Below are 57671 nucleotides of genomic sequence, written 5' to 3' on the forward strand. Positions count from 1 at the left end.
GGATTTCGACCTTCTCGGTCCCGGACCGACGATCATGGTCTCGGTCGGCGCGCCACTCCGGTCGTGGTCATCGGTCGTGGACGCGCCACTCGGGCCATGATCACCGGTCGCGGACGAGGAGGGTCGGATTTCGACCTTCTCGGTCCCGGACCGACGATCATGGTCTCGGTCGGCGCGCCATCCCACGTCATGATCACTATTCGTGGACGAGGGCGGTCGGAATCCGACTGGCTGTGTCCACCACGGGTGATCACGGCCTGCGGCTCGCTCGCGGACGCGAGGCCTCTCGAGGTGGCCACGGCCTGCGGCTCGCTCGCGGGCGCACCCCTCGATCCCCGCCCGCCTCCGACCATGATCACCGATCCTGGACGAGGGAGGTCGACTTCCGACCGCCTCCGTCCAAATCTAGTGATCATGGTCTGTGCGTTGCCGGAGCGCGCCCTTCCCGGGCCGTGGCCTGCCTGCCTACTTGTCGTGGTCACCCCTTCATGGAGAAGGAGGGGCGATATCCGACCGGCGGACTCCAGGAGGAGTGATCATGGTCTGCGAGCAGCTCCGGGATGCGCCGTCCCTGAAGGGGCACGGCCTGCGGGTCGCGGATGTGCCAGCCCAAGGGGGCACGACCTGCGACTGCCCCCGGGTGGGCCTTCGCGGCCTAGCTGCCGCCGGCCGTGATCGACGGACGTCGGAGGTTGACTGTCGACGTCCCGGACCAATGATCATGGCGGGTTCGCGACCGTGAACGAGCCGAGTGAAGCGGGTCCGCTTATCCCAGCGCCGGGCCACGCTGTGCGCCATGGACGACCGCCTGCACCGCCTGCTCGTGCGCCAGGACGGCGTGATCGGCCTGGACCAGGCCCGTGAGCTCGGGCTGTCCGCCCGAGCGGTACATCGGCGCGTCGCCTCCGGCGCGTGGCAGAGGGTGGCGCCGCGGGTCTTCCTCGTCGCCGGACACCCGTCGAGCGACGCCGCGCGGATCCGGGTCGCGTCGATCTGGGCCGGTCAGCGTGCCACCGTCTCCGGCGAGGCCGCAGCCTGGTGGCACCGCATGACGGAGCGTTGCCCTCCGCGCGTCCAGGTCACCGTTCCGCCGGCGAGGCGGCCCCGGCCACCGGAAGGGATCATCCTGCGACGCCGGGAGCTCGCACCGGCCGACGTCCGCTCCCTCCGTGGCGTCCGGGTCACCGCTCCCGCGCTCACCGCACTCGAGGTCGCGGCAGCGCTGCCGGCGGGCGGCTCGGAACTGCTCGACCGGGCGCTGCAGCGGCACGCCACCTTCGAGGAACTCCTCTCGGCCTACCACCGGGCGCTCGGCTGCACGGGTGCCGCTCGCATGCGCGCCCTCGTCACGGCCGCCGCCGACCGCGCGGACTCGGGCGGTGAGCGGGTCCTGCTCGCTCTGCTGCGGCGCGCCGGGATCGACGGCGGGGTCCGCGCATTGCCGTTCGGACCGTGGACGATCGACCTCGCCTTCCCGGCGGAACGGGTCGCCGTCGAGTTCGACGGGTGGGCGTGGCACGTCGACGCAGTGCGCTTCCAGAACGACCGGGACAAGCAGAACGCGCTGGTCGCAGCCGGGTGGACCGTGCTGCGGCCGACCTGGCACGACGTCCACGACCGGCCCGACCACGTCGTCGCGCAGATACGGGCCGCACTCCGTCGTGCTGCATGATCAGCTGCCCGGGAGCGAAACGGTCGCTTCCCGACCCTGCTTGTCCACGACTGGCGATCATGTGTCGTTGACGATTCGCCGCGGCGTGTCTCGCGCCGGGTGATCATCTGTCGTGGAGCGGGACGGTCCTCTTCCGCCGCCCGTCCACGACTGACGATCAAGCATCGTCGGTCAGTCCGTCGTGGTGGGGCCCGTGCGCCCTGGGCTGGGTGGTCATCCGTCGTGGAGCGGGGCGGTCGTTTTCCGACCTTGCTCGTCCATGACCGGTGATCATGCATCGTCTGCAGCTCCGTCCCGGCCGGTGGCGCGCCGGATGATCACCCGTCGTGGAGCGGGGCGGTCGTTTTCCGACCCTGCTCGTCCACGACTGACGATCACGGGTCTCGGTAGGTCCGGCGCTGCGTGACGTGTCGGGTGATCAGCCGTCGTGGAGCGAGGTGGTCGTCTTCCGGCCCTCCCCGTCCACAACCGGCGATCACGCGTCGACGGCGGGTTCGTCGCGGTGCGCCCTCGGCCAGGTGGTCATCCGGGGTGGAGTGGGACCACCGATCCGCCACCCACCCCCACGATCACGATGCGGCGCGGAACTCCCCGCCCCACAACTCCAGCAGCGCGGACCGGCGCTCGGCCCGGTCCAACCCCCGCAGGTCGGCGACGCCCCGATCGGTGACCACGATCTCGACGTCGTGTGAGGCCGTGGTGACCGGGCGGGAGAGGCGTTCGACGAGCGTCGGCCGCTCCTTCACCGTCGAGGGCATGGCGATCACGGACAGCCCGGACCCCCGCACGCCCGCGGCGCAGAAGTCGGGATGTCCACCGATCATGCCGGCACTGGCCCGCCCGACGCCCTCGACGTTGACCTGGCCGTCGAGGTCGATCTCCAGCGCGGCGTTGAGGCCGATCAGCGGCGGAGCCCCCGCCGCGGACAGCCGGCCCATGTCGTGGGTGACCTCGACCGGGTGCAGGATCCGCCGGCCGTCGGCCCACTCGTAGAGCCGCCGGGTGCCGCACAGGTAGGCGGCGACGGGGTCGTCGAGCAGCAGGCCCTTCGCGTCGAGGTCGACCACGGGGTCGGGCAGCAGCCCCGAGTCGATCCGCACCGGCACCTCCAGCGCCCCGACCATCGCCTGCGCGAGCCGGCCCGGCCCGACCTGCACCCGCGCGCCCTCCGGGACGAGCCCGGCGACGTGCCGCGCCACGATCTCGTCGGCCGGGGTGGGGGTGGCGTCGGGGATCTCGATCGGGGGCGCGTCCGTCTCGCCGAGCACCGTGACCTGCTCCTCGGGGATCGGCGGGCCGACCTCGGCGAACGGGGCGGCGGTGGAGACGACGGCGGCGACCGGCACCCCGGCGTCGACGATCCCGCGCAGGTAGGAGGCCTCGGCGCCGAGGTGCAGGCCGTCGGGACCGCGGACCAGCGTCGCGACGAGCAGGTCGGGCTTCAGGGCCCCGGCCATCAGGGCCGGGACGGCCGACAGCCGGCAGGGGACGACGTGCGCCTGCCCCGCCTCGACCATGCCCCGCACGCCCGGGCCGCCCATCAGCACCCGGATGTCGGCGAACGCCGCGGGATCCAGATCGGGGGCCAGGCCGGGCATCCAGCCCAGCACCAGCCGCACCGCCTTGCCCTCGGCCGCCCGGCTCAGCGGGCCGTGCAGGGAGAGCGGCGTGCCGCACCCGTCGCCGAGGGCCACCCGCATGCCTGGGCGGACCAGATCCGACAGCTCCGTCGCGGTGACCATGGTCGGATTCGACCACACGGCGGGACCGGCCGGGAGGACCTAGATTCCAGGTATGGCCGACATCGCAGGCGCCGCCCAGTCGAGCACGGACGAGTTCGTGCGGGAGCCGCTCGGCGTACAGGAGCGCATCACCTCGGACGGGTCGTCGCCGTGGCCCGTGGAGCCGGACCGCTACCGGCTGGTCGGGGCCCGCGCCTGCCCGTGGGCGAACCGCGCGATCATCTCGCGCCGGCTGCACGGCCTGGAGCCGGTGATCTCGATGGGCATCACCGGCCCGCTGCACGACGAGCGGAGCTGGCGCTTCCACCTCGACCCGGACAACAAGGATCCGGTGCTGGGGATCGAGTGGTTGCGCGAGGCCTACGAGAAGGCGGTGCCGGGCTACGACAAGGGCGTGACGGTGCCGGCGGTCGTGGAGGTGGCCAGCGGGAAGGTCGTGACCAACGACTACAAGGCCCTCGAGTTCGACTTCGCCACCCAGTGGTCGGCCTACCACCGCCCGGGCGCGCCGGACCTGTTCCCGGAGAAGTACCGCGACGAGATCGAGGAGCTCTCCGAGGAGATCTTCCACGACGTGAACAACGGCGTGTACAAGGCCGGCTTCGCCAAGGCGCAGGGGGCGTACGAGCGGGCGTACACCACGCTGTTCGACCGGCTCGACGAGCTCTCCGACCGGCTCGCCGACCAGCGCTACCTCGTGGGGGACACGATCACCGAGGTCGACGTGCGGCTGTGGGTCACGCTCGTCCGGTTCGACGCCGCGTACCACGGCCACTTCAAGTGCAACCGGCAGAAGCTCAGCGAGATGCCCGTGCTGTGGGCCTACGCGCGCGACCTGTTCCAGACGCCCGGCTTCGGCGACACGATCGACTTCACCCAGATCAAACAGCACTACTACGGCGTGCACGCGGAGATCAACCCGACGGGCATCGTGCCGGCGGGGCCCGACCCCTCCGGCTGGCTGACCCCGCACCACCGCGAGGAGCTGGGCGGCCGGCCCTTCGGCGACGGCACCCCGCCGGAGCCGCCGCCGGTGGGGGAGCAGGTCCCGCCGCTGAGCTGATGCGGATACGCCCGGCTCCGTGCGTGGACGGCCGTCGACGACCGTCGCGCCGCTGCTGGCGAGCGCACGTCCCGTGCGGTGCTGGAGCCGCTGTGGCGCGGCTGGTGCACCGCTACGGACGACCATGATCTCGGGTGTGGAGCGGAATCCGCGGTCGGCGCGGGGTCCGCTCCACGAGTGGTGATCTTCATGCCCGGCCCGACGCGCGCGGCGGGGGTGTGCGGGGCGGGAGCGGTCGGCAGGGACACTGGGGTGCGATGCGGATCGAGAGCTTCCCTCCCGGAGACCTGGCGCCCGACGCTCCCGAGCGGCCGCGCCCGCCGCGTCGGCGCCGCCGCGCGGTCTCGGTCCTCAGCGCCGGGCTCGTGGTGGGCGCGCTCCTGGCCGGCGTCGCGGTGATCACCGGCGCGGCGCCCGACGTCGCCCTGTCCGCCCGCAGCCAGCAGACCCCTCAGCAAGACCCTCCCCAGGCCCCCCAGCAGGCCGCTGCGCAGCCCTCGCCCGAGCAGGCCCCGGCGGACCCGCGTCCCACCTGCGCCTCCATGGTTCAGGCGCTCGACCCACGCGACCGCCTGGCCCAACGGCTGATGGTCGGCGTCGAGGCCGCCGACCCCGCCGGCGCCGCGAAGATCGTCCGGGACTCGCACGTCGGCGGCATCTTCCTGGGCGGCAACGCGACCGCCCTGCTGCAGAACAAGGCGCTCGACGCCGTGCAGCAGGCCGGGAACCTGCCGGTCGCCGTGGCCGTCGACGACGAGGGCGGGCGCGTCCAGCGCATCGACGACCTCGACGGCACGCTGCCCAGCGCCCGCGCGATGGCGAAGAGGACGCCGGAGCAGGTGCGTGCCCTCGCCGAGGAGCGCGGCCGGCAGCTGCTCGCCCGCGGCGTGACCTGGGACCTGGCGCCGGACGCCGACGTCAGCGACCGGCCGGCCAACTCGGTGATCGGCGACCGCTCCTTCTCGAACGACCCGGCCGTCGTGACCCGGTACGCCGGCGCCTTCGAGGAGGGGCTGCGACAGGCCGGCGTGTACGGCGTGCTCAAGCACTTCCCCGGCCACGGCCACTCCAGCGGCGACTCGCACCAGGGCCGCGTCTCCGTGCCGCCGCTCGACCAGCTGCGGCAGGCCGACCTGAAGCCCTACGCCGACCTGCTCGGCGCGCTCGACCACGACCGCGTCGGTGTGATGGTCGGGCACCTCGACGTGCCGGGCCTGACCGACGACCTGCCCTCCTCGCTCACCCCGGCGACCTACCGCCTGCTGCGCGACGAGTACAGGTTCGACGGCATGGTCATGACGGACGACCTGGGCGCGATGAAGGCCGTCAGCAACCGGTTCACGCTGCCGCAGGCGAGCCTGACGGCGCTGGAGGCGGGTGCGGACGTCGCCCTGTCGTCGAACGTCGAGCCGATCGCCCCGACCCTCGACGTCCTCCAGCAGGCCCTCGACTCGGGGAAGATCCCCGCCGCGGACAACGACCGCGCGGTCGAGCGGATCCTCGCCGCGAAGAACCTCTGCCGACGGTAGAGGAAGAACCTCTGCGGGGCGGCAGAGAACGCCGAACGGCGTCCCCGCGCGGGAGGCGGGGACGCCGTCCGTGGTCACGGGGCCGGTGCGTGACCACCCGGTGTGGCCCGGTGACGGGCTCGTGGGATCAGGCCTGGCCGGTGAAGATCACCGGGTCGGAGAAGAGGTCGCGCTTCCACTCGGCCTGCAGCTCACCGGCACCGGAGCCGACGGCGAAGGCCTTCTTGTACGTGTAGCTCTTGCCCGGCAGGAGGGTGGTGGACTCGGCCGCCTCCAGCTGCTGCAGATCGGTGATCTCGTCGGCGTGCGCGCCGGCGAACGTGGCGTCCGGCCCGTTGCCGAAGGTGTTGACGTCGAAGTTCTGGGTCGTGCCGTTCTGCACCGTCACCGTCAGCAGGACCGCGCGGTCGATGTTCTGCGGCGCGGCGAACCGGGACGGGGTGAACTTCGCCGGCGCCGCGATCGTCACCGCCAGGCCGTCCTTGTAGGTGTACGTCTGCCCGAACGCCACCGTCTGCGATGCTGCAGGGGCGCTGGCCGCGGCCGTGGGGGCGGCGGGAGCGGCGGCCCCGGACACCGTGCCCGAGGTCGCGGAGGTACCGCTGACCGCGCTGGCGAACGCGGTGGCCCAGAGGATGCACACCAGCAGGGCGATCGCCGAGAGCGCGATGCCCGCGATCGACAGGCCCTTGTTGTCCGCCTTCCCGCTGGTGACGCGCTGCAGGCCGAAGCCCGAGAGGAGCAGGCCGAGGATCGACAGCGGCCACCCGATCACGCCGACGAACGGGATCCAGGCGACGAGCAGGGCCAGCAGGCCGAGGACGAAGCCGGCGGTGCCGAGCCCGTTGCGCGGCTGCGGCGCCGGCGGCGGGACCGGGGCGTACTGCGGCGGGACCTGCGCCCACGGCTGCTGCGGGTACTGGTCGTACTGCGGGTACTGGCCGTACTGCTGCGGCTGGCCGTGGGGGCCGGGGTACGGGGGCTGTCCGCCCTGCGGCGGCTGCGAAGAGGTGGTCACGCTGATCCTTTCGGTCCAACCCACTAGTCCTGTTACCGCTCCGGCGGTCGATCATCAGAACTGATGAGAACGCCGACGGCGCCCCGCCGGGAGGGGGGCGCCGCCGTGAGCACGGTGAGGACCGTGCGGACTGCGAGGACGCGGGTCCTACATGTCCAGCCCGCCGTTGACGGCGAGGATGCTGCCGGTGATGTAGCCGGCGTCGTCGTCGAGCAGGAACTGGACGGCGCGGGCGATCTCCTGCGCCTGCCCCAGCCGGCCGACCGGGACCCCGGCGAGCAGCTTCTCCAGCACCTTCTCCGGAATGGCCGCCACCATCTCGGTCTCGATGTAGCCCGGGGCCACGCAGTTGACCGTGATCCCCTTGCGCGCCACCTCCTGCGCGAGGCTCTTGCTGAACCCGAACAGGCCGGACTTCGACGCCGCGTAGTTCGCCTGGCCCACGGCGCCGGACTCGCCGATCACCGAGCTGATGTTGACGATCCGGCCGAAGTTGTTGCCGGACATGTGGTCCAGCACGGCCTTGGTCATGTAGAAGGCGCCGGAGAGGTTGATCCGCAGCACCGCGTGCCAGTCCTCGACCGTCATCCGCCGCACCGTCTTGTCGACGGTGATCCCTGCGTTGTTGACGAGGTAGTCGATCTTCCCGTAGGCCGCGAGCACCTCGTCGGCGTAGCGCTGGCAGTCCTCGGGCACGCCGACGTTGCCCTGGTGCACCGAGACCGAGCAACCCTCGGCGCGGAGCTTCTCGGCCAGGTCCTCGGCGGCCTTGGCGTTGGAGCTGTACCCGGCGGCCACGTGCACACCGGCGCGGGCCAGGGTGGTGGTGATGGCCGCCCCGATCCCGCGGGCGCCGCCGGTGACGAGGGCGACGCGGGGCTCGGGGTGGGTGTCGGTCGCGAGCGGAGCGGGTGCGGCGGAGGTCATGATCAGGTCTCCAGTTCCTCGAGTGTGCGTGCGATGCCCCGGCGGACGGCGTCGACGAGGTACGGCCGGAGCTGGTGCGGATCGACGATCTTGTGGACGGACCCGACGCGCTGGGCCCGCTGGATCGAGTGGGTGCTGTCGAACTCCTCGGCCACGGCGCCGAGCTTCTCCGAGCGGACGGCGGCCCGGACGGAGGCGAGCTCGGCGCGCAGCCGGGAGGCCTCGGCGTCGGACCCGGCCTCGACGGCGGCGGCGATGCGCGCCTCGAGCCCGGTCACCCGCTCGTCGGCCGCGGTCCGCTTGCGGACCTCGCCGGCGAACACGACGGCGGCGGCCGGTGCGCCACCGAGCACGGAGGCGTACGAGCCCTCGACGGCCGCGACCTCCATGTGGTCGTTGAGGGTCGCGGAGAAGACCACGAACGCCCCGCCGTGGTAGCGGGAGACCACGCAGAACACGATCGGACCGTCGAAGTTGACGATCGCCCGGCCGATCTCCGCGCCGTACTCCAGCTGCAGCGAGCGCAGCGACTCCGGCGAGCCGTCGAACCCGGAGAGGTTCGCCAGCACCACCAGCGGCCGGTTGCCGCTCGCCGCGTTGATCGCCCGCGCCGTCTTCTTCGACGAGCGCGGGAACAGCGTGCCCGCGGTGAACTGCTCGGGCCCGTCGACGGGCAGCACGCCGCGCCGCGGGATCGGCTTGGACTCGATGCCGAGCAGCGACACGGGCTGCCCGCCCAGGTGGGCGTCGAACACGACGACCGAGTCGGCGTCGTGCATGTCGGCCCACCGCTCGAGCGGGGCGTGGTCCAGGTCGGCCACGCCGCGCATCACGGAGCGGATGTCGAAGGGCTTCTTGCGCCCCGGGTTGGTCTCGGCGGAGAAGATCTCGCCGAGCGTGGTGAACTCCCCGCCCTCGTGCGGCGCGGTGGTGACGTCGCGCTGCACGGGGTCGTTGGTCGGGGCCGGCCGCGGGAACCGCTCGCCGGGCACCCGGTAGGTGTGCTCGTAGTGCCGGAACAGGACGTCGACGGCGCCGGCCAGGTCGGGCGCCCAGTACTGCGCCTGCCCGTTCGGGCCCATGATCCGGTCGTAGCCGCCGATGCCGAAGTTGTCCTCGGCCGAGACGCCGCCGGAGTAGTCCAGGCTCTGCTTGCCCGTCAGCACCATGGCGCTGTCCGGCGTCATGACCAGGATGCCCTTGGTGTGCGTGAGCATCGTGGCCTCGGCGTTCCAGTAGGGCTGGGCGCCGACGTTGATCCCCGTGACGACGACGTTGACCTCGCCGCCCGCCTGGGTGAACTCGATGATCGCCCGCAGCGCGCGGGAGATCCAGTCCATGTTCTCCGTGCCGGAGTCCATGGCGATCTTGGCGCCCGACGACACGGCGAACCACTCGACCGGCACGTCCAGCTCGCGGGCGAGCCGGATCGCCGCGCACACCCGCGCGCACTCGGGCTCGGCCAGCGCGCCCAGCCCCCGCGTCGGGTCGCCGAGCAGCACCACCCGGGTCATGCCCTCGGGCTGCTTGGCGGTGGGCGCGGTGACCGTGCCGAGCACGATGTTGGCCGTGTTGCGGCCCGGCTCGCGCTCGACCGGCTCGGCGACCGGGTCGGTGCCCGAGCCGTCGACCAGGTCGTACTCGACGAACGTCCCCTCGGGCCCGGTGAGCATCGGGATGATCTCGTACGGGTAGACGGCCCCGCGCCGCTGCGCCTTGATGACGTTCTGGGCGTAGGAGTCGAGCTCGCGCATGAGGCCCGTCGGCGGCTCGTCGAGCCGGACCGTCAGGCCCGCGCCCGGCGGCCGGGAGAGCCGCAGCAGGTACTCGTGCGGTGCGGCCTCACCCCGGCGGTCGGCCCGGAACTGCACCAGCACCTGCTCCAGGCCCAGCGACCCGGTGCGGGCGGCGAGCCCGCGGACCACGGCGTCGAGCTCGTCGAACGGGATGTCGACGGTGGGCCAGACGTGCAGAAGGATCCGGTTCCAACCCAGCTTGGCCAGCTTCGGGTCCCGGCTGCGGGCGCTGCGCAGGCTGTCGAGGCAGGCGTCGATCGCCCGCTCCAGCTCGGGCAGCGACCGGATGACGCCGGCGTCGTCGCGCAGCACCGTGAGCCGCCGGACGTCGGACAGGGCCAGCAGGCGCTGGTCCTCGCGCACGTTCTTGCCGGTGGCGTGGAACAGGTGCACGTCCGGCTCGGCCGGCAGCCGGCGCAGGTCGAAGTTGCCGAGCCGCCACAGCCCGAGCCGCTCCGCGACGAGCGGGTGCAGGCCGCGCAGCGTGCGGTCCTCGACGAGCGTGCCGTCGGGCTCCGGGCGGAAGGTGAACCAGACGGGGCCCGGGTCGGCCAGCGCGTCGGCGACCTCGGACGGGTTGGGGCGCACCGCCACCGCGACACGGGCGACGCGGTCGACCGGCACGGCGCCGATCGCGGCACGCACCCGGTCGGCCCGGGCGTCCGGGTCCCCTCGGTCGTCGGCGTGGGTGGAGGTGACGTACAGGTCCACCAGCGCCGTGCGGCCCTCGGGGAGCTCCTCGACCAGCCGCCGCAACTGGTTGGCGGCGGCCAGCGCGCGCCGCGGGTCGTTGTTGTCGATCACCGTGGCGAGGACCGTGTAGTCGTTGCCCCGATGCGTGTACGACGCGCTGAGCACGGGCAGCCCGAGGCTCTCGTTGATCCGGAGGTCCTTCAGCTGCCGGATCCGGTAGTAGCGCCGGGTCATGACCTCGAGCAGGGCGGCGTTGTGGTGCGCGCCGAAGACCCCGAGGATCGGCTCCGACGAGGCGACCAGCGCCTCGATCCGCTGCGCGCGGTCCGCGGCGTCCGGGTGCTCGGCCAGCTCGTCGAGCTGCGCGCGCACCTCGTGGTGCACGCGGTCGCGCTCCGCCTCGACCGCCGGGGCGTCGAAGCAGTGGTAGCGGACCTGGCGGGCCAGGTCGCCGACGACGGGGTGCCGCAGCTGGGTGGCCCGGACCAGGTCGTCGAGCGTGCGCAGGTACTCCTCGCGAGTGGCCGCCGGCAGCCCCGCCAGGGATTCCGGGTGCGCCAGGCGCCACTGCAGCAGGTTGAGGATCACCGGCTCGTGCGCGGTGGCGCGGCGGTGGGCGAGGAACATCCAGTACAGCGCGGGCTCGAGCCGGGCGTGGGACCCCTCCAGCTCCACGCCGTAGTGCGCGAGCGCGCGGCGCAGCTTGGCGCGGAAGGACTCCGGCAGCTGCTCCTGCTCGACGTCCCGGGACCGCAGGTAGGCGTGCAGGTACTCCTGCGGGTTGCGGCCCGACTCGCCGTTGCCGTTGCCGTTGCCGTCGGGGCCCTCGCCGTCGGACTCGCGGCGGTTGCGCGACAAGGCCGACAGGTCGGTGAAGATGCGCAGCACCGCGGTCTCGCCCGCGAGCACGGCCGGGTCGTCGCCGGGCAGGGCGGCGCGCGCGGCGTCGAGCCGGGCCAGCAGCGGGCGGGACTGCCGCTCGTCGACGTCGAAGCCGAGCACCTGCCAGCGCAGCGCGGTGAGGGCGTCGGCGGCGACGGCGGCCGGGTCCTCGTCCGCCCCGGTGCCGAGCAGCGCGGTGAAGTCGGCGCGGTCGCCACCCGCGGCGGGGCCGGCGGCGTCGGCGGCCGGCTCCAGCCGGACCAGCTTCGTACCGCCCTCGACCTGCGTGTTCGACGGCACCAGGACCTCGGCGACGGTGCCCGCGAACGGGGCCCGCAGCGCGGTCTCCAGCTTCATCGACTCGACGATCGCGACGACGTCGCCCTCGGCGACCTCCTGCCCGGCGGTCACCGGGACCGCCACGACCATGGCCGGGGCGGGCGCGCGGACCATGCCGGCCTCGCCGCCGGAGATCCGGTGGACGGCACCGTCGACCTCGACGAGGTAGTCCGTGTCCTGCGGCGCCGACAGCACCGAGTAGGTGGTGCCGCCGACGGTGAGCCGGCGCTCGAAGCGGCCGGACCGCTCGACGTCGACGTCCACGGCCTGCGGGGCACTGCCGGGCACCTCGAGGACCACGCGGTAGCGGTTGGCCCGGGTGCGGGCGACCCGCAGCCGGTAGGACTCGCCGGCCGCCCGGACGTCCGTCTGGTGCCAGGTCTCGGCCCCGACCTCGGGGCGGCCGCGCTCGGCGGCGGTGAACAGCCGCTCCTGCTGGCGGGCCACGTGCCCGTCGTGCGCCTCGACGGCGGTGGCGAGCAGCGCGACGTCGAGCCGGCGCGGCGGGGTGTAGCCCTCCGCCATCATCCCGTCGAGCCAGGTGGTGTCGGTCTCGCCGGCGACCAGCTCGGGCCGCTGCAGCAGGTCGAGCAGGAAGGCCTTGTTGGTGGTGCCGCCGTCGATCACCGCGGCGGTCTGGCGCAGCGCGCGCAGCAGCCGGGCGCGGGCCTCGTCGCGGTCCCGGCCCCAGGCGATGATCTTGGCGATCATCGAGTCGAACTGCGGCGGGATGACGTCGCCGGTCGCGACGCCGGTGTCCACCCGGATGCCCGGGCCGGCCGGCAGGGCGAGGTGCTCGATGACGCCGGGTGCCGGCGCGAAGCCGCGCTCAGGGTCCTCGGCGGTGAGCCGGGCCTCGATGGCCCAGCCGGTGCCGCGCGGCGCCTCGGGAGCGATATCGGCCAGCTTGCCCCCGCCGGCCACGTGCAGCTGCAGCTTGACGATGTCGATGCCGGTGCACGCCTCGGTGACCGGGTGCTCGACCTGCAGCCGGGTGTTGACCTCGAGGAACGACAGCAGCCGCTCCTTGGGCTCGTAGAGGAACTCCACGGTGCCGGCGTTGACGTAGCCGGCGGCGCGCACCAGCTCGGCGGCCGAGGTGCGCAGCAGCTCCTCCTGCTCGGCGTCGAGCGCGGTGGAGCCGGACTCCTCGATGACCTTCTGGTTGCGGCGCTGCACCGAGCAGTCGCGCACGCCCAGGGTCCAGACGTCGCCGGTGGCGTCGGCGACGACCTGCACCTCGACGTGCCTGCCGCCGCTGATCGCGCGCTCCAGGAACACCGTGGTGTCGCCGGCGGTCTTGCCCGCCTCGGACGAGGCGCGCTCGAAGGCCTCGGCCAGGTCGTCGGGCGTGGTGACCTTGCGGATGCCGCGGCCGCCGCCGCCCGCGGTGGCCTTGACCATCAGCGGGTAGCCGATCGTCTCCGCCTTCGCCCTGGCCGCGGCCAGGTCGGCGACCGGCCCGCCCGACCAGGCCGCGAGCGGCACGCCGACGCGCTCGGCGAGCTTCTTCGCGGCGATCTTGTCGCCGAGGTCGCGCATGACCTCGGGCGACGGACCGATGAAGGTGATGCCGAGGTTCCGGCACAGCTCGGCGAACTCGGCCTTCTCGGACACGAAGCCCCAGCCCGGCCAGACGGCATCGGCGCGGGCGACCTTCAGCGCGCGCTCCAGCTCCGCGTAGTCGAGGTAGGGCGACGGACCCAGGTGGTCGGGGTCGTCCGGGCCGATGAGCACGGCCTCGTCGGCCTCGCGCACGAACATGGCGCGGCGGTCCACGGCGGTGTGCAGCGCGACGGTCCGCAGCGGGGATCCACCCGCGGCGTTCCACTCGCGTACGGCGTGGATGAGCCGCATTGCGGGCTCACCACGATTGACGATCGCGATCCGGGAGAAGCTGCTCACAAGGGCCATCCTGCTACGCCCCGAACGCCGCGTGGACATCCTCCACGGAGGTTCCGGCAATCGGATTCCGCGGTAACGGCGTTGTGGAGCGGTCCTGGACGGCGGGCGGCAGCACGACCTCCGGCGCCATGATGGCCGGGTCGACGGTGAGGACGGCGTAGCCGCCCACCGCGCCGGCCCCGAAGCCGGGCGCGAAGACCCGGGTGGGCTTGGTGACGACGCCGTCGCGCACGGCGTCGAACAGCGCGATCGGGATCGACGCGGCCGACACGTTGCCCATGTCGCCGATGTCGAAGTACAGCTGGTCCGCGCTCAGCCCCGCCTTCTCGGCCAGCTGCACGATCATCGTGCGGTTGGCCTGGTGCGGCACGATCAGCTCGATGGCGTCGAGCAGCTTCCCGCCGTCCGGGCCGGGCAGCGTGTCGAGCTCGCCGATCATCTGCTCGAGGTAGCGGGCGACGAGCGCCTTCACCTCGGGGCCGTACACCGTGATGTCGTTGTCGAACTCCGGGTTCGGCCAGATGATCGAGTTCACCTGGGACGCCGGGCCGCTCGCGTAGGTCTGCAGGATCTCGACGTCGCCCGCGGACCCCTCCGCCGCGGGCGCCACGACGAGCGCTGCCGCGCCGTCACCGAAGATCATGCGCGAGGTCCGGACCCCGCCGATCTTGTCGCTGAACTTCTCGACGCAGACCAGCAGCACCGGTCGCCCGACCTCCTGCAGCTGGCGCACCGCCTCGGCGAGCCCGTACGGCAGGCCCGCACAGGCCGCCACGATGTCCGCCGAGCAGTGGGTCTGCAGGAGGCCGAGCTCGCCGGAGAGCCAGGTGGCCAGCGACGGGATGAGCCGGTCGCTGGTGCAGGTCGCCACGAGGACCGCGCCGATCTCCTCCGGCTTGCGGCCGGAGTGGGCCAGGGCGGCGTCGGCCGCGGCGAGCGCGAGATCGCCGATGTCGTGCTCGGAGTAACGCCGCCGCTCGATCCCGGTCTTCGCGGTGATCTCCGCGGCGCTCATCGGCGACCACGAGAAGCTGGTGTTGCGCACCACGTCCGTGTTCTCGCAGACGTGCTCGCCGCGCACGACCGCCAGCGACTCCAGCTTCGGCTTCACCGCGAAGGCCTCGGCGACCTTCACCGGCGCGAGCGGCGTGGCCGGCGCGACGGGCGTCGCGGCGGGGCGGGAGGGGCGGGTCCGGGCGGCCGCTCCGTTGCGGACCCGGTCCAGGAACGCCGCCACCTCCCGGGTGCGCGGGTGGAACGCGATGACGACCTCGTCGTCGCCGATCGCCGACGCCTCGCGCAGCTCGGTCCGCGACCGCGTCCACGGGTACTGGTTGTGCAGCACCATCGCCCAGCGGGACAGGGCCTCCAGCTCGGGGGCCTCCTCGTGGGCGTCGAGGATCTCGGTCGTGGAGAAGGTCGGGTAGTCCGGCTCCAGGTCGGGCAGGACGAAGGTCAGGGCGCCGGGCTGCGCGAGGAACTCCGCGACGGTCGGCTTGACGGGCTCGAGGTCCGTCGCGTGGTGCTTGCGGTTGCCGTAGACGTCGAAGAGCAGGCCGAACAGGCGCTCCTCGACCTCGGGGTAGCGGCCCTCGGGCAGGGTGCGCCAGGCCTCGGCGACCGCGGCGGCCTTCCGCTCGCCGTCGACCCACGGGGTGACGGCGGGCAGGAACACGTCGTCGCGGGTGCGTGGCAGGTCGCGCCAGCGGGTCGGGCGCTTCTCGTACATGGTCAGCGCCCAGCGGTTGACCCAGAACAGGTTCTGGCCGAGGTCACGGAGCAGGTCGTACCGGCGGGTGTACGCGCCGCGGGTCACGCGCTCGGTGATCTCGGTCCCGGTCGGGGCCTTCGACTCGAAGTCGCGGCCGATGACGGCGGCCGCGCCGTCGAGCGTGTCGAGCACCGAGAAATCGAGATCCGGCGCGAAGTTCGCAGGGAACACGAGACGGCCGTGGCGGTTGACCACGAACGGCTTCATACGGGTGCCTCCAGGCGGCGGACGCTGATCGAAACGTGGGCCGAACAACTGGGAAACACTGGGTCGGCGCGGCAGTCGGCGGCGCGACGGACCCTGAGGTTTCGTGCTTCGGCGGTGAGGCAACAGTAGCGGGAATTCGCTGGAGATCGGAACGTGACCTGGCTCTTCACCCGTCTGCCGATACCCATTGTTGGGGATCCGAGTAAATGTTACCGACGGGTTCTACTCAAGGGTTTTACCAGTGAGTTCGATCTGTCGACGGGAGTCGCCGCAGATCATCGACCTGTTACCGTCCGATGTGGACTACGTGGCCCGGGTACCCGCGCCGGGGTTCTGGCACCGGGTGCCGATCCGCTCTAGGGTCCTGGGGCATGGCCCGTGTCACGTACCTGACCCCCGAGACCGCCCCTCCCGCCGTCGCCTCGACGTTGGCGAAGATGCCCCAGCTGCACGTCTTCCAGATGGTCGCCCACGCCGAAACGGCCTTCCGGCCGTGGCTGAAGTTCGGCGGCGCGGTCCTCGCCGACCTCGCGATCGACCCGTTGCTGCGCGAGCTGGTGATCCTCCAGGTCGGACGGCTCGCGGCGCGCTACGAGTGGGAGCAGCACGTGCCGATCGCGCTCGCCGCGGGCGGCACCACCGAGCAGGTCGAGGCCCTCGACAGGGGCGAGCTCGGGACTTTCGACCCTAGTACTCGGGCGGCACTGGAATTCACCGCGGCACTCGTGCGCGACGGGGAAGTGTCGGACGAGAACTACGCGGCACTGGCGGGCGAGTTCTCGGAACGGGAAATAGTGGAGATCGCGCTCACCGCGGCGCATTATCTCGGCCTCGCACGCATCATGACCGCGCTGCGGATCGACCCGGACGCGCCGGCCGGGCCCGAGGGACTGCCCGCGGCGCGGGTGGAGCGGCCCTCCGCTGGGTAGGCTCGACCGAATGGAGATCCTCGCCGGACGGGTGCTGCTGCGCCCGTCCGACCCGGACGTGACCACGGCCTTCTACCGGGACGTGCTCGGGCTGGCCGTCTACCGCGAGTTCCCGGGCGGCACCGTGTTCTTCCTCGGCGGCGGGTTCCTGGAGGTGTCGGGGCGGGCAGGGGAGTCGACCGAACGCACCGGCGTCGCGCTGTGGATGCAGGTCCGCGACATCACGGCCGCGCACAAGGAGCTGGCGGACCGCGGCGCCACGATCGTCCGGGAGCCGCGCCGCGAGCCCTGGGGGCTCGACGAGATGTGGGTGACCGACCCCGACGGCGTGCGCATCGGCATCGTCGAGATCCCGCCGGAGCACCCGCTGCGCCGCGACACCCGAGGCGACTGAGCGCCTGCGCCCGAGACGGAGGCGATTCGCACACCCGTTCAGGCGTGGGACACCCGTTGCGGCCTCGCCTCACACCCTCGACGACCGCGGCATCCCGTCGGCCGGGTGTGCGGCGCCGCAACGGGTGGGTCGCGCCTCGATGCACCCGACCGCGTCATGGAGCCATACTGCGCTGGCGCGCGGGTCCTGGGCGCGTTATGGAGCCATGCTGCGCGCTGGGTCAGGCGGAGCGGAGGCGGGCGCCCGGGCCAGGGTCGGAGGTGAGCTTGGTCCGCGGCTCGATGAGGTGTCCCTCCTCGCAGCGGAGCTCCGCGTGCACCTCGGCGCCGCAGTCGGCGTGCCGGATCACCATCGGCGGCCCCGCTTCGCCGGCCAGGTGCCGGTCGCCCCAGTCCCGCAGCGCCGTCATGACGGTGCGCAGGTCCCGGCCTGCGGGCGTGAGCCGGTACTCGTGGCGCTCGCGACGGCCGGGCTCGCGGTAGGGCACCTTCTCCACCAGGCCCGCCTCGACGAGGCCGGCGAGCCGGCGCGTCAGCACGTTGCGGGCGATGCCGAGGTGCGCGGCCAGGTCGTCGAAGCGGCGGACGCCGTTGAACATGTCCCGCAGCACGAGCACCGTCCAGGCGTCGCCGATCAGCGCCGCCGTGCGGGCGACGGAGCAGGTGCCGCTGTCGAAGTCGGTCCAGGCCGAGCCGGACGACGGTGCGGACGCTGCGGACGTCATGCGCGCCAGGGTAGCCGCGCGCCTGGGTTGCCGCCAGAAACCCGGGGCCTCAGGTCGCCGCGCGGCCGGCCAGGGCGGGGTCGTCCCGCGGGTCGCTGACGCCCTCTGGCGCGGGGGTGACGGCCGCGAGGGCCATCGCCAGCACGGCCGCGATCGCTGCCGCCAGGAAGACCACGGTGTAGGCGGTGCCGGAGGGCCGGGTCTCACCACCCACGTCCATCACGAGCGCGGTGCTCACGGCCGCGACCACCGCGGTGCAGGTCGAGGTGCCCAGCTGGCGCATGAGCGTGTTCAGGCTGTTCGCCGCGGCCGTCTCGGTCTCGGGGACGGCCCGCATGATGAGCAGCGGCAGCGAGGAGTAGGCGAGCGTCGCGCCGATCGCGCCGATGGTCGCGGTGCCGATCAGCAGCAGCTCCGACGACGGGAGCAGCGCGAACCCGACGTTACCCACCGCCAGCAGGGCCGTGCCGAGGATCAGGGTGGTCCGCGGCCCGCGGATCCGGGAGATCATCGCGGAGGCGGACGAGAAGACGACCATCGAGCCGCCGATCGGCAGCAGCACCACGCCCGCGAGCAGCAGCGACAGCCCGAAGCCGTAGCCGGTCTCGACCGGCGCCTGCAGGATCTGCGTGGCGAGCATGAAGGTCGCGAACATCGAGAAGCCGATCAGGACCGTGGCGGTGTTCGTCAGCAGCACCGACGGCCGGGCCGAGACGCGCAGGTCCACGAGCGGCGCGCGCCGGCCCAGCTCCCACCGGCCCCACAGGAGCAGCAGCCCGACGGCCGCGCCGAACAGCCCGAGGATCGTCGGGCTGGTCCAGCCCCACTCCGTGCCCTTCGAGATGCCGAGCAGCAGGCAGACGAGGGCGCCGGCGATGCCCACCGCACCCACGGCGTCGAACCGTCCGCCGGTGCGCACCCGTGACTCGGGGACCAGGCGCGACACCAGCAGCAGCTGGATCACCGCCACCACGGCCGTGCCGGCGAAGAGCCAGCGCCACGAGGCCCACTGCGCCACCAGCCCGGTGATCGGCAGCCCGATCGCGCCGCCGACGCCGAGCGACGAGCTCATCAGTGCGACGCCGCTGCCCACCCGCTCGGGCGGCAGGACGTCACGCATCAGGCTCATGCCCAGCGCGATGACGCCGAACGACACGCCCTGCAGCACCCGGCCGACGATCAGCAGCAGGATGTTCGGCGCCGCGGCCCCGACGACGGACCCGACGAGGATGACCGCGATCGACACCAGCAGCATCCGGCGCTTGCCGTACATGTCGCCGAGCCGGCCGAGCACCGGGGCGGACACCGCCCCGGCGACCAGGGTGGCCGTGACCAGCCACGCCGCCGTCGACGGGGAGACCGACATCAGCCGCGGGAACTGCGGCAGCAGCGGCACGACCATCGTCTGGATGAGCGACACCAGCAGGCCGCAGGACGCGAGCACCAGGATCGCCACGGTCGGGCGAGGGGGCTGTCCGGTTGCGGCGGAGGCGGGCGATTCGACCAGGTCGGCACTCACGAGCGGTGGTCTCCGTCCACGAGAGGGTGCCCGATCAGGTGACCACGCCCCCGGACCCCGTGGCAAGACGAAACCTTGCCTTTGCCAACTAACTCACGCTGAACGGACGTTCGGGAATACGGAGGACACTACGGATCTCCCGCCCCGTCACCCGTCGTCCCCATGACCTCCTGCACGAGCGTCGCCAGCTGCGGGACGGCGGGGTGTGTCGGCGGATCGGTCCAGACCAGCCGGACGGGCACCGGCGGGGCGTCGGTCAGCGGCACGTAGGCGACGCCCGGGAAGCGGTGCAGCTGCGCGGTGGCGGCCGGCGTGACGCCCGCCGCGCCGCCGGCGGCGATGGTGACCAGCCAGTCCTCGGTCGTCGCCACCCGCACGAGGTCGGGGCGGGCATCCACAGGCCAGAGCGACGGCGTGGTGGTGCCGGTGACGTCGTTGATCGCCACGGTCCGCCCGGCGAGGTCGGCCAGGGTGAGCGACGCCCGGGCGGCCAGGTCGCCGCCCTCGGGCACCGCAGCCATCCGGGCCTCGTCGGGCAACCGCGCCGCACGGGTGCCCGGGATCCGCACCCGTCCGCGCAGCACGGCGGCGTCGACCCGACCGTCGGCGAGCCCGGCGGTCCTGGTGTCGATCTGCACCAGCTCCAGCGGCAGGCTCGGGTGCTCGGCCCGCCGGCGGCGCAGCAGCTCCGGGGTGCGCCCGCCCAGCGCCGACCAGGCGTGCCCCAGCCGCAGCGGCTGCCGCAGCCAGTCGCCCGCGCGGGCCGGGTCGAGCAGGGCGTCGACGGCTCCGACGGCGCGTTCGGCGTGTTCCCGGAACGCCAGGCCGGCGGGGGTCAGCGCGAGGTGGTGGGTCGAGCGCTCCACGAGCCGCACCCCGAGGTGCGCCTCGAGCTGGTGGAGCGTGCGCGACAGCGCGGGCTGGCCGATGTGCAGCCGGGCCGCGGCGCGGGTGATCGTGCCGGCCTCGGCGATGGCCAGGAAGGCCCGCAGGTGCCGCAGGTCCGCGCTCATGCCTCTGCAGCATAACCACCGCTGAACCGGCATTTCCCGGCGCGCGACCGGGCTCCTAGCGTGGACCTCGTGACCGATCTCGCCGCCCGTCCTGCCGCCCGCTCGACCGGCCCCGGGCGACGGACGGCCGTCGGGCTGGTCGTGGGCGGCGAGTTCTCGATGCAGTTCGGCGCGGCCGTCGCGGCGCTGCTGTTCGCCCGGCTCGGCGCGAGCGGTACGGTGGCGCTGCGGCTCGGGATCTCCGCGCTCGTCCTGCTTGCTGGTCTGCCGGCCACGGTTGCGCGGGCGGACCCGTGGCGACCTGCTCGTCGTCGTCGCGTACGGGCTGGCGCTCGGCGGCATGAACATCTGCTTCTACCAGGCGATCGCGCGGATCCCGCTCGGCGCCGCGGTGACCCTGGAGGTGCTCGGGCCCCTCGCCCTGTCGGTCCTCGCCGGGCGCGGCCTGCTCAGCGTGGTGTGGGCGGTGCTCGCCCTGGCGGGCGTGGCGCTGCTGGGGGAGAGCGCCGGGGCGCTGGTGCTCGAGCAGGAGCTCACCCCGCTCGGCGCGCTCGCGATCGCGTTGGTGGTGGTCGCGTGCGCGGGCGCCGTGCGATGGGGCGGGAGCCGGAGCGCCCCCGTCCAGGCATGATGCGGGCGTGACCGCACGCCCCCTGCGCACCCGGCTCGCCCCCGACATCGTCTCCGACGACTTCCGTACCTTCTGGGCCGAGCGGCGCCTGGGCACCCTGGTGACCTTGCGCGAGGACGGAACGCCGCACGTCGTGCCGGTGGGGGTCACCGTCGACGTCGAGCACGGCCTCGCCCGGGTGATCTGCCGCGGCGGCTCGCAGAAGGCCCGCAACGTCGTCGCGGCCGGATCGGACGGCGCGCGCGTCGCGGTCTCGCAGGCCGAGGGCAGGCGCTGGTCGACGCTGGAGGGCGTCGCGGTCGTCCGCGACGACCCCGAGTCGGTGCGCGACGCCGAGCAGCGCTACGCCGCGCGTTACCGCGTGCCGCGGGTGAACCCCGAGCGGGTGGTCATCGAGATCCGCGTCGACCGCGTCCTGGGTATGGTCTGAACCGATCCCGTAGCGCGGACCTGTCGGTTCGCGTCCGGATCGGGCACGCTGGACGCACTTCCAGGGCCAGGAGTCCCCATCGTCGCGGGCCGGCCCGTCCGGCGCACCGTCCGACCCGGCGGCGGGCAGCACGGCACGCAGCAGACCAGCGAGGACCGAGGGACCACGGTGACCAGCCCACACGACGCGGCCGACGCCGCGCGCACGGCCGACGCGACCGGCGAGGGCGCGACCCCGCCGGCCACGCCGGACAACGTCGTGCACTTCGCGCGGACACAGGCCGTCACGCAGGCGGACCTGGAGATCCGCAGGCTCGGGACCAGCCGCATCGACTCCCCGATGCTCGACCTGCTCGACGCGCGGCAGACGACCGAGCACTACGTCGACGAGGACGACCGCGTCCTGCTCGACGACACCGTCGCCCGGGTCACGGCCCGCGGCGTGCCGCTCGACCAGCTGCCGGGCCTCGAGCCGTGCGGGCCGCGGCGCAAGATCTACTTCGACCCGTCGAAGACCCGCGTCGGCATCGTGACCTGCGGCGGGCTCTGCCCGGGGCTCAACGACGTCATCGCCGGCCTGGTCCGCACGCTGACCTACCACTACGGGGTCAGGCGGGTCGTCGGCTTCCGCAACGGCTACCAGGGCTTCATCTCCCGCTACGGGTACGGAGAGGTGGACCTGACCCCGGAGTACGTCCGGGACATCGCCGTCGACGGCGGCACCGTGCTGGGCACCTCGCGCGGCCACCAGGACCCCGAGGAGATCGTCGACTGCCTCGAGCGGATGCACATCAACATCCTGTTCGTGATCGGCGGCGACGGCTCCATGCGCGGCGCCATGGGGATCGAGCGGGTCATCGCCGAGCGCAACCTCAAGATCGCCGTCGTCGGGGTGCCGAAGACGATCGACAACGACATCCCGTACATCGACCAGAGCTTCGGCTTCCAGACGGCCTTCTCCCGGGCGTCGGACGCGATCCGGGCCGTGACCGTCGAGGCCAAGTCGACGGCCAACGGCATCGGCCTGGTCAAACTCATGGGCCGGCACTCGGGGTTCATCGCCTGCTACGCCGCGCTGGCCCGCAGCGACGCGGACGTCGTGCTGATCCCCGAGGTGCCGTTCGCCCTGGAGGGCGACACCGGCCTGCTCGCCCACCTGCGGCGCCGGGTGGAGCAGCGCGGGCACGCGGTGGTCGTCGTTGCCGAGGGGGCGGGGCAGGAACTGCTGGAGGCCGCGCAGGCCGCCCGTACGGACGCCTCGGGCAACCGCAGGCTGGGCGACGTCGGCCGCTTCCTGCGGGACCGCATCGAGGACCACTTCCACGAGGTCGGGATCGAGACGTCCGTGCGCTACATCGACCCGAGCTACGCGATCCGGTCGGTCCCGGCGAACCCGTACGACAGCGTGTACACCGTCCGGCTGTCGCAGGCGGCCGTGCACGCGGCCATGTCCGGACGCACCGCGATGGTCGTCGGGCGGGTCCGGCGCCGCTTCGTGCACATCCCGATGCCGCTCGCGGTGAGCAAGCGCAACCAGGTCGACCCGCACGGCGACCTCTGGCAGGCGGTGCTCGAGTCCACCGGCCAGCCCGTCCGTTTCGGGCCGTAGGCCCCGAACTCCACCTACTGTGGCGGGCGTGCACCACCCGGCCCTGCGCTTCCTCGGCCACTCGACCACCCGGCTGGAGCTGGGCGGACGCGTCGTCCTCACCGATCCCGTCCTCACCCCGCGGGTCTCGCTGCTGCGCCGCGTGGTCCCGCCGCCGCGGCCCGAGGACTGGGCCGACGCCGATCTCGTCCTGATCTCCCACCTGCACGGCGACCACCTGCACCTGCCATCGCTGCGGCTGCTCCGCCCCGACACCCGGGTCGTGGTGCCGCGCGGGGCGGCGGAGTGGGTCCGGAAGCGGGGGGTGCGCCGGGTCGAGGAGATCGACGTCGGGCAGGAGATCCGCGAGGGCGGGCTGCGGGTGACCGCCGTGCCGGCCGCGCACAGCGGACACCGGTGGGGTCCGCGCTCGACCCGCGGGCCGCTGTCGCCGGCGCTCGGGCACGTCCTGGAGGCCGACGGGCTGCGCATCTACGCCGCCGGGGACACCGACCTGTTCCCGGGGATGGGCGACATCGCCGCCGGCGGACCACTCGATCTCGCGCTGCTGCCGGTGTGGGGGTGGGGCCCCAACCTGGGGCCGGGGCACCTCGACCCGGAGCGCGCGGCGGAGGCCGTCGACGTGCTGCGGCCGCGGCTCGCCGTCCCGGTCCACTGGGGGACGCTCGCCGTCGCCGGGCTCACGCGTGCGCCGGCCGGGCACGGCGCGCGGATGCGCGCATTGCTCCACGACCCACCGCACCGGTTCGCCGCCGCGGTCCTTGGGCGGGGGAGCACCGGCACCGTCACGATCGCGCGGCCGGGTCAGGACGTGCCGCTCGACGGCACCGCGCCCGACCCCGCGCCCGACCCCGACCCCGCGCCCGACCCCGCGTCCGTCCCGGATCGCACGAACGGGCCGTCCCTGCGGGGCACGGACTGTCCGGGCCCGGGGCACCGGGAATGATGTCCGCGTGACGGGCTCCCTCGCCGCGGACTGGACGAACCCGCAGGCCATCGGCTATCCGGTGCTCATCGGCGGCGTGCTGCTCGGGTCGATCGTGCCGGTCGTGCCCACGGGCGCGGTCGTCGGCGCGGCCGCCGCCGTCGCCATGACCACCCCCCACCTGTCCCTGCCGCTGGTGCTGCTGGCGTCGACCCTGGCCGCGTTCGTGGGCGACCTCGTGACCTACGGCGTCGCCCGGTTGGGTGGTGAGGCCGCGGTCCGCTTCGTCGCCCGCGGCCAGACGCCCGAGCAGCTGTCCCGCGCCCGGGTGCGGTTCACGCGGCACGGGTGGCAGCTGATCGTGGTCGGACGGCTGGTGCCGGCCGGGCGGATCCCGGCGCTGGTGGCCGCGGGGACCCTCGGCTACCCGTGGCGGAGGCTCCTGCCGTCCGCGCTGGTCGCGTGCCTGTTGTGGGCGGTCGCGTACGCGCTTCTCGGCATCCTCTCCGGCGGGCTGTTCGACAACCCGCTGGTGGCCACCCTCGGCGCCGCGGTGCTCGTGCTGCTGGTGGGCGCCCTGTCCGCCGGGATCGCCGGACTGGTCCGACGACGGCGCGAGCGGCGTGCCCCCGACGTCGGGCCCGGGGAGCCGGAGGAGATGATCGATCCCGCGGCCGGCCCCGCGCGGCACGGCCCGCTCCCGCCGACCGACCAGGAGCGCCCGTGAACCGGCCGAGTCCGATCGTCCGCGACTACCGCGCGACGCCCGTCGAGCGCGGCCCGCTGCTGCGCGGCGGGCGCGTGGTGGCCCGCGTCGTGCTGGTGTGGGCGCTGGTCACCGCCGCACTGCACCTGCTCGACGTCTGGCTCACCGGGTTCGCCATGGAGGGCTGGTGGCAGCCCACGGTCTGCGCGCTGCTGCTCGGCCTGCTCACCGCCGTCGTCTGGCCGCTGGTGCTGCGGATCGCGCTGCCGATCGCGCTGTTCACGCTCGGCCTGGGGAGCTTCGTGCTGCTCGCCGCGGCGGTGCTCGCGATCTTCTGGCTCGTCCCGGGCGTGGAGCTGACGAACATCCGCACCGCGTTCGTGGTGGTCGTGGTGATGACGGTGGTCAACGCCGTCGCCACCAGCCTGCTGGCCATCGACGAGGACGAGCTGTTCTTCCGTCGCGCCGTCCGCCGCAGCCGTCGCTCCGCGGCTCCCGAGCAGCAGACGCCCGGGGTGCTGTTCCTGCAGATCGACGGCCTCGGGCACGACACCGCCCGCCGCGCCGTCCGCGACGGGACGATGCCGACGCTGGCGCGCTGGCTCGCCGAGGGCAGCCACGGCCTGCAGTACTGGACCACGGACTGGAGCTCGCAGACCGGCGCCAGCGTCTCCGGCATCCTGCACGGGAACAACCACGACATCCTCGGTTTCCGCTGGTACGAGAAGGACCGCGGCCACGTCATGGCGTGTGCGCACCCCGCCGACGCCGCCGAGATCGAGCGCCGGCACTCCGACGGGCGCGGCCTGCTCGCCGTCGACGGCGCGAGCCGCGGCAACCTCTTCACCGGCGACGCCCCGCACTACAGCCTCACGATGAGCACGGTGACCGTGCTCGGCGGCAAACGCTCGGCCCGGCGGCGCGACCACGTCGGCGGCGGGTACTGGGCCTACTTCGCCAACCCGGTCAACGGCATCCGGACCTTCGCCGGCGCGCTGGTCGACGCCGTGCGCGAGGTCGTCGCCGCCGCGAACCAGCGCCGCGCCGACGTCCGCCCGCGCACCCACCGCGGCGGGATCTACCCGCTGGCCCGGCCGGGCACCACGGTGATCGCCCGGGACGTCGTGGTGTCGGCGCTGATCGAGGACATGCTCGACGGGCGCCCGGTCGCCTACGCCGACTTCCTCGGCTACGACGAGGTCGCCCACCACTCCGGCATCGAGCGCTTCGACGCCCTCGCGGTGCTGCGCACCATCGACCAGCAGATCGGGCGGCTCCACCGGGCCGCGCAGCTCGCCCCGCGGCCGTACCACATCGTGTGCCTGTCCGACCACGGGCAGACGCAGGGCCAGGCGTTCGCCGACCGGTTCGGCGAGACGATCGAGCAGTACGTCGGCCGGCTGTGCGGGGCCCCGGCACCCCGCCCGCGCCGACGGCTGTTCGGCCGCACCCCGGCCGAGCGTTCCGCCCGCCGGGCCGCGGAGGGCTGGCAGGTCGGCGCGGCGCTCGCCGAGGCGTCGTCGGGCGGGGGCGTCGTGGCCCGCCGGTTGCGGGCGCGCGTCGAGAAGGCGGGGGCCTCGCCCGCCAAGCATCGCACCGAGTCCGGGAAGCCCGGCGAGGTGGCGCGGGCGGCGCCCGGGGTCGTGGTGTGCGCGTCGGGGCACGTGGCGATGGTGTCGTTCACCGAGCACGAGGGCCGGGTCGAGCTCGAGACGATCGAGCGCGAGTTCCCCGACCTGCTGCCCTCGCTCGTCGACCACCCGGGCATCGGGTTCGTGCTGGTCCGCAGCCGGGAGCACGGCGCCGTCGTGCTCGGGCGCGACGGCGTGCACCGGCTCGCGAGCGGCACCGTGATCGGCGAGGACCCGCTGGCGGACTACGGCGTGCACGCTCCGGACCTGATCCGCCGGGTGGACACCTTCCCGCACTGCTCCGACATCATGATCAACAGCCGCTACGACCCCGCGACCGACGACGCCTCGCCCTTCGAGCCGCACGTCGGCTCGCACGGCGGACTGGGCGGGCCGCAGAGCCGCGGCTTCCTCCTCGCCCCCACCGGGCTCGCCGACCCCGGCGAGATCGTCGGCGCCGAGCACCTGCACCGGGTGTTCCGGGGCTGGCTCACCGACCTCGGCCACCCCGAACCCACCGGCGACCGCCCCGCTCTGCAGGTGACCGAGACGGAGGAGGAGCCGGCCGCCCGGATGGGGTGATCATTCCGAGCGGGACGGGAGCGCTGTCGGGGTAGCGGTGGTGTGACGCTCGCGCTCCTCGCGGTGGACAGCTTGCCTGGTGATCGTTTCGAGAGTGACGGGAGCGCTGGTCGAGGAGCAGTGGTGTGCCGCTCACGGTGATCAGGCCGGCGATGGTCGTTCCGAGTGGAACAGGAGCGTGGGTCGGGGAGCGGTGGTGTACCGCTCGCGGTGATCATGTTGCGTGGGAGCGAGGCGAGCGTGATCCGCTGTCACTGAAGCACTCGGCCGTCCGGCGAGCGCCCGGTGGTACTGATCGTTCCGCGGGCGACAGGAGCGCTGGCCGGACAGCAATGGCGTGCCGCTCGCGCTCGGCCCTTGGGGGGCGATGATCGTTCCGAGCGTGACCGGACCTGGGTAAGGGAAGTGCTCGCCTGCCTCGCGCCTCCAGCAGCGGTGATCGTTCCGAGGGTGGCAGGAGCGCTGGTCGGGGAGCAGTGGGGTGACGCTCGCGCTCGGCCGTTGGGGGGCGATGATCGTTCCGAGCGTGACAGGGGCGCCGGTGCAGGAGCGGTGGTGTGCCGCTCGCGGTGATCATGCTGCGGGCGAGGGGGCGGGAGCGACCGGATCCTGGTGAGGGAAGTGCTCGCCTGCCTCGCGCCTCCAGCAGCGGTGATCGTTCCGAGGGTGGCAGGAGCGCTGGTCGGACAGCAGTGGCGTGCCGCTCGCGCTCGGCCGTTGGGCAGTGATCGTTTCGAGACTGACACGAGCGCTGGTCGGACAGCAGGGGCGTGCCGCTCGCGCTCCTCGCGCCGGCGGTGATCCTTCTGAGGGTGACAAGAGCGCTGTTGCGGCAGCGGTGGCGTGACGCTCGCGGTGATCATGCGGCGCGTGATCAGGGCGAGAGTGACCGGTCCGGGGTGAGGGAAGTGCTCGTGTTTCTCTCGCGCGACCGCGGCCCCCTTCGTATGCGCGATCGTCGGCGAAAGTCGCGTCGCCTCGGTGATCAAGGGCTGATGGGTGTTCCCAGGGCAGGAGAGCGTCCGGCGCCCCTTGATCACGATTCAGCTCGCCAGTCCCTCTGTGGTCGAGGAGCTCGCGGGGCCCTCCGTGGTCGAGGAGCTCGGAGCCCTCGGTGATCAAGGGCAGAGCGGGGTCGCGGGAGCCGAGCGAGCTCCCCTCTGCCGTTGATCACGATGCCGCCTCCGCCCGTCCGCGAGGACGCCGAGGCCGGCTGCCGGCACGAAGCACGGCGATCTGCTTCCTCGCCCGGCGGTCCCGGTGGCAGGCTGGGCGGGCGGGTCCGCGAGGGGGCGGGAGGGGCGATGGGACAGCCGGTCGTGCTGGTGCACGGGGCCCACCACGGCGGGTGGTGCTGGCGCCGGGTCGCGGCGCTGCTCCGCGAGGCGGGGCACGAGGTGTTCACCCCGACCCTCACCGGCCTGGGGGAGCGCGCGCACCTGCTCACCCCGGAGGTGGGGCTGGCGACCATGATCCACGACGTCACGGCGGTACTGGAGACCGAGGAGCTCACCGACGTCCTGCTCGTCGGGCACAGCTTCGGCGCGTTGCCGGTGCTGGGGGCGGCCGATCGGGTGCCGGACCGGATCGCGCGCATCGTCCTGCTCGACGGCCTGGTGGTCGAGGCGGGCAGGCGCGCGTTCGACGGGCTGCCCGACGACGTCGTGGTGCAGCGCGAGCTCGACGCCCGGCGGCGGGGGAACGGCCTCGCGATGCCGCCCCCGGCCCCCGAGGCGTTCGGCGTGACCGACCCTGCCGACGTCGCCTGGGTCCGGCGGCACCTGACGCCGCAGCCGTTGCGCAGCTACCGCGAACCGCTGGCGGTCGGCCGCCCGCTCGGCGCCGGCCTGCCCGTCGCGTACGTGTACTGCTCCGCGCCGGACTACCCGGCGCTCGCCGGGGCGCACCAGGTCGTGAAGGACCACGGCTGGGAGTGGCGGGACCTGCCCACGGGGCACGACGCGATGGTCACCGACCCTGGCGGCACGGTCACCGCCCTCCTCGGCTGACGCAGTACGGATCCACAACGCGACCTCAGAGCCTCGGCAATCGCGCACTATGGATCCACAACGCGCCCACAGAGCCTCGCCTGACGCACCATGGATCCATAACGCGATCCAGGGCCCGGGAACGCGCACTATGGATCCATAACGCGATCCAGGACCCCGGGAAAGCGCACTATGGTTCCATAACGCGATCAAGGGCCCCGGGAACCGCGTCATGGATCCGCAACGCGATGCACGAGCCCGGGGACCTGCGTGATGGGGCTCCAGGACGCGATCAGCAAGGTGACCGGTTCTCACCCCGACCGAGCGCGCCATGGCTCCACGACGGAGGTCACAGGTCGGCCGGCGGCTCCACCTCGCGCCGGAGGATCTTGCCCGTCGGGCCCTTGGGCAGGGCGTCGACCAGCCAGACCGCGCGCGGGTACTTGTAGGCCGCCAGGCGGTCGCGCACGAAGTTCTTGAGCTCGTCGGGGTCCGCCTCGGCACCGGGCTTGAGCGCGACCGCGGCCCCGATCTCCTCGCCGAGGTCGGCGTGCTTGATCCCGACGACGGCGGCCTCGGCCACGGCCGGGTGTTCGTAGAGGGTCTCCTCGACCTCGCGCGGGTAGACGTTGTACCCGCCGCGGATGATCAGGTCCTTCTTGCGGTCGACGATCGTGTAGTAGCCGTCGGCGTCGCGCGTGGCGATGTCGCCGGAGCGGAACCAGCCGTCCGGGATGGCGGCCTCGGTCGCGTCGGGGCGGTTCCAGTAGCCCTTCATGACGTTCTCGCCGCGGATGGCGATCTCGCCGGGCTCGCCGGCGGGCACGTCGCGGCCCTCGTCGTCGACCACCCGCATCTCGCAGCCACGCACCGGGAAGCCGATGGTGCCGGGCTTGCGGGGGCGGCCGGGCTGGTTGAACGAGGCGACGGGCGCGGTCTCGGACAGCCCGTAGCCCTCGTAGATCTCGCAGCCGAACTGGTTCTCGAAGGCCTTGAGGATCTCCACCGGCATCGCCGAGCCGCCGGTGATGCAGGTGCGCAGGGAGGCCATGTCGGCGCCGTCGGCGTCGGGGCTGTGCAGCATGGCGGCGTACATGGTGGGGACGCCCTCGAACACGGTGACCTTGTCGCGCCCGACGACCTGCAGGGCCTTGGACGGGTCGAACCGGGGGATGAGGGTGAGTGTGGACCCGGCGACGACGGCGGCGTTGAGCCCGCAGGTCAGGCCGAAGACGTGGAACAGCGGCAGGCAGCCCATGATCACGTCGTCGGCGGTGATCTCGATGAGGGTCTCGACCGTGGTGCGGGCGTTGGAGTCGAGGTTGTGGTGGGTCAGCTCGGCGCCCTTGGGCTGCCCGGTGGTGCCGGAGGTGTAGAGGATGACGGCGGTGTCGTCGTCGGCGCGCTCGACGGCCTCGGGGGCGGGGGTGCCGCCCAGCTCGGTGGGGCCGGTGGCGGGCACGACGATCCCGGGGATCCCGACGGCCTCGGCGGCCTCGGGCACGACGTCCCCGGAGCCGTCCCAACCGAAGACGAGCGACATGCCGGAGTCGTTCAGGTAGTACTCGACCTCCCGCGCCTTGAGCAGCGGGTTCATCGGCACCACGACGGCGCCGGTGAGCAGCGCGCCGTAGAACAGCACCGGGTAGGCGGGAACGTTGGGCAGCACGAGCCCGACCCGGTCGCCCGGCCGGATGCCGCGTTCCGTCAGGTCCCCGGCCACGGCCGCGGCGGCGGAGTGCAGCTGCGCGTAGGTCAGCACGTACTCGTCGAGCTTGACGGCGGGGCGGTCGCCGTGCTCGCGAGCGGTCGCGACGAGGTTCGCGGCCAGGTTGGTCATCGTCGACTCTCCGGTGTTACGGGCGGGTAGCGTGCCCGGACCCTATAGCCCGCCCGGTCCGGACGCACACGCTCGGGTGGTACGCGCAACCGGACGATCCGGGCGCCACCCGCACAGCCGGGTGTGGTGCCAGCACACCTGTCCCGGCCCCGCGCGCTGCCTAGCGTTCCCCTCACCGCTTCACGAGAGGGACGACGATGCTCTGGTTCGGGATCATCCTGCTGCTGGCGGCCTGTGGCTGCCTGTGGGCCGCGGCCCGGTCGCAGCGCAAGGTGCACGCCATGCTGGCCGCCGAGACGCTGTCGGTGCCGGAGCTGCTCGAGCTGCAGGGCATCTCGGCCGAGCTCACCGGGCCGGGCCACCTCCGCAAGGTGTGCGAGGTCGTCGGCGAGACGGCCCCGGCGCCGGTGGGGCTGCTGAGCTCCGAGCTCGCCGGCGTGGACTGCGTGTGGCACGCGCACCGCGTCCAGCGCCGCTACAAGCACTACGACCGCGACTCCGACGGCGACGTGCGCGTGACCACCCGGACCGAGACGGTCGCCGAGCTCAGCTCGCCGCACGGCTGGGCGCTGCTGCGCGACGGGCACACCGTCGGGGTCGACCACGGCGGAAGGCGGCCGGACGGCGTCGAGACCGTCGTCGACCGGTTCGAACCCGCGCACGACCTGCAGCCGCAGGGTGCACTGGCCGGGGCCGTCGCCGTGCTCGGCGCGCTGGCCGGCGGCGACCGCGACGAGACGATCGGCTACCAGCACACCGAGTGGGTGCTGCGTCCCGGCACCCGGATGTACGTGCTCGGCGAGGTCGACGACCGGGACGGGCCGCTCGTGATCCGCCCGCCGCGCGACGGCTCGCCGTTCGTGATGTCGACGCGGACCGAGGAGGAGCTCACCGACTCCGTCCGCAAGGGCCAGCGGATCTGGGCCTGGATCGGCGCCGGCCTCACCCCGGCCGGTCTCGCGCTGGTGGTGCTCGCGATCCTGTAGGGGCCGGTGCGCACCCCTGCGCGGCAAGTGGTGCCAGGACACCACGTGCCGCGCACGGCGGGCTATACAGGAACCGTGGCTGATCTCCCCCCGCTCGACCCCGAGGAGCCCACGCCGTCCGGCCCGTTGGCCGGGGTGGTGGTGGCCGACTTCTCCCGGGTCCTCGCCGGTCCCTACGCGACGATGCTGCTCGGCGACCTCGGTGCGACCGTCGTCAAGGTCGAGGGCCCGACCGGCGACGACACCCGCACCTGGCAGCCGCCCACGGTCGAGGGCCCCGACGGACCGGTCGCGACCTACTACCTGTCGATCAACCGGAACAAGCACTCCGTGGTGCTCGACCTCAAGGACCCCGAGGACCTGGCGGTCGCGCAGCAGCTCGCCGCCCGCGCGGACGTGCTGATCGAGAACTTCATGCCCGGCTCCACCGCGAAGTGGGGCCTGGACGTCGACAGCGTGCGCGAGACGAACCCGTCGGTCGTCTACTGCTCCATCAGCGGCTTCGGCGACCGGGGCGGGGCCAAGCTCGGCGGCTACGACCTGCTGATCCAGGCGACGTCCGGAATGATGAGCCTGACCGGCGACCCGGACGGCACGCCGTTCCGGGCGGGCGTCGCGGTGTTCGACGTGATGACGGGGCTGCACGCCGCCGTCGCGATCCTGGCGGCGCTGCGCCACCGCGACGCGACGGGCGAGGGCCAGCACGTGAAGACGAGCCTGCTGTCCGCGGCGTTGTCGAGCCTGGTCAACCAGACCTCGGCGTACGTCGCGGGCGGCGTGGTGCCGACGCGGATGGGCAACGCCCACCTCTCGCTCTTCCCCTACGAGCCGCTGCCCACCGGCGACGGCGAGCTGATCGTGATCGCCGCCAACGACCACCAGTTCCGCCGGCTCTGCGGTGCGCTCGACGCACCCGAGCTGCTCGAGGACCCGCGCTTCGGGTCGATGGTCGAGCGCACCCGGCACCGTGCGGAGCTGCGCCCGCTGCTGCTGGAGAAGCTCGCCACGAAGGGCGCGCAGGAGTGGTTCGACGTGCTGAGCGCGGCCGGCGTTCCCTGCGGCCCGATCAACACCGTCGACCAGGGCGTCGCGCTCGCGGAGAGCCTGGGCCTCGACCCCGTCGTGCACCCCGGCGGCGGGCCCGCCACGATCCGCAACCCGGTGGAGTACTCGGCCACCCCGCCGGACTACCGGCGCACGCCGCCCGCCCTGGGCGCGGACACCGAGGCCGTCAAGGCCTGGTTGAAGAGCTGAGAACGGGACGGGCCGGGCGGGGGAGGGGATCCCCGCCCGGCCCGTGCCGGTCCGACCGCCCGTGCGGCCGGATGTCAGTTGCCGCCGCCGCTGCTGCCGTTGCCGCTGCCGCCGCTGAACGGCGAGCCGCCGCCGAACGGGTTGAGCTGGCCGAACGGGTTGCCGCTGCCGCCGCCCTGGCTCGTACCGCCGCTGCTGGTCGTGGCGCCCGTGTCCTTGGTGCTTCCGAGCGTGACGTCGACCGTGCGTGCCGAGGAGCCGCTGCCGATCGTCAGCGTGATCTTGTCGCCGGGGGCGTAGGAGCCGATCCGGGCGACGAGGTCGGAGAAGTCGCTGACGGTCGCGTCGCCGACCTTGGTGACGACGTCGCCCTGCTTGATCCCGGCGGCCGCCGCGGGGCCGCCGTCCGTCACGGCCGCGATGGTGGCGCCGTTCCCCGCGCCCGACGACTGGGTGCTGCCCTGAACACCGAGCACCGGCTTGGTGGCGCTGCCGGAGTTGATGATCTCCTGCGCGACGCGGCGGGCCTGGTCGACCGGGATGGCGAAGCCGAGGCCCACGCTGCCGCTGCTCTGCCCCGCGGTGGCGATCGCGGAGTTGATGCCCACGACCTGGCCGTCGAGGTTCACCAACGGGCCGCCGGAGTTGCCCTGGTTGATCGGGGCGTCGGTCTGCAGGCCGTTGTAGACGACCCCGGAGCCGTCCTCGCCCTGCACCTGGACCGTGCGGTTGAGCGCGCTGACGATGCCCGTCGTGACGGTGCCCGTGAGGCCCTGCGGCGACCCGATCGCGACGACCTGCTGGCCGACCTTCACGTCGGCGGTGCGGCCGAGCTCGGCCGCGGTCAGCCCGGAGACGCCGTCGAGCTTGATGACGGCCAGGTCGTAGCTCGGCGAGGTGCCGACGACCGAGGCGGTGTGCTGCGAGCCGTCGCTCAGGGTGACCTGGATCTTGCCGGTCGAGCCCGCGACGACGTGGTTGTTGGTGAGCACGTCGCCGTCGGAGGTCAGGATCACGCCCGAACCCTCGGCAGTACCCTGGCCCGTGGTGACCCGGATGTCGACGGTGCTCGGGCTGGCCTTCGCCGCGGCCGCCTGGACCGTGCCGTTGGTCTGCACCGAGGAGGTGTTCGAGGCGGGCTGCCCGGACAGGGTGACCCCGCTCGAGGAGCCGCCGTGGTCCATCAGCGCGTAGGCGCCACCGAAGCCCGCGCCGCCGCCCACGACACCCGCGATGATCGCGGCCGCGATCACGGCCGTCCACGGGCGGGAGGGCTTGCGGGGCTGGTCGTCGTACACGAACGGGGAGTTCCCGCCGGGCGGCGGATCATTCGGGCCGCCCATCCCGGCGCCCAGCGGGTGGCCCGCGCCCTGCTGGGCGTACGGACCGTAGGCGGGGCTGCCGTAGGGGCGGGTGCCCTGGTCCCCGTGCCCGCTCGTCTGGGCGTAGCCGGGTGTGCCGTACAGGGAGCCGCGGCCGTACGCGTACGGCGAGCCGTAGGAGCGGGTCGGGTCGGTGTCGGCGCCGTGGGCGCCCTGGTCCCCGGACGCGGGCCGCGCGTACGGGTTCGTCGGGTGGGTGGCGCCGTCGGCGCCAGGGGCCCCGGTGTCGGAGCGGGTGGTGACAGCGCCGTGGTCGGTCTGCTGGGTGGGGGAGTCCCCGGCGGAGGCGCTGGCGGTGCCCTCGGTACCACCGGTGCTGTGCGCAACGTCCCCATCGGGCCGGGAGTGACCCCGCTGCTCGTCGGTCATGACACCGACTGTGCGCCCCGAAGCTGAGATCCGCCTGTGCTCGCGCTGGGAAAGGCCGTGCAGTACGGCACGTCTTCCGGTAAGGGGCCGCCGGCCCCTTACCGGAGAACGCGATCAGAGCAGCTCGACGATGGTGGCGTTCGCGGTACCGCCGCCCTCGCACATGGTCTGCAGGCCGTAGCGGATGCTCTTGTCCCGCATGTGGTGCAGCAGCCGGGTCATGAGGATCGTGCCGGAGGCGCCCAGGGGGTGGCCGACGGCTATCGCCCCGCCGAGCGGGTTGAGCACCTTGTCCTCGGCGCCCAGCTCGGCCTGCCAGGCCAGCGGCACGGGGGCGAAGGCCTCGTTGACCTCGAAGGCACCGATGTCGGAGATCGACAGGCCGCTCTTGCGGAGCACCTTCTGGGTGGCCGGGATCGGCCCGGTCAGCATCATCAGCGGGTCGGCGCCCGAGACCGCGCCGGAGTGGTAGCGCGCGATCGGGGTCAGCCCGAGCTCCTTCGCCTTCTCCGGGGTCGTGATCAAGGTGGCCGACGCGCCGTCGGAGATCTGCGAGGCGTTGCCCGCGTGGATCACCCCGTCCTCGCGGAAGGACGGCTTGAGCTTCGCGAGCTTCTCGGCGGTGGTGCCGCGGCGCAGGCCCTCGTCGGCGGTGAAGTCGTCCTTGCCGGGGATCCGCACCAGCTGGCCGTCGAACGCGCCCGCGTCGATGGCGGCGGCGGCGAGCTCGTGGGAGCGCGACGAGTACTCGTCCAGCCGCTGCCGGCTGAAGCCCCACTTCTTCGCGATCCGCTCGGCGCCGATGCCCTGGTTGAAGTCCTCGTTCGGGAACTCACCGCTGGTCAGGTCGGCCTCGTAGCGCTCGCGCACCAGCGGGCCGAACGGGCGGCCGAGGTCGCGGCCCGCGCCGAGGGGGACCCGGGTCATGGCCTCCACGCCACCGGCCACCACGACGTCGTACTGGCCGGACATGACCATGCCCGCGGCGAAGTCGAAGGAGGACTGGCTGGACCCGCAGGCCCGGTTGATCGTGACGCCGGGGACGGTCTCCGGCCAGCCGGCCGCGAGCACGGCGTACCGGCCGATCTGCGCCGCCTGGTCGCCGACCTGGTTCACACAGCCCCACACGACGTCGTCGATCACGTCGGGGTCGATGCCGGTGCGCTGCTGCAGCGCCCGCAGGACGTACGCCGACAGGTCGGCGGGATGCACGTCGGCGAGCGAGCCGTTGCGCTTCCCGATGGGGGTGCGCACCGCGTCGACGATGACGGCCTCGGGCATGGTTCCTCCGCGTCCTCTTCTGCTGCTATCTGAACGAACGTACGACACTGTGGCGCCGTCGAGAACCCCAGTGAACTACCTCACGGGCACGCAACGGGTGTCGAGCGGACTGGATCGATGAGGTAGGTTCCTCGCAGCGAAGGGGAGTAGCTCTCAACATCGCGGTCGACATACTGGCGATCCGTATCGCCCGGCTGCGGGGCCTGACCACCACCAGGCGAGCGAGACCTTCGATCCGGTTCACGTCGGATCGAAGAGACCCCCGTTTCCTCGATCCGGCCCGAGATCGAGGGGTTGTGTGGCGATGCAGGACGTGCTCTCGGCGTTCCTGATCAGTTTCGGTGTGATCTTCGTGGCCGAGCTGGGCGACAAGTCCCAGCTCATGGCGCTGACGTTCGCGACCCGCTACAAGACCTGGCCCGTCCTGCTGGGCATCACGATCGCCACCTCGGTCGTGCACCTCGTGTCCGTCGCCGTGGGCTACGGCCTCGGCGCCACCATCCCGACCGGCTGGGTCGCGCTCGCCGCGGCCGTCGCGTTCCTCGGGTTCGGCGCCTGGACGCTCAAGGGCGACTCGCTGTCGGACGACGAGCAGGACAAGGTCAACCGCAAGGCCAGATCGGCCGTCGTCGCCGCGTCGGTGGCGTTCTTCCTGGCCGAGCTGGGCGACAAGACGATGCTGGCCACGATCACGCTGGCCGCCCAGCACGGCTGGTTGGGCGTGTGGCTGGGCTCGACGCTCGGCATGGTCGCGGCCGACGCGCTGGCGATCGTCGTCGGCCGCCAGCTCGGCAGACGGCTGCCGGAGCGGACGATCCGCTACGGCGCGGCCGTGCTGTTCGTGGTGTTCGGCGTGGTGCTGCTGCTCGACGCGGTCGGCCAGCTCAGCGGCCGCGGGGCCTGGGAGGTCGTGTCCGAGGCCCTGAACCACAACCTCGCCGCCTGGCTCGCCGTCGGGCTCGGGGTCGTCGCCTGTGTGCTGGTCGGCCTCGGCCGGCGGTGGGCTCGGGCAGGTGCCCGCCGCTCGCCGGCACGGACGGGGCTCGGCTCGCCGGCCTGGTGGTCGCAGGCCCTGTTCGGGGTCGCGGTCGTGCTGGGTCTGGTCGCCCCGCTGCTCGTCGCGTTCGACGTCATCGAGCCGATCGCCGTGTTCAGCTCGCCGGGCTGGGCCGTGGTCGGCGTCGGGCTGCTGCTGCTCGGCGTGGCGGTGGTGCTGGCCTCGCTGGTCCAGATGGGCTCCGCCCGCCGCCGCGGCCAGGGCCTGGCCCTGACCGACAGCGGCTTCTACGCCCGCGTCCGCAACCCCGCCTTCACCGGCATGGTGGTCGCCACCGCCGGCGGGCTGATCATGGCGCCGACCATGCTCGGTGTGCTCGCCACCCTGCTGATCGTCGTCGCCGTGCAGATCCAGGCGCGCGCGGTGCGCGAGCCCGGCCTCTCCCGGGCCCTGGGCGAGGAGTACGCGGAGTACCTCGCGCGCACGGGCCGGTTCCTGCCGCGGCTGCGCACCCCGCACCCCGAGCGGGGCTCCGGCCTGCCCCTGGACGACGGCGAGCGCGTCGGCTGAACGCCGCGGGGGCGGTCCCTCCCGGGGCCGCCCCCGCGGTGCCGGTCAGCTGTACCAGGTCGGCTCGGGCAGCTCGTCGCGCAGCAGGAACGCCCCCACCTCGCGCCGCTTGTAGGCGACGGGGTCGTGCAGGGTGTGGGTGCGGACGTTGCGCCAGAAGCGGTCGAAGCCCAGCTCGGTCGCGGTGGCCCGGGCGCCGAGTCCCTCGAAGACCCTGCTGGTCACCTCGAGCGCGACGTCCGTGGCCCGCGCCTTGACGGCCGCGACCCGGACCTCGTGCTCGCCGCGCTCCTGCGGCGCGACGTCCCAGGCGTCCCGGTGGATGGCCAGGCCTTCCTCGGCCACCCGGTCGGCCAGGGCCTCGACCGCCCACAGCTTCGACGCGAGGTCGCCGTAGAGGTCGAGCTGGTACGGCTCGTCGACCGCCCGCTCCTGCCCGCCGTGCAGCCACGGCCGCGTCCGGGTGCGGGTGTACTCCGCGGCCTCCTCGAGGGCGCCGCGCGCGATGCCCAGGTAGAAGCTCACGAACACCAGCTGGATCGTCGGGACGTTCAGGGTGTTGTAGACGCGCGGCTCGAACACCTTGCCCCGGAAGCCGGCGGCCTGCTCCCACGGCACCTGGACCTCGGAGATCGTGACGCTGCCGCTCTCCGTGAGCCGCTGGCCGATGTTGTCCCAGTCGTCGTGGAACGTGATGCCGGGCTGCCGGCTCGGCACGATCGCGAAGACGTGCGTCCCAGGAGCATCGGGATCAGCGCCGTCGAGCACGCCCTCCAGCACGGTGACGTCCGAGACCCTGCTGCCCGTGGAGAAGGACTTGCGGCCGTTGTAGACGAGGTGGTCACCGGCGTCGCGGATCACGACGTCCTCGTCGCGCGGGTTCACCGCGCCGCCGAAGAACCAGCGCTGCCGGGTGGCCTCGGCCTCGACGGCCTCGATCTGCTCGCGGGTGCCGACGAGGCGGGCGGCCCAGAACCACAGCAGGTGGTAGCCGAGCAGCTGGCCGATCGAGCCGTCGCCGGCGGCGACCTCGCGGATCACCCGGTAGGCGAGCGGCCACTCCTGGCCGCCGCCCCCGTGCTCGGCCGGGCCGAGCAGCGTGACCAGGCCGGCGTCCTTGAGCAGCTGGACCTCGGCGTGCGGCGTCTCCCCCGCACGGTCGCGGGCGGCGGCGTCCGCGGCGAGGATCGTGCGCACCTCGCGGGCCCGGGCGAGCCACTCGTCGGGCGTGGTGGGGATGGTGGTGAAGCGGGTGGTGGGTCGGTTCTCGAGCGTGGTCATGTCAGGTCCTGTCGTGTGCGGAGGAGCGCGTGGCGCGGCGGCCCGCCGGTGCGGGTCGTGCGGCGGCCGGGACGGCGACACCGGCGACCGCGGCGGGCGGGCACCGGGAAGCGGGCCGCCGGACACGCGGAAGAGAGCTCGCGTCATGGATCCATGACGCGAGAAAAAGCGTCCGGAAATCGCGCTGTGGAACCATGATGCGCAAAAACGGCGCCTGGAGACGCGTTATGGCTCCATAACGCGTTCGAACGGCGTCGACGTCAGCGAGCGGGACCCGGACAGGACTGGGCGCCGACGCGGGCGTGGTCGATGTGCCGGCGGCGGGTCAGCCAGGCGTGGGCCGCCCCTGCCGGGACCACGCCGCGCCGGGGCGGGCGCGGCACCGGATCAGGAACCCGCGACGAGCGCGGGCTCGCGGGCGGCGAGCTCCGCCTCCTTCTCCCGGACGATCGGGAGCACGTGCCGCCCGAAGTACTCGATCTCCTCCTGGAAGTGCAGGAAGCCCAGGAGCAGCAGGTTCGCCCCCCGCCGCTTGTACTCGATCGCCCGGTCCGCGATCTGCTCCGGCGTGCCGATGAGCTGGGTACGGAAGCCGTCGTTGTACTGGACCAGGTCCTCGAAGCTCGAGTCCGCCCACATCCCGCGCTTGTCGCCCGTCGACGCCCCCGCCTGCTGCACCGAGGCCCGGAAGCCCTCGACCGCCTCGACGTTGGCCTTCGCGACGATCTCGCGCAGCTGCTCGCGCGCCTCGCGCTCGCTGTCGCGGGCGATGACGAAGCCGTTGAGCCCGAACCGCACCGCGCCGGGGCCGATCTCCGGACGGCCGGCGTCGCGGGAGTGCCCGCGCACCTCGCGCACCTGCTCGGTGAAGCCGTCGTAGTCCTTGCCGTTGGAGAAGTACCAGTCGGCGACGCGGCCGCCGTTGCGGCGGGCGGCGGTGGAGTTCCCGCCCTGGAAGATCTCCGGGTGCGGCCGGCCGGGCACCGCGACGGGCTTGGGCTTCAGGTCGAAGTCGTGGATGCGGTAGAAGTCGCCGCGCAGCTCGGCGTGGTCGCTGGTCCAGATCTCGCGCAGCGCGCGGATGAACTCCTCGGAGCGGCGGTAGCGCTCGTCGTGCTCGAGCCACGGCTCGCCCAGCGACGTGAACTCGTCCTTGAACCAGCCGCTCACGACGTTGACCGCGGCCCGGCCGCCGGAGAGGTGGTCGGCCGTCGCGACCCACTTGGCCAGCACGCCCGGGTGCCACAGCCCCGGGTGCACGGCCGCGATGACCTTGAGCCGCTCGGTGGCGAGCAGCAGGGCGAGCGAGAAGCTCGTGGACTCGTGCTGATGGTCGGCGCCGTACGACGCCATGTACCGGACCTGGGACAGGGCGTACTCGAAGCCGTTGTCCTCGGCGGTCCGGGCGAGCTTCCGGTTGTACTCGTAGCCCCAGTCGGTGCGCTGCTCGATCGTGCTGGTGACGAGGCCGCCGCTGACGTTGGGCACCCAGTAGGCGAACTTCAGCGGCTCGGTGAGGGAGTGGGGGGACGACACGGGATGCTCCTGCGGGAGGTGAAGGGAGTCGGGACGCGCGGGACCGCGGGTCAGCGACAGGCGCAGGAGACGACGATCTTGTGGTCGACGTGACGCCGGCGCGTCAGCAGGATCGTGGCCACGCAGCGAGCACACCAGACGCGGCACCGGCAGGTCAACCGACCTCCCACATCACGAACCGCGTCCGGACAATCGGGCGGCCCTGCGGGGCGTCCGATCCAGGGGACGGGAATCGTCGTCGCGACGAAATGCGGCGGCCCCGGCACGCGTTGCCGCGGGTGTGACGACCACGGAGAGCACCCTGCAGCAGGACTGGGACACCTGGCACGCCGAGCGGGAGGAGGAGCTCCGCACGCCGCACGGCTGGCTCAGCCTCACCGGGCTGTACTGGCTGACGGAGGAGCCCACCGCCCTCCCGGGCCTGCCCGGCACCTGGCGCGCCACCGGCGACGGTGGCGTCGAGCTGACCGCCGCGGCCGCCGACGGGCTCGTGGCCCGGGGTGCTCCGGTGGACGGCACCGTCCGGCTGGAGCCGCGCGACGGTCTGCCCGGAGCCCTGGTCGTCGCGGGCGAGCGGAAGATCGAGGTCGTCCGGCGCACCGACACCTACGCGCTGCGCGTCCGCGACCCACAGGCCCCCACCCGCACCGGCTTCACCGGGGTCCCGGCGTTCCCGGCGGAGGAGCGCTGGGTGGTCGACGCCCGGTTCGAGCCCTACGCCGAGCCGCGCCGGATCACCGTCGGTGCCGTCGTCGACGGGCTGAACCACTTCCCGACGGCCGTCGGCACCGTGCGGTTCGCGGTCGCGGGTACCCCGCAGGAGCTGGTCGCGCTGGCGGGCAAGGACGGCGGACTGACCCTGCACTTCCGTGACGCCACCTCCGGCGACACCACCTACGGCGGCGGGCGCATCCTGCGGGTCGACCGGCCGGGGCCCGACGGCACGCTGCGCATCGACCTCAACCGCGTCGTCAACCTGCCGTGCGCCCTCACCGCGTTCGCGACCTGCCCGCTGCCGCCGGAGGGCAACGTCCTCTCCGTCGCCGTCGAGGCGGGGGAGAAGCTGCCCGTGTGAGCCGTCGGCCGAGACCGTGATCCGGTCCGCGAGGTCGGCGTCGGAGGGTTGTCCTACAGCGGCGCGTACTCCCGCGTGTGCGCCAGGACGGCCGCGGCCACCGGCTCGACGACCGTCGGGTTGAGCGCGTGCCCCATGCCCTGCACCCGGACCAGTCGGCCGGCGCCGAGCGCGCGGGCGAGGTGCCCGGCGTGCGGGGGCGGGTTCACCGGGTCCTCGGGGGCCTCGATGACGAGCGTCGGCACGGTGACCCCGGGGAGCTCCGCCCCGCGGTCCAGCCCGTCCGTGTCCGCGACGGCGTGCGCGGCCGGGTTCTCCACCCGCCCGGAGTGCGCGACCACCCGCTCCTCCAGCGCGCGGAACCCCGCGGCGTCGAACGGGGTGCCGGTGCCGTTGAGCAGCCGCCAGTGCTCGACCCGCCAGGCCAGCTCGCCCTCGAGGTCGCGGTCGTCCGTGAACTCGCCCCACAGCCGCAGCAGCGCCGGGTCGGGGCCGGGCAGCTCGGGATCGCCGTACGCGCCCAGCGCGGCGGTGCACAGGACGGTCGCGGTGAGCAGCCGGTCGGGGTGGTCGAGCAGGAGCAGCTGCACGAGCGTGCCGCCCATCGACATCCCGACGACGTGCGCCCGCTCGATCCCGAACGCGTCGAGCACCGCGAGGGCGTCGGCGGCGAGGTCGCGGATCGCGTAGGGGGCCGCGTCGAAGGCGTGCGTGGACCGGCCGGTGTCGCGGTGGTCGTAGCGGAGGACGCGGTGCCGCTCGGCGAGGCGGTCGAGCAGCGCGTCCGGCCACGCCAGCCCCGACGCGTTCGCGCCCATCACGAGCAGCAGCGGCTCGGCGTCCGGGGTCGGGCCCGGGATCTCCTCGGCCCACACCTGCACGCCGGGGGCCACGTCGACCATCAGTTCCACGCCATGAGCGTAGAGAACGCGAACACCCGGCCCGGCGGGAGGCCGGACCGGGTGCGGGGAACCGCCGGGCGTCAGGACGCCCGACGGCTCACTTGAGCGCGTCGAGCAGCGCCTGGCGCTGGCGCTCGCCGAGGCCGGCGGCGCGGCGGGACGCGTCGATCCCGGTGCGCTCGAGCAGCGCCGAGACCTTGGCCGGGCCGTAGCCGGGGAGGCTCTTGAGGAGGTCCGCGACCTTGGTCTTGCCGACGATCTGGTCGGACTTCGCCCGGTCGAGCACGGCGGGGATGGTCTCCTCGCCCTTCGCGATCTTGTCCCGGAGCTCCTTGCGCGCCGTACGGGCCGCGGCGGCCTTCTTGAGCGCCTCCTGGCGCTGTTCGGGGGTCAGTGCGGGCAGTGCCATGGTGAGTGCTCCTCTCCTGTCGCCATCGACCACCCGCTCGGGGTGCGTCGGTGGTCGTTCCTGGTACAGCGTGGCCCATAGCGTGGCAGAACGCCGACGGCGCCACGCGGGAACCCCCAGTTCAGAGGCCCGAAAGCGTCGATAACGGTGTCGCAGAACCGCGAACGGCCGGTTCCGGACGCCGGACGGTCAGCGCGCGGCGAGCTGCCGGCGCAGCCGGACGTCGTCCCAGAGCGTCCGGACGGAGGCGATCCGGCCCTGCCGGACGGCCACCACGGACACCGCCAGAACGCGTACGGAGCGGCCGGTCGGCGGCACTCCGGGGAGCAGCCAGGGCAGCTCGCGGTCGTGCGTGAACGTCCACCGCAGCTCGTCGACGAGCCCGCGCGTGTCGACCGTGCGCGAGATCCGCCGCCGTGCGAGGTCCGCCGGCAGGTGCGGGACGACCGTGTCCGCGAGGTGCCGCTCGACCTCCGCCCGGTCGTTGCCCCCGGTCATCGCGGGCATGTCGACGAGCACGGCCTCCGGGGCGAGCAGGGCCGCGGCGGCCGCCGCGTCGCCCCGCTCGTACACGGCCGACCAGAAGTCGTCCCAGACGCGCTCGGCCTCGCGCATCAGGACCTGCATGGCCGGGGTCACGGCCCCGACGTTAGGTGGCGGCCCGGCGATCTCCAACCGGGCCGACGGCGGCTATGCGGCTTCGTGATGATGTTTCGCGACGGCGTGCGCTCCCGTCACCGTGATCAGCCGGTGGCCGCGGTGGCGCGCGTAGCGCAGCGAACGGACCCAGCTGAACAGCGTGCCGAACCGGTTGCCCCAGCCGATCAGGAACATGACGTGCACGTAGCACCAGAGCAGGAAGGCGAAATAGCCGGTGATCTTGAACCCGCGCACGTCGGCGACCGCCTGACGGGCGCCGATCGTGGCCATGCTGCCCTTGTCGAAGTACCGGAACGGGGCCGGGGTCGTGGTGTCGCCCTTGGCCCGGTTCGCGATGAGCTTGCCCACGTAGGTGCCCTGCTGCATCGCCACCTGTGCCACGCCGGGCAGCCGGTCGACGGTGGTGACCATGTCGCCGATGGCGTAGACGCCGTCGGCACCGGGCAGGCTGCAGTCCGGGTCGACGGCGAGCCGCCCCGCCCGGTCCGTCTCGGTGCCCGTGGCCTTGGCCAGCAGGGCGGCGAGCGGCGAGGCCTGGACGCCCGCGGCCCAGATCTTCGTGCGGGCGGTGATGGTGTCGACGCCCTGCGGCCCCTTCACCGTGATCGAGTCGTCGTCCATGTCGGTGGCGGCGGTGTTGAGCCGGATCTCGACGCCCATCTTCTCCAGGCGGCGGTGCGTGTACTTCTGCAGCTTCGGCGCGAAGGGCGGCAGGACCGAGGGCGCGGCGTCGAGCAGGATGATCTTCGCCGAGCGGGTGTCGATCGAGCGGTACTCCTTCGGCAGCACGTAGCGGGCGAGCTCCGCGAGCTGTCCGGTGATCTCGACCCCGGTCGGGCCGGCGCCGACGACGACGAAGGTCAGGTAGCTGTCCCGTTCCTTCTCGTCCGTCGCGATCTCGGCCAGCTCGTAGGCGCCGAGGATCTGGCTGCGCAGCGCCCGCGCGTCCTCGATGCTCTTCATGCCGGGCGCGTACTGGCTCCACTCGTCGTGCCCGAAGTAGGCGTGGGTCGCGCCGCCGGCGACCACCAGGTAGTCGTACGGCAGGTCGAGGCGCTGGTCGTTCGGCGCGAGCGCGCGTACGACCTTCTTCTCGAGGTCGATGTCGTAGACCTCGGCGAGCAGGGTGCGGGTGTGGGCCTGCTTCTTCACCACCCGGCGCAGCGCCGGCGCGATCAGGCCGGGCGACAGGATGCCGGTGGCCACCTGGTACAGCAGCGGCTGGAACAGGTGGTGGTTGGTCCGGTCGACGAGCGTCACGTCGACGTCGGCGTGGGCCAGCGCCTTGGCGACGCGCACCCCGCCGAACCCGCCGCCGACGACGACGACCTTCGTGCGGCCCTCGCGGGCGGGGATGTCCCCAGTGCTGCTCACGTCCGTCTGCCCCTCCGGTGTTCCGGTGCCCGGGCCGGCGCGTGCCGGTGTCCGGTTCGTACCGGTGTCTGGTGTACCGCAGCCCGGGCGCCGTCGCAGGACTGCGAGAGCAGCGTAATAGCGGTGCGCGGCGACCGTGCGCCGGGCGGGAGCCACGGGACTCAGTTGCCCCCGGTGCCGCTCTCCGTCCCGCCGCCCGTCCCGCCGCCCGTCCCGCCGCCCGTCCCGCTCCCGTCACCCGCCGTCGGCGCGGCCGCGGCGGCGCAGGAGTCGGCGAGGGAGGTCGGGGCCGCGGATCCCGTCGCGGTCGCGTCCGAACCCGACGTCTCCGGCGTCGCCGGGGTGCTCGGCGCGGCGGACGTCGTGGGCGGGGCCGCCGCCGCGGGCGGCGGGTTGATCGCGTCCTGCACGACCTTCTGCATGTACTCGACGTCCGGGCGCGAGGTGTCGAACTTGCCGTCCGGTTCCTTCGGGTCCGGCAGGCTCGGGTCGAACGAGATGCTCTGCAGGTGGAAGCCGTCGCCGGCCAGCGAGACCAGCGCCGGGAGCACCGCCTGCGGGATGTTCGTGTCGACGTTGTCCTTGGTCGCCTGCGCCACCTGCTGGAAGTTGGCCAGCAGGTCCGTCGGGCTCTTCTGGTTCAGCACGGCCTGGATGAGGCAGCGCTGGCGGCTCATCCGCTGGTAGTCGTTGCTGTCGCGGCGGGAGCGCGCGAACCAGAGCGCCTGCTCGCCGTTGAGGTTCTGCACCCCGGGCTCGATGTAGCCGTCGGGCTTGACGTGCCGGCCGTCGGCGGTGACGCCGTTGATCGGCAGCGGTACGGGACCGACGTCGACCGTCACGCCGCCCAGCGCGTCGATCAGCGTGGAGAAGCCCGCCATGTTGACCTCGAGGAAGTAGTCGATCGGCAGGCCCGTCATGTACGAGATCGACGACTGCAGGAGGTTCAGCCCGATGTCGTTCGTCGGGCCGGTGGGCGCCACCGCGGGGTTCTCGTGCGCGTAGGCGTACACGGCGTTGAGCAGGTAGTTGCCGGACAGCGGGTCGGCCGGGTCGTGGAAGCCCTGCGGGAACTTCTTCGCCATGGGCGAGCCGGGCGGGAACTCGGCGCGCTGGATGTTGCGCGGCAGCCCGAAGATCGTGGTGCGGCCGGACTTCGTGTCGATGCTGGCCACCATCATGGTGTCGGTGCGCGCGCCGGTGCGGTCCGGGCCGGCGTCGCTGCCCAGCAGCAGGACGTTCAGGCGCGGCTTGTTGATCGCCTCCGCGGCCGCGGTGCCGCCGGCGCCACCGCCGAACAGGTCGTTGAGCAGGGAGCGCTGCGAGTTGGCCAGGTCGGCCGCGTAGCCGAACGGCACGGCGATGGCCATGCACAGCACGGCTGCGACGGCCGTGCCCAGGATCTTGCGTCCGGCGCCCATGTTCCGCGGGCGGGCCAGGGCGTAGGTCCGGGCGATCTGGGCGATCCAGCCGAGCGCAGCCACGAGTGCGACGACCGCGCCGACGGCGAGGACCGTCGTCGACACCGCGTTCTCGAGCAGCGCCCGCCGGCTCATCGTCAGGACCGCGATCACGCCGGCCGCCACGACCAGCAGGAACAGGCCGAGGATCAGCCCGCCGGTGCGGCGGCGGCGCAGGAGCAGGTGCCCGGTACCGGGGATCAGCGTCGACGCGGCGGTGGTCGCCAGCGCGCCGCGCAAGGTCCGCCGCGCGGTGGCCCTGCGGGCCTTCCCGCGCCCGGTGCCGGTGGCGTCCTCCCCGGCCTCGGCGCGCCGGCGGGCGGCGCGCTCGGCCGCGGCCTCGTTCGCGGGGATGCGGCGGGGGACGCGGGCCTCGGCGGGGTCGTCGAGGCCGCCGGCCCCGGCCGCCGTGCGGGTCTCGGTCCGGGCGTCGGTGCGGGCCGTCCCCTGCGCACCGGCGGACCGGGGGAGCGCGCGGGTCGGGACGCCCGAGACGTCGGATCCGGTGCGGGTGGCCGCGGTGCCGGAGGTGTCGGTGGAGCTGCCTCCGGGCGGGAGCGTCCCGGGCCGCCGGCCGGTCTGACCGGGCGGGAGGCCGTCCGGACCGATGAGGGCGCGGGTGCGGTGCGTGGCGGCGCCCTCGGGGCGGCGGGAGCCCGGGCGGCGGTCGCCCGGTCGGCCGGGTCGACCGGCCTGGCCGGGCTGGTCGGGCTGGTCGGCTCGTGCGGGTCGGTCGGGTCGCCCGGTGCCCGGCGGCCGGCCGGGGTCGGACGGGGAGCGGCGGGCCTGGTCCGGCACGCCTCCAGGGGCGCCGGGCCGTCCCGGGGGAACACCGGGGCCGCCGAGCCCGGAGGCGCTGGCACTGCGGTCGCCGGGCGGGGGCTCCCCGGGGCGGCCGGGGGCACCGGGGCCCGGGGGCCGGGCGCGGCCGCCCTGCGCGGCACGCCCCTCGGGAGGGGGTCCCTGGGCGGGCCCGCCGCGGGGCGGACCGTCGGCACGGCCCGGGTTGCGCGGGGCGGCACCGGACCGCGGGTCGGGGCCGCGATCGGCGCGACCCGGAGCGCCGGGGCCGTTCCGACCGTCCGGACCACCCGGCGTCGAGCGTGCGCCGCGGCTGCGGTCGCCGGACCGGTCGTCCGGACCCGGACGACCGGGGTGTGAGGGGGAGCCGTTCGGGGAACCACCCGGGGCAGGCCCACCCGCGCGTCCCGGAGGCGGGGCGCTCGCGGATCGGTCGGGGCGGCGTGCGCCGCGGCCGAGATCCGGTGCCGGCGGCCGGCCGCTGGCGCTCGGCCTGCTGCGCGACGGGACGTCGGGGCCGGTGGGGCCCGGGGCACCGGGGCCGGGCACCGCGGGGGCGCCGCGGCCGTTCCGGCCCGCCGGACGCTGGGCGGGACCCTGCTGGCCGGGGCCGGGCTGACCGGGACCGGGCTGGCCGGGACCGGGCCGGGTAGGACCGCGCTGGGCAGGATCGGACGGGTTCGGGCGTTCCGCGTCCGGGCCGTGCCGCCGCGAGGGCCACGGCTCACGCGGAGCCGGCGCCTCGCCGGGCCGGCCGTTCACCCGGTTGCGAGGGCCGGGCGCGGAGGGATCGCCGGTGCCGTTCCCGGCCCGCCGGGTCGGAGGCTCCTGCACGAGCGGCCGCTCGGCGCGGCGGGGCCACGGCTCGCCGGAGCGCGCGGGGCGTCGTCCGGAGGGGACGTCGGCGGGCTCACGGGCATCCCGGCCGTCGCCGGGCACGCGGGCGTCCTCGCGGGCGCGTCCGGTACGTGCGTCGTCGGCCACGTCGGACACCCCCTTCTCCACAGACGACTCGGGACCGTACGGGCTGGTACGTGAGGCGGGGGTGGGCGGGCGTCCTCGGCGGAGGGCGCCGGGTCCACCGCCGGCACGCGGGATCTCGACGGCGAGATCCCGGCGAGGATACTGCCCGTCACGACACGGCCGGGGGTACCCCTACTGGTAGGAGACGAAGACCGGTCGGCCAGGTCCGACGGCCAGCGTCTCGGCCGGTCCGAACATCGGCCGGTCCTCGTCGTAGAAGTTCTTCCAGCCCCAGGTGACGCCGGGCGGGACACCCTGGTGCAGACGGTTCCAGGTCTCCATCTTCGCCCCACGCGTGCCGAAACCGTCGGCGTGCAGCAGGACGGACAATTCGTCACGGTCCGTGACGAGTTGCTCGCGGTTCCGGATCATCTGCGGCTGGAACTGGTGGAGCATCAGCAGTTTCTGCGGCAGGCGTGCCTCCCGGTTGAGATCGGCGAGCCAGGTCACGACGGCGTTGACCTCCGCCGCGTCGACCGAGCCCACCTGGACCCGGTGCTTCTGCCCCGGGCGGAGCCGCCACTCGGGATCGAGGGCGAGCCCGACGTTCGGCCGCCGCAGCAGGTCGGTGTAGCGGCGGGCCTGGGTGAGGAAGTCGCTGCGGCCGGGCTGGAGGTCGAGCACGACGTACACCCCGGCCTCCGCGGCCGCGTCGACCCACGGCAGGAGGTCTTCGGGCCGGGACTCCGCCGAGTAGTCGCCGTCGGCCCCCGGGGCCGCGCTCGCGACCGTCGCGATGATCTCGAAGGCCGGCACGACCGGCTCACCGGCGAACGGTGCGTACTGGGCCGCGAGGTCACGGGCGCGCTGCACCGAGGCGGCGGTGCCCTGCTCGCCCAGCACGCCGAGCGCCGGTGCCCCCGGATGGCCGTAGAGGGCGACCATCATGCGCCCGGGGAAGAGGGTGCGGCCGCCTCCGGGCAGCTCGGGCACGGGCGGCGGGGTGGAGGTGGTCGCGGCCGGAGACGCCGGCGCGCTCGACGATCCCGCGGCCGGGTCGAGCGGTGCGGCGGCGCTGCTCGCGCACCCGCAGAGCAGCAGCACGCAGCCGAGAAGGGGGAGCAGGTGCCGGAGCCACGTCGCCGCGCGAGCCATCGGTGATCACGCTAGGCGCCGCTCGGTCGGCGTCGCCCGGCGACACGCGGTGCGCGACGAAGGGTGCACCCGGTCGGCCCAGCGGTCGAGGACGCGCCGGGCGGCCGGTGCGGTGAGGGTGTGGGTCAGCGGATGCGCGCGAGCGGGCTCGTGGGCCCCTCCTCGCGCGGCGGGCGGCCGCGGAGGATCCGCTTGAGCGCGGCGGTGTGCCGGCGGCTCACCGGCAGCTCCGGCGCGCCCGGCCCGTGCCCCATCCGCACGACGTACCCCGACCCGGACAGCCTCAGCTCGGTGATCAGCGGCAGCGAGACGAGGTAGGCGCGGTGGATCCGCACGAACCCGGCCTCGCGCCAGCGCTCCTCGAGCACGGACAGCGGGATCCGGACGAGGTGGCCGCCCTCCGTGGTGTGCAGGCGGGCGTAGTCGCCCTGGGCCTCGACGAAGCGGACGCTGGAGCGCGGGACGAGCTTGGTGGTGCCGGCCAGCTCGACCGGGATCACCTCGTCCTCCGGCGGCTCGGGTCGCACGGGCTGGGCGTGCGGCGCGGGCTGCGGCGGCCTCGGGCGGCTCTGGGCCCGGGTGGCGATGGTGCGGTCGATCGACCCGGCGAGCCGCTCGGAGCGCAGTGGCTTGAGCAGGTAGTCCACCGCGCCGATCTCGTAGGCGTCGACTGCGCGGTCGTCGTGCGCGGTCACGAAGACCACAGGCGGTGGCGCGGCCATGGCCGACAGGACCCGGGCGAGCTCCAGCCCGTCGAGACCCGGCATCCGGATGTCCAGGAACACGACGTCCACCCCGGACTCGCCGGGCCCGGCGCCGGGGCGGCTCCCGAGGATCCGGAGGGCCTCGGTCGCGTCGGGCGCCGTGAGCACGGTGCCGACGCGGTGGTCCTCGTTCAGCAGGTGGGCCAGTTCCTGAAGCGCCGGTTCCTCGTCGTCGACGGCCAGGACCGTCAGTCCGTCCGAGACCTGCGTGCTCACGAGCGCCTCCTCGTGCATGTCGGGGAGCGGGCCGGGGAGCGGGCACCGCCACCTGTCGTGCCCCGACACCTGTGGGTGACTGCCGGCACAACGCTAGCGAAGGGGTGCGGTCGGCTCGACGACCGGTCGACGGCTGTTCCTCCCGCAGAGGCGAACGGCCCTCCCCCGACGCCGGCGACGGCGTGTCCTGGCGTGTCCAGACCCCGAACGACCGTCCGGGAACACCGGACGACCGCTCACCGCTCGACGGCGTCGCGCCCTTCGTCCGGCACGGCTCGATCCGCATGCCGGAGGTCGCCGAGATCGCGGCCTACTTCGGCGACGGCTTCTTCGCGAACAACATCTTCTGGCCGCCGGAGCACCACACCCGGCTGATCGGGCTCTACCGGCAGCGGTTCGAGCACTACGGCCACGGGCCCGCGGCGACCGCGACGGTCGGCCTGGGCGGGCAGTTCTTCGCCGGCCGGCGTCTGACGTCACTCTTCGTGGCCGACGTCCGGTGACACGACCCCGGGACGTGCGGGAGCGCCGGATGGTTCCCGTCGGCGCCCGGATGTGATGTTGACCCGCCGTGACCGTAACCCGGTTGCCGCAGCCGCGGCGGTCCGGGCACTCTGGACTCCGTGATCGTGACCCGGGAGGTGGGAGCGCTGCCGCACGTGCCGCCTTCGCCCTGCCGTCACGGTCGCCACGCGCGCGGGTGGTGTCGCGGTCACTGACCGTCCCCGTCCGTCGCCCGTCCCGGAGATCCCGATGCGCACCCTCCTGATCCGCCCGTTCCTGAGCCGTCGTCTCCCCGTCGACCATCTGCGGACCGCGAGCGCCCTGTGTCGGGCCGGGGACCTGACACTCGCCGATCCCGCCGCCGTTCACGTTCGTCCGTAGGAGTACGACATGACCGCCCCGATCCACGACGAGGAGGCCGCCACCCCGGCGCCTCGGGCCGCGCAGCCCGCGCAGGCCGCGAACCTCGACCCGCCGACCGTCCGGCTGCCCAAGCCGACCCGGGACGACCGCCGCACCGAGATCGTCGACCGGCTGCTCGACGCGCTGGAGGACCTCGTCGCCCGGCACCGCGCCCTGGCCGGCAACCCGGCCCAGGTCGACCTGCACGCCGAGCTCATCGCGGCCGAGGTCGCGCACGAGCTCTCGGTCACCCGCTCGGCCCTGCGTCGCGCCCCGCACCTGCGCAGGACGGGCTGAAGAAGGCTCGTCTCCGACGGCCCGCGACGCACGCCGCGTCGCGGGCCGTCGGCGTTCTCGGGTCGTCGCGGGTGCGGTTCTCCCCGTTCCGGCTCGTCGGCGGCTCCCGGCCGCCCGGAGGAGTCGGGGTCCTGCCCGGTCGGACGGGCTCCGCGACGGGTTCGCCCACCCCTCTTTGGCACCGAGTGCCGAAATAGTAGGGTGACCGCAGACACGCGGATCCGAGCTGCGAAGGGGCAGGCGCGATGGCCAGCACCAAACAATGGTTCGAGACGATCGCCGAGGCACAGCGGAGGGCGAAGAAGCGCCTGCCGCGGTCGGTGTACCTGGCGCTGGTCGCGGGCACCGAGAAGGGCCTCACGATCTCCGACAACGTCGAGGCGTTCAGCGAGCTGGGCTTCCGCCCGCGCATCGCCGACCTCCCGGCCCAGCGGAACCAGGCGACCACCGTGATGGGCCAGGACATCTCGTTCCCGGTCATCATCTCGCCGACGGGCGTGCAGGCCGTGTACCCGGAGGGCGAGGTCGCCGTGGCGCGCGCCGCCGCCGGGGCGGGCACCGCGATGGGCCTGAGCTCGTTCGCGAGCCGGTCGATCGAGGACGTCGCGGCCGTGAACGACAAGACCTTCTTCCAGATGTACTGGGTGGGCAGCCGCGACCAGTTGCTGGCCCGCGCCGAGCGCGCGAAGAAGGCCGGCGCCAAGGGCCTGATCATGACCCTGGACTGGTCGTTCGACTCCGCCCGGGACTGGGACGCCCCGATGATCCCGGAGAAGGTGAACCTCAAGGCGGCGATGCACTTCGCGCCCGAGGTGCTGCGCAAGCCGCGCTGGCTGTGGGACTTCGCCAAGACCGGCACGCTGCCCGACCTGACCACCCCGAACCTGGCGATCGGCGACGAGGCGCCGCCGACCTTCTTCGGCGCCTACTTCCAGTGGATGCAGACCCCGCCGGTGACCTGGGCGGACGTGGCCTGGCTGCGCGAGCAGTGGGACGGCCCGTTCGCGGTCAAGGGGATCATGCACCCGGACGACGCCCGCCGGGCGGTCGACGCGGGCTGCACCGCGATCTCGGTGTCCAACCACGGTGGCAACAACCTCGACGGCACCCCGGCCTCGATCCGCGCGCTGCCGGCGGTCGTCGACGCGGTCGGCGACCAGATCGAGGTGCTGCAGGACGGCGGCATCCGCCGGGGCTCGGACGTGGTGAAGGCGCTCGCGCTGGGCGCCAAGGCCGTGCTGATCGGCCGCGCCTACCTGTGGGGCATGGCCGCCGCGGGCCAGCACGGCGTGACCAACACCCTCGAGGTGCTGCGCCAGGGCATCGACTCGACGCTGCTCGGGCTGGGCAAGTCCAGCATCCACGAGCTGTCCCGGGACGACCTGGTGATCCCGGAGGACTTCGCCCTCAACGCGAAGTAGGCCGCACCTCGCACCATGGCTCCATAACGCGCTCGAAGCCCCGGCCGGAAGTGCGTTATGGAGCCATGACGCGTTCGTGGCCTCCGCCGGCGCGCGTTATGGCTCCCTACTGCGTCAGGACTACGCGCCCGCCAGACCCCGGGCCCGGAGCACCCGGCGTTCGAGCGGCCGGAAGACCAGCAGCTCGATGCCGATCCCGACGACCAGGATCAGCAGGACCGCCGAGAACACCGCGGCGATGTTGTTGAAGTCGCTGCCGTTCTTCAGATAGGCGCCCAGCCCGATGCCGAGGGCCGGCCCGGCGGCGATGATCTCGGCCGCCATCAGCGAGCGCCACGAGAAGGCCCAGCCCTGCTTGCACCCGGCCAGGTAGCCGGGCAGCGCCGCGGGGAGCAGGACGTGCCGGGCGCTCGCCAGGCCGCGGGCGCCGAGCACCCGGCCGACCCGCGGCAGGATCGGCGGGATCTGGTCGACGCCCGCCACCAGGCCGTTGGCGATCGACGGCACCGAGCCGAGCAGCACGACGAAGTAGATCGTGGCGTCCGTCAGCCCGAACCAGAGCACCGCGGCCGGCACCCACGCCACCGACGGGAGGCTCTGCAGGCCGGACAGCAGCGGCCCGATCGCCGACCGCACCACCGGCACCTTCGCCACGAGCAGGCCCAGCGGCGTGGCGATGACGAGCGCGATCGCGAAGCCGAGGAAGGCCCGGCTGATCGAGGTCCACAGGATCGACCAGATGCTGCCGTCGGCGACGATGCCCAGGAACTCGTCCCAGACCGCCGCGGGCGCGGGCAGCTTGTACTCCGGCGTGACCGCCGAGGCCCACACGATCTGCCAGATCACCACGATCAGCACGAGCGCGACCACGGGCGGCAGCACGCTCCTCGACGCCCGCCGCCACCACGGGACGCGGTTGACGGTCGGGGTGTCGAGCGCGTCGAGCCCGGCGAGCGCCCTCGCGCTGTCGTCCGTGCCGGTGTCGGTGTTGGTGTCCGTGCTGGTGTTGCGGTGTTCCACGAGCTCAGGCGGCATGGCTGGTGATCACCTGTCGCAGCCGGCCCGTGATCTCGTCGTGCAGCTCCGGCCCGTGCTCGTCGACGCTCCACTCGCGCACGACCGTGCCCGGCCGCGACGAGAGCAGGACGACGCGCTGGGCCAGCCGGACGGCCTCGCGGACGTCGTGGGTGACGAAGACCACCGTGGTGCCGGTGGCCTCCCACACCCGGAGCAGCTCGCCCTGCAGGACGTCCCGGGTGATGGCGTCGAGCGCGGCGAAGGGCTCGTCCATCAGCAGCAGGCCGGGGGCGTCCCCCTCCGTGCTGGTGGCCGCGGCGAGCGCCCGGGCCAGCGACACGCGCTGGCGCATGCCGCCGGAGAGCTCGTGCGGGCGCTTGTCGCCCACGCCGTCGAGCCGGACGAGCTCGAGCAGCTCCCGGGCCCGCGTGCGGCGGGCGCCGCGGCCCTGCCCGGCGAGCTGCAGCGGCAGTTCCACGTTGCGGGCGGCCGTCAGCCACGGCATGAGCGCGGCCTCCTGGAACATGAACGACGGGCGCGCCGCGGTCACCGACACCGTGCCGGTCGTCGGCTTCTCCAGCCCGGCGAGCAGGTTGAGCAGCGTCGACTTGCCGCAGCCCGAGGCGCCCAGCAGGCAGAGGAACTCGCCGTGGGCCACGCGGAGGTCGATCCCGCGCAGCGCCGTGACGGCCGCGGTGCCGGTGCCGAAGGTCTTGCCGACCCCCGTCAGGTCGACGGCCGTGGTCGCCGGAGCGGGTCGCACCTCGGCGAGGCCTGGGCCGGAGTCCGTGAGAGTCACCTTGCTCATCCCTGCTTGTCGAGGTCCGCGGCGTCGACGGGGGTCTGCCCGGCGGCCTGGCGGACGGCGTTGAGGGCGGTCACGTCGACGAAGCCCTGCAGGTTCGTCTCCTTCGGCGTGGCGCCCGCGGTCACGCTGTCCTTGGACAGCTGGGGGAAGGTCGAGGCGAGCGGGTCGCTGTCGAAGCTGAGCTCGGAGAAGGCGCGGTCGAGCACCGGCTGGGACAGCGACGAGTTCGTGATCTGCTTGATCGAGTCGTTCGTGATCGTCTTGGCCTGGTCGGTGTTCGCGGTGGCGAAGTCGACGGCCTTCAGCTCACCGCGCAGCAGTGCCTCGACCGACTGCGGGTGCTCCTGGAGGAACTGCGTGCGGACGATCACGACGGTGGTCGGGAACTTGCCGTCCGGCCACAGGGACTTCTCGTCGACGAGGACCTTCGCCCCGGCGTCGACCAGCCGCGAGCTCCACGGCTCGGGCAGCCAGCCGCCCGCGACCTGGCCCTGCTTGAACAGATCGAGCGTGCGGGGGTTGTCGATGTTCTGGACGGTGACCTTGTCCGGGCCCTCGCCGATCTCGAGGTTGTTCTCCTTCAGCCACTTCTTGAGCGCGACGTCCTGGGTGTTGCCGGCCTGCGGGGTGGCGATGATCTTGCCCTTGAGCTGGTCCGGCGTGGTGATGTCCGGGGAGGTGACGAGCTGGGCGCCGGCGGAGGTGGAGCCGGCGACCAGCCGGACGGCCTCGCCGTTTGACTTCGCGAAGGCGTTGATGGCCGGGCTGGAGCCGATGAAGGCGACGTCGAGCGAGCCGCCGAGCAGGGCGTTCACCTCGTCCGGCCCGGCGTTGAAGGTCTGGGTGGTCAGCTTCGTGCCGCTGCCCAGCTCCTCGGCGAAGTAGTTCTGGGCCACGCCGATCAGCGCGGGCGCGTGCGTGATGTTCGGGAAGTAGCCGAGGCGGAGCTCGGTCGCGGGGGAGGTGCTGGCGGGAGCGGCGGGCGTGCTCTCCTGCGCGCGCGAGCAGCCTGCGGCCAGGCCGACGGCGGCCAGGGCGGCGAGCAGGACGGACGCGCGGCGGCGCAGGGCGGGGGCGAACATGGGCGGTGGTGGGTCCTTCCGGGGCACCGGTCCGCCCCGGACCGGCCGGGACGACCCGGCGGGTTGCGATGCGCGTCAGGTCGCGCGGGCGCTCGGGCGGGGTCGGGGCAGGGCGCGACGACCGGTGCCCGGGTCCGGGCGGGCGCGTCGGCCCTCAGCGACATCCCTCGTCGAACGCATGGCTCCGGCGCGAGGGCCAGAAGCGCTCGAGATCGAACGACCGCAGCGCGGGATGCGGGACGGGGGACCCGTCACCGTGCGCAGCAGCCGTCATGCCCCCATCGTGCGACGCCGGCGTGGACCGGACAACCTCGCGCCCGGATCCCGGGAACGGCCGGGAATTGACCGGACAACCGTACGGATAATGCGGATGCCTTGACCTGTCCGGGTCGCTCGGCGACCATCGGGCCGTCATACCGAGTAGTACGGTCACGGACGACCTGGAGGACCCGGTGCGTGTCACGAAGGTGTGGACGGCGGTCTGTGCGCTGATCGGCGCACTCGCCCTGACGGCGGGGTGCGCGAACTCCGGCTCGGCCCCGACGGGCGGGTCGGGCGGCTCCGGCGGCGCGAGCAGCTCGTCGTCGGGCCCCGTGAAGGTCGGCGTGATCGTGCCGCTGAGCGGGCCGGCGGGTCCCAACGGGCAGGACGTGCTCGACGCCATCCAGGTCCAGGCGGACCTCGTCAACGCGCAGGGCGGCGTCCTCGGCAGGCAGCTGCAGATCGTCGCCAAGGACGACCAGAGCAACCCGGCCAACGGTGTGAGCGCCGCGACGCAGCTGGCGAGCGAGGGCGTGTCCGTCGTGATGGGCGGCTGGAACTCGCCGGTCACGCTGGCGATCCAGCCCGTGCTGGTGCGGGCCGGGATCCTCAACATCACCACGATCCCGCAGAACGCCACCATCCTCGGCAACGCCGACCCCGACGCCGTCCGGCTCAACGCCGGCAACGCGGTCGGCGCCTACGTCGCCGGCCAGTACCTGACGAAGAACCTCGGGGCGAAGTCCGTCGGCTACCTGCTCGAGAACGACGCCTACGGCAAGGACCTCGGCGCCCTGCTCAGCGCCCAGCTCCAGCCGGCCGGCGTCGCGGTCGCCTCCGAGCAGACCTTCGACTACTCGGCCACGGACTTCCGGGTGCCGCTGTCGAACATCCAGGGCGCGGCACCGCAGGCGGTCTTCTCGGCGAACGCCGCCGAGTCCTCCGGGATGCCGGCGCTGGCCCAGCAGTACGCCCGCTCCGGGATCGGGGCGCCGCACGTCGCCGCGCTCGGCACCGTGTCGCCGAAGGTGATCGACCTGGCCGGCGGCGCCGCCGTCGACGGGCTGTACTCGGCGGACATCTACTTCCCCGACGTCGCGCCGTTCAACGGCTACCCGCAGAACCAGAAGTTCGCCGACGCCTTCCGGCAGAAGACCGGCAACGCGCCGGACAAGTACGCCGCGCTCGGCGCGGAGAGTGTCGAGGTGTGGGCGGCCGCGGTGGCGAAGGCGGGCTCGCTGGACCGGCAGCCGGTGGCGGACGCCATCCACGGGCAGACCTTCACCGACACCGTGATGGGCGACGTGAGCTTCACGGACAAGGGCCAGATGCAGACGAAGGTCTACGCCTTCACGGTCGAGGGCGGGAAGGTCAAGGTCCTCGACGAGGTCCCCGTCCCGGCGGAGGTCTGGAACTCGTGACCGCCCTCCGCGCGGAGGGTCTCTCGGTCCGGTACGGCAGCCTGCAGGCCCTCGACGACGTGTCGTTCGCGGTCGACGGCGGCGAGATCCTCGGCGTCATCGGCCCGAACGGCGCGGGCAAGAGCAGCAGCTTCGCCGCGGTCACCAACGTGGTGCGGCGCAGCGGCCGGGTGCTGCTGCACGGCGAGGACACCGACGGCGTGCCCACCCAGGTGCTGGCGCGGCGCGGACTGCGCCGGACCTTCCAGCAGAACTCGTTCTTCGGCGGCCTGACCGTGCTGGAGAACGCGATGACGGCCTTCCAGGTGGAGCGCGGGACCGGGCTCGGCGGCGCGATCGTCGCGCCCTGGCGGGAGGCCCGGGCGCGGCGGGAGTGCCGGGCCGCGGCCCGTGCGCTCCTGGCGGACTTCGGGATCGCCGAGCGCCACCACGACACCCGCCCGGACGACCTGCCCTACGGCCTGCAGCGCGTGCTGTCCGTCGCCCTGGCGCACGGCCCCGGGGCGCGGGTGCTGCTCGTCGACGAGCCGGCGGCCGGGGTCGGCGGCGACGACATGCG

The 57671-nt window shown here is 73.4% G+C and carries 44 protein-coding genes (1 of these 44 running past the window's edge); 21 read left to right on the forward strand and 23 right to left on the reverse strand.

What is annotated here, in order from left to right; genetic code table 11:
* Positions 1-796: 796 nt before the first annotated feature.
* Positions 797-1672, forward strand: coding sequence for a type IV toxin-antitoxin system AbiEi family antitoxin domain-containing protein (locus LWC33_RS08755; protein WP_233303749.1), 876 nt, complete (start codon positions 797-799; stop codon positions 1670-1672).
* A 569-nt stretch (positions 1673-2241) separates the two neighbouring features.
* Here the strand turns inward: LWC33_RS08755 and LWC33_RS08760 are convergent.
* Positions 2242-3414 carry an acetyl-CoA hydrolase/transferase C-terminal domain-containing protein gene (locus LWC33_RS08760; protein WP_233303750.1) on the reverse strand — a complete coding sequence of 391 codons (1173 nt, stop codon included), beginning with the start codon at positions 3412-3414 and terminating at the stop codon, positions 2242-2244.
* Between the two features lie 52 nt (positions 3415-3466).
* On the opposite strand from LWC33_RS08760, the gene LWC33_RS08765 reads away from it, so the two are divergent.
* Complete coding sequence (locus tag LWC33_RS08765; RefSeq protein WP_233303751.1) at positions 3467-4477, forward strand: glutathione S-transferase family protein; 1011 nt, start codon at positions 3467-3469, stop codon at positions 4475-4477.
* Positions 4478-4734: 257 nt separating this feature from the next.
* A complete protein-coding gene (locus tag LWC33_RS08770; protein ID WP_233303752.1) occupies positions 4735-6006 on the forward strand; it encodes a glycoside hydrolase family 3 N-terminal domain-containing protein in 1272 nt (423 codons plus the stop codon).
* A gap of 127 nt (positions 6007-6133) precedes the next feature.
* Here the strand turns inward: LWC33_RS08770 and LWC33_RS08775 are convergent, their stop codons facing one another.
* The 4 genes from LWC33_RS08775 to LWC33_RS08790 form a co-directional block, all read right to left on the reverse strand.
* Positions 6134-7024 carry a hypothetical protein gene (locus tag LWC33_RS08775; RefSeq protein WP_233303753.1) on the reverse strand — a complete coding sequence of 297 codons (891 nt, stop codon included), beginning with the start codon at positions 7022-7024 and terminating at the stop codon, positions 6134-6136.
* A 147-nt stretch (positions 7025-7171) separates the two neighbouring features.
* Entirely contained in the window at positions 7172-7951 is a 780-nt protein-coding gene (locus tag LWC33_RS08780; protein ID WP_233303754.1) for a beta-ketoacyl-ACP reductase, read from the reverse strand.
* Between the two features lie 2 nt (positions 7952-7953).
* The gene (locus tag LWC33_RS08785; RefSeq protein ID WP_443719701.1) at positions 7954-13566 is read right to left on the reverse strand and encodes an ATP-binding protein; all 5613 of its coding nucleotides are present in this window, start codon (positions 13564-13566) and stop codon (positions 7954-7956) included.
* A 13-nt stretch (positions 13567-13579) separates the two neighbouring features.
* The gene (locus LWC33_RS08790; protein ID WP_233303756.1) at positions 13580-15544 is read right to left on the reverse strand and encodes a 3-oxoacyl-[acyl-carrier-protein] synthase III C-terminal domain-containing protein; all 1965 of its coding nucleotides are present in this window, start codon (positions 15542-15544) and stop codon (positions 13580-13582) included.
* 371 nt (positions 15545-15915) lie between these two features.
* Here LWC33_RS08790 and LWC33_RS08795 point away from each other — a divergent pair, with 371 nt between their 5' ends.
* Positions 15916-16473 carry a carboxymuconolactone decarboxylase family protein gene (locus LWC33_RS08795; RefSeq protein WP_233303757.1) on the forward strand — a complete coding sequence of 186 codons (558 nt, stop codon included), beginning with the start codon at positions 15916-15918 and terminating at the stop codon, positions 16471-16473.
* Between the two features lie 10 nt (positions 16474-16483).
* Entirely contained in the window at positions 16484-16867 is a 384-nt protein-coding gene (locus tag LWC33_RS08800) for a VOC family protein (RefSeq protein ID WP_233303758.1), read from the forward strand.
* Between the two features lie 220 nt (positions 16868-17087).
* Here the strand turns inward: LWC33_RS08800 and LWC33_RS08805 are convergent, their stop codons facing one another.
* The 3 genes from LWC33_RS08805 to LWC33_RS08815 all read right to left on the reverse strand — a co-directional run bounded on the left by LWC33_RS08805 (position 17088) and on the right by LWC33_RS08815 (position 20123).
* Positions 17088-17591, reverse strand: a complete 504-nt coding sequence (locus tag LWC33_RS08805) for a winged helix-turn-helix transcriptional regulator (protein ID WP_233303759.1) — start codon at positions 17589-17591, stop codon at positions 17088-17090.
* A 49-nt stretch (positions 17592-17640) separates the two neighbouring features.
* Complete coding sequence (locus tag LWC33_RS08810) at positions 17641-19047, reverse strand: MFS transporter (protein WP_233303760.1); 1407 nt, start codon at positions 19045-19047, stop codon at positions 17641-17643.
* Between the two features lie 191 nt (positions 19048-19238).
* A complete protein-coding gene (locus LWC33_RS08815) occupies positions 19239-20123 on the reverse strand; it encodes a LysR family transcriptional regulator (protein ID WP_233303761.1) in 885 nt (294 codons plus the stop codon).
* 277 nt (positions 20124-20400) lie between these two features.
* Between LWC33_RS08815 and LWC33_RS08820 the strand changes: the two genes are divergently transcribed.
* The 7 genes from LWC33_RS08820 to LWC33_RS08850 all read left to right on the forward strand — a co-directional run bounded on the left by LWC33_RS08820 (position 20401) and on the right by LWC33_RS08850 (position 28645).
* On the forward strand, positions 20401-20754 hold the full coding sequence (locus LWC33_RS08820) for a DMT family transporter (protein ID WP_233303762.1): 354 nt from the start codon (positions 20401-20403) through the stop codon (positions 20752-20754).
* Positions 20755-20761: 7 nt separating this feature from the next.
* Positions 20762-21184 carry a TIGR03618 family F420-dependent PPOX class oxidoreductase gene (locus tag LWC33_RS08825; RefSeq protein ID WP_233303763.1) on the forward strand — a complete coding sequence of 141 codons (423 nt, stop codon included), beginning with the start codon at positions 20762-20764 and terminating at the stop codon, positions 21182-21184.
* 258 nt (positions 21185-21442) lie between these two features.
* Positions 21443-22792 carry an ATP-dependent 6-phosphofructokinase gene (locus tag LWC33_RS08830; RefSeq protein ID WP_233303877.1) on the forward strand — a complete coding sequence of 450 codons (1350 nt, stop codon included), beginning with the start codon at positions 21443-21445 and terminating at the stop codon, positions 22790-22792.
* Between the two features lie 28 nt (positions 22793-22820).
* A complete protein-coding gene (locus tag LWC33_RS08835) occupies positions 22821-23738 on the forward strand; it encodes an MBL fold metallo-hydrolase (protein ID WP_233303764.1) in 918 nt (305 codons plus the stop codon).
* A gap of 7 nt (positions 23739-23745) precedes the next feature.
* The gene (locus tag LWC33_RS08840; RefSeq protein WP_233303765.1) at positions 23746-24444 is read left to right on the forward strand and encodes a DedA family protein; all 699 of its coding nucleotides are present in this window, start codon (positions 23746-23748) and stop codon (positions 24442-24444) included.
* Entirely contained in the window at positions 24441-26636 is a 2196-nt protein-coding gene (locus LWC33_RS08845; RefSeq protein WP_233303766.1) for a phage holin family protein, read from the forward strand. The genes LWC33_RS08840 and LWC33_RS08845 overlap by 4 nt, the downstream gene beginning before the upstream one ends.
* A 1304-nt stretch (positions 26637-27940) precedes the next feature.
* A complete protein-coding gene (locus LWC33_RS08850) occupies positions 27941-28645 on the forward strand; it encodes an alpha/beta fold hydrolase (protein WP_233303767.1) in 705 nt (234 codons plus the stop codon).
* Between the two features lie 328 nt (positions 28646-28973).
* Here LWC33_RS08850 and LWC33_RS08855 read toward each other — a convergent pair whose 3' ends face one another.
* Positions 28974-30464 (reverse strand): long-chain-fatty-acid--CoA ligase, encoded by a 1491-nt coding sequence (locus tag LWC33_RS08855; RefSeq protein ID WP_233303768.1) that lies wholly within the window; start codon positions 30462-30464, stop codon positions 28974-28976.
* A gap of 197 nt (positions 30465-30661) precedes the next feature.
* Here LWC33_RS08855 and LWC33_RS08860 point away from each other — a divergent pair, with 197 nt between their 5' ends.
* Positions 30662-31450 (forward strand): E3 ubiquitin ligase family protein, encoded by a 789-nt coding sequence (locus LWC33_RS08860; RefSeq protein WP_233303769.1) that lies wholly within the window; start codon positions 30662-30664, stop codon positions 31448-31450.
* 75 nt (positions 31451-31525) lie between these two features.
* Complete coding sequence (locus tag LWC33_RS08865) at positions 31526-32704, forward strand: CaiB/BaiF CoA transferase family protein (RefSeq protein ID WP_233303770.1); 1179 nt, start codon at positions 31526-31528, stop codon at positions 32702-32704.
* 74 nt (positions 32705-32778) lie between these two features.
* Here LWC33_RS08865 and LWC33_RS08870 read toward each other — a convergent pair whose 3' ends face one another.
* Together LWC33_RS08870 and LWC33_RS08875 are read right to left on the reverse strand one after the other, a co-directional pair.
* Complete coding sequence (locus LWC33_RS08870; protein WP_233303771.1) at positions 32779-34455, reverse strand: S1C family serine protease; 1677 nt, start codon at positions 34453-34455, stop codon at positions 32779-32781.
* A gap of 114 nt (positions 34456-34569) precedes the next feature.
* Positions 34570-35736: a thiolase family protein gene (locus LWC33_RS08875; protein ID WP_233303772.1), complete on the reverse strand. Its 1167-nt coding sequence runs from the start codon at positions 35734-35736 to the stop codon at positions 34570-34572.
* A gap of 304 nt (positions 35737-36040) precedes the next feature.
* Here LWC33_RS08875 and LWC33_RS08880 point away from each other — a divergent pair, with 304 nt between their 5' ends.
* Entirely contained in the window at positions 36041-37303 is a 1263-nt protein-coding gene (locus LWC33_RS08880; protein ID WP_233303773.1) for a TMEM165/GDT1 family protein, read from the forward strand.
* A gap of 45 nt (positions 37304-37348) precedes the next feature.
* Here the strand turns inward: LWC33_RS08880 and LWC33_RS08885 are convergent, their stop codons facing one another.
* Together LWC33_RS08885 and sfnG are read right to left on the reverse strand one after the other, a co-directional pair.
* Complete coding sequence (locus tag LWC33_RS08885) at positions 37349-38584, reverse strand: acyl-CoA dehydrogenase family protein (protein WP_233303774.1); 1236 nt, start codon at positions 38582-38584, stop codon at positions 37349-37351.
* A 387-nt stretch (positions 38585-38971) separates the two neighbouring features.
* Positions 38972-40120, reverse strand: coding sequence for a dimethylsulfone monooxygenase SfnG (gene sfnG, locus LWC33_RS08890; RefSeq protein ID WP_233303775.1), 1149 nt, complete (start codon positions 40118-40120; stop codon positions 38972-38974).
* A 280-nt stretch (positions 40121-40400) separates the two neighbouring features.
* On the opposite strand from sfnG, the gene LWC33_RS08895 reads away from it, so the two are divergent.
* Entirely contained in the window at positions 40401-41195 is a 795-nt protein-coding gene (locus LWC33_RS08895) for a DUF1684 domain-containing protein (protein WP_233303776.1), read from the forward strand.
* Positions 41196-41248: 53 nt separating this feature from the next.
* Here LWC33_RS08895 and LWC33_RS08900 read toward each other — a convergent pair whose 3' ends face one another.
* The 7 genes from LWC33_RS08900 to LWC33_RS08930 form a co-directional block, all read right to left on the reverse strand.
* Positions 41249-42097, reverse strand: a complete 849-nt coding sequence (locus LWC33_RS08900; RefSeq protein WP_233303878.1) for an alpha/beta fold hydrolase — start codon at positions 42095-42097, stop codon at positions 41249-41251.
* A gap of 97 nt (positions 42098-42194) precedes the next feature.
* On the reverse strand, positions 42195-42506 hold the full coding sequence (gene mihF / locus LWC33_RS08905) for an integration host factor, actinobacterial type (protein WP_037049162.1): 312 nt from the start codon (positions 42504-42506) through the stop codon (positions 42195-42197).
* 189 nt (positions 42507-42695) lie between these two features.
* Positions 42696-43145, reverse strand: a complete 450-nt coding sequence (locus LWC33_RS08910) for a nuclear transport factor 2 family protein (protein WP_233303777.1) — start codon at positions 43143-43145, stop codon at positions 42696-42698.
* A gap of 51 nt (positions 43146-43196) precedes the next feature.
* Positions 43197-44540, reverse strand: a complete 1344-nt coding sequence (locus tag LWC33_RS08915; protein ID WP_233303778.1) for an NAD(P)/FAD-dependent oxidoreductase — start codon at positions 44538-44540, stop codon at positions 43197-43199.
* A 161-nt stretch (positions 44541-44701) separates the two neighbouring features.
* Entirely contained in the window at positions 44702-46798 is a 2097-nt protein-coding gene (locus tag LWC33_RS35880; protein ID WP_233303779.1) for an LCP family protein, read from the reverse strand.
* A gap of 1158 nt (positions 46799-47956) precedes the next feature.
* On the reverse strand, positions 47957-48919 hold the full coding sequence (locus tag LWC33_RS08925; protein WP_233303780.1) for a hypothetical protein: 963 nt from the start codon (positions 48917-48919) through the stop codon (positions 47957-47959).
* Positions 48920-49044: 125 nt separating this feature from the next.
* Complete coding sequence (locus LWC33_RS08930; RefSeq protein ID WP_233303781.1) at positions 49045-49917, reverse strand: LytR/AlgR family response regulator transcription factor; 873 nt, start codon at positions 49915-49917, stop codon at positions 49045-49047.
* 164 nt (positions 49918-50081) lie between these two features.
* Between LWC33_RS08930 and LWC33_RS08935 the strand changes: the two genes are divergently transcribed.
* From LWC33_RS08935 to mftD, 3 genes are all read left to right on the forward strand, one after another.
* Complete coding sequence (locus tag LWC33_RS08935; protein ID WP_372476576.1) at positions 50082-50402, forward strand: LLM class flavin-dependent oxidoreductase; 321 nt, start codon at positions 50082-50084, stop codon at positions 50400-50402.
* A gap of 391 nt (positions 50403-50793) precedes the next feature.
* Entirely contained in the window at positions 50794-51102 is a 309-nt protein-coding gene (locus LWC33_RS08940) for a hypothetical protein (protein ID WP_233303782.1), read from the forward strand.
* Between the two features lie 245 nt (positions 51103-51347).
* The gene (mftD, locus tag LWC33_RS08945; RefSeq protein ID WP_233303783.1) at positions 51348-52523 is read left to right on the forward strand and encodes a pre-mycofactocin synthase MftD; all 1176 of its coding nucleotides are present in this window, start codon (positions 51348-51350) and stop codon (positions 52521-52523) included.
* Positions 52524-52643: 120 nt separating this feature from the next.
* On the opposite strand, the gene LWC33_RS08950 is transcribed toward mftD, so the two are convergent.
* The 3 genes from LWC33_RS08950 to LWC33_RS08960 are packed head-to-tail and all read right to left on the reverse strand — an operon-like array spanning position 52644 to position 55430.
* Positions 52644-53558: an ABC transporter permease gene (locus LWC33_RS08950; protein ID WP_233303784.1), complete on the reverse strand. Its 915-nt coding sequence runs from the start codon at positions 53556-53558 to the stop codon at positions 52644-52646.
* On the reverse strand, positions 53548-54348 hold the full coding sequence (locus LWC33_RS08955) for an ABC transporter ATP-binding protein (protein WP_233303785.1): 801 nt from the start codon (positions 54346-54348) through the stop codon (positions 53548-53550). The genes LWC33_RS08950 and LWC33_RS08955 overlap by 11 nt, the downstream gene beginning before the upstream one ends.
* Positions 54345-55430: an ABC transporter substrate-binding protein gene (locus LWC33_RS08960; protein ID WP_233303786.1), complete on the reverse strand. Its 1086-nt coding sequence runs from the start codon at positions 55428-55430 to the stop codon at positions 54345-54347. The genes LWC33_RS08955 and LWC33_RS08960 overlap by 4 nt, the downstream gene beginning before the upstream one ends.
* A gap of 452 nt (positions 55431-55882) precedes the next feature.
* Between LWC33_RS08960 and LWC33_RS08965 the strand changes: the two genes are divergently transcribed.
* Positions 55883-57112: an ABC transporter substrate-binding protein gene (locus LWC33_RS08965; protein ID WP_233303787.1), complete on the forward strand. Its 1230-nt coding sequence runs from the start codon at positions 55883-55885 to the stop codon at positions 57110-57112.
* Positions 57109-57671 carry the 5' portion of an ABC transporter ATP-binding protein gene (locus LWC33_RS08970; RefSeq protein WP_233303788.1) on the forward strand. It continues 199 nt past the right edge of the window, so the window shows 563 of its 762 coding nt (coding positions 1-563); its start codon is at positions 57109-57111; its stop codon lies off the right edge, out of view. Before LWC33_RS08965 ends, LWC33_RS08970 begins: the two co-directional genes overlap by 4 nt.

Origin of the sequence: Pseudonocardia terrae (assembly GCF_021343995.1) — a bacterium.
Lineage (GTDB): Bacteria > Actinomycetota > Actinomycetes > Mycobacteriales > Pseudonocardiaceae > Pseudonocardia > Pseudonocardia terrae.

What these genes read in the sequence shown, in the direction of transcription:
- mihF (WP_037049162.1), bottom strand. Translation starts at nt 42,506, where the DNA reads ATGGCACTGCCCGCACTGACCCCCGAACAGCGCCAGGAGGCGCTCAAG.
- LWC33_RS08770 (WP_233303752.1), top strand. Translation starts at nt 4,735, where the DNA reads ATGCGGATCGAGAGCTTCCCTCCCGGAGACCTGGCGCCCGACGCTCCC.
- LWC33_RS08855 (WP_233303768.1), bottom strand. Translation starts at nt 30,464, where the DNA reads ATGACCAACCTGGCCGCGAACCTCGTCGCGACCGCTCGCGAGCACGGC.
- LWC33_RS08880 (WP_233303773.1), top strand. Translation starts at nt 36,041, where the DNA reads ATGCAGGACGTGCTCTCGGCGTTCCTGATCAGTTTCGGTGTGATCTTC.
- LWC33_RS08815 (WP_233303761.1), bottom strand. Translation starts at nt 20,123, where the DNA reads ATGAGCGCGGACCTGCGGCACCTGCGGGCCTTCCTGGCCATCGCCGAG.
- LWC33_RS08885 (WP_233303774.1), bottom strand. Translation starts at nt 38,584, where the DNA reads ATGACCACGCTCGAGAACCGACCCACCACCCGCTTCACCACCATCCCC.
- LWC33_RS08925 (WP_233303780.1), bottom strand. Translation starts at nt 48,919, where the DNA reads ATGGCTCGCGCGGCGACGTGGCTCCGGCACCTGCTCCCCCTTCTCGGC.
- LWC33_RS08930 (WP_233303781.1), bottom strand. Translation starts at nt 49,917, where the DNA reads ATGCACGAGGAGGCGCTCGTGAGCACGCAGGTCTCGGACGGACTGACG.
- LWC33_RS08760 (WP_233303750.1), bottom strand. Translation starts at nt 3,414, where the DNA reads ATGGTCACCGCGACGGAGCTGTCGGATCTGGTCCGCCCAGGCATGCGG.
- LWC33_RS08860 (WP_233303769.1), top strand. Translation starts at nt 30,662, where the DNA reads ATGCTCTGGTTCGGGATCATCCTGCTGCTGGCGGCCTGTGGCTGCCTG.
- LWC33_RS08900 (WP_233303878.1), bottom strand. Translation starts at nt 42,097, where the DNA reads ATGGTCGACGTGGCCCCCGGCGTGCAGGTGTGGGCCGAGGAGATCCCG.
- LWC33_RS08780 (WP_233303754.1), bottom strand. Translation starts at nt 7,951, where the DNA reads ATGACCTCCGCCGCACCCGCTCCGCTCGCGACCGACACCCACCCCGAG.
- LWC33_RS08960 (WP_233303786.1), bottom strand. Translation starts at nt 55,430, where the DNA reads ATGTTCGCCCCCGCCCTGCGCCGCCGCGCGTCCGTCCTGCTCGCCGCC.
- LWC33_RS08755 (WP_233303749.1), top strand. Translation starts at nt 797, where the DNA reads ATGGACGACCGCCTGCACCGCCTGCTCGTGCGCCAGGACGGCGTGATC.
- LWC33_RS08800 (WP_233303758.1), top strand. Translation starts at nt 16,484, where the DNA reads ATGGAGATCCTCGCCGGACGGGTGCTGCTGCGCCCGTCCGACCCGGAC.
- LWC33_RS08850 (WP_233303767.1), top strand. Translation starts at nt 27,941, where the DNA reads ATGGGACAGCCGGTCGTGCTGGTGCACGGGGCCCACCACGGCGGGTGG.
- LWC33_RS08795 (WP_233303757.1), top strand. Translation starts at nt 15,916, where the DNA reads ATGGCCCGTGTCACGTACCTGACCCCCGAGACCGCCCCTCCCGCCGTC.
- LWC33_RS08950 (WP_233303784.1), bottom strand. Translation starts at nt 53,558, where the DNA reads ATGCCGCCTGAGCTCGTGGAACACCGCAACACCAGCACGGACACCAAC.
- LWC33_RS08790 (WP_233303756.1), bottom strand. Translation starts at nt 15,544, where the DNA reads ATGAAGCCGTTCGTGGTCAACCGCCACGGCCGTCTCGTGTTCCCTGCG.
- LWC33_RS08805 (WP_233303759.1), bottom strand. Translation starts at nt 17,591, where the DNA reads ATGACGTCCGCAGCGTCCGCACCGTCGTCCGGCTCGGCCTGGACCGAC.
- LWC33_RS08870 (WP_233303771.1), bottom strand. Translation starts at nt 34,455, where the DNA reads ATGACCGACGAGCAGCGGGGTCACTCCCGGCCCGATGGGGACGTTGCG.
- LWC33_RS08955 (WP_233303785.1), bottom strand. Translation starts at nt 54,348, where the DNA reads ATGAGCAAGGTGACTCTCACGGACTCCGGCCCAGGCCTCGCCGAGGTG.
- LWC33_RS08940 (WP_233303782.1), top strand. Translation starts at nt 50,794, where the DNA reads ATGACCGCCCCGATCCACGACGAGGAGGCCGCCACCCCGGCGCCTCGG.
- mftD (WP_233303783.1), top strand. Translation starts at nt 51,348, where the DNA reads ATGGCCAGCACCAAACAATGGTTCGAGACGATCGCCGAGGCACAGCGG.
- LWC33_RS08875 (WP_233303772.1), bottom strand. Translation starts at nt 35,736, where the DNA reads ATGCCCGAGGCCGTCATCGTCGACGCGGTGCGCACCCCCATCGGGAAG.
- LWC33_RS08765 (WP_233303751.1), top strand. Translation starts at nt 3,467, where the DNA reads ATGGCCGACATCGCAGGCGCCGCCCAGTCGAGCACGGACGAGTTCGTG.